This window comes from Methylocystis sp. (genome assembly GCF_051061225.1).
Taxonomy (GTDB): domain Bacteria; phylum Pseudomonadota; class Alphaproteobacteria; order Rhizobiales; family Beijerinckiaceae; genus Methylocystis.
In genome coordinates, this window is the sequence record NZ_JBPFEB010000112.1 from 57,672 (window position 1) to 99,614 (window position 41,943).

The following is a 41,943-nucleotide window of genomic DNA, read 5'->3' on the forward strand; positions in this document are numbered from 1 at the left end:
CACGCCGGAGAGCGCGCGCGAGAGTGTCGATTTCTTCGGCAACCGCGTCGTCGAGGCGGCGATCCGGACGCCGCATGCGAAGCTGCGCATCGCCGTCTCCGCGCGGGTCGAGGTCGATCGCGACGAACCGCCGGCGCCGGGCCTGACGCCGGCGTGGGAGAGCGTCTCGCGGGACGCGGGCGCGATCCGCCGACTCGATCGCGAGTCGCCCGTGCACTGGCTCTTTGCTGGCCGCCTCACCCCGCTCCATGCCCCCGTGACCGATTACGCGCGCAAGAGCTTCCCGCCCGGACGCCCGGTTCTGGAGGGCGCGGCGGAGCTGATGCGCCGCATCAGGGACGACTTCGCCTATGATCCCGACGCCACCCATGTGGCGACGCCGCTCGCGGAGGCCTTCGAGGCCCGTGGCGGAGTTTGTCAGGATTTCGCGCATATCATGATCGCCGGGCTGCGCGGCCTCGCATTGCCGGCCGCCTATGTCAGCGGTTACATTCGCACGCTGCCCGCGCCGGGCCAGCCGAAGCTGGAGGGCGTGGACGCCTCGCACGCCTGGATCGCCGTCTGGTGCGGCGAGCCTTTCGGCTGGATACATCTGGACCCGACCAACGCCATGTTCGTCGACGACAATCACATCGTGGTCGCCATGGGGCGCGACTATGCCGACGTGTCGCCCATCGACGGGGTCGTCGTGGGGGCGGGGCGGCAGGCGCTCGGCGTCAGCGTCGACATCAAGGCCGTGGGCGGCGTCCCATGAACTACGCCGGCAAAGGCGCCAGCGCCGCTGAGACCGAGCTCGACCGGGCGGGCCTCCTCGCGCTGTCCGCGCTCGCGCTGCTCATCGGCGGCCTCGCGGGGATCGTCGGCGCCGCTTACCGCGCCGCGCTGGCCTCCGCCGACCGCTTTCGCGGCGTCGTCATTGGCTGGGCGCAGGGGGAGGGGCTTCTCGGATTTGTCGCCGTCGTGGCGATCTGCGCGGCGGCGGCGTTCATCGCCGCGTGGATGGTGCGGCGGCTGTCGCCACATGCCTCGGGCAGCGGCATCCCGCATGTCGAGGCGGTCCTCCACGGCCTCGTCCCGCCAGCGAGCTTCATCTTGCTGCCGGTGAAGTTCATCGGCGGCGTCCTCGCCATCGGCTCGGGCCTGGCGCTGGGGCGCGAGGGGCCGAGCGTCCAGATCGGCGCCGTCATCGGCCATCTCGTGGGCGTCGGCTCGGGTCGCAACTGGTCGGACTGCCGCGCGCTGCTCGCGGCGGGCGCGGGGGCCGGGCTGGCGACAGCCTTCAACGCGCCAATGGCCGGGGCGGTCTTCGTGCTCGAAGAGCTGGTGCAGAAGTTCGAGCATCGCACCGCGCTCGCCGCGCTCGCGGCGTCCTCGACAGCCATGGCCACCGTCCATTTCATTCTGGGCGACTCGCCGGAACTCAAGGTTCCGCCGATCGATTACCCCGAGCCCGCCATCGGCCCCCTGTTCTTCATTCTCGGTGCGGCCCTGGGATTTCTTGGGATTTTCTACAACTGGCTGCTGTTCCGCACGCTCGCCCTCTACGACAGCTTTGCGCGCACGCCGGTGGAGCTGCGCGCGGCGGCGACCGGCGCGCTGGTGGGCGTGCTGGCGTGGTTCGCGCCCGCGCTCGTCGGCGGGGGCGAGAACATCACGCAGGCGGCGCTCATGGGCTCGCAGGATATTTTCATTCTCCCCTTCGTGCTGATGCTGCGATTCGGGCTGGGCTCGGCCTCCTATGCGGCGGGAACGCCCGGCGGTCTTTTCGCGCCCATGCTGACGCTGGGGGCGCTTGCGGGGCTGTTCTTCGGCGTCGTCTGTGGCCTGCTGCTGCCGGGACTGGAAATCCAGCCGCAAGCCTTCGCCGTCGTCGGCATGACGGCGCTGTTCACCTCGGCCGTGCGGGCGCCGCTGACGGGCATGGTGCTGGTGACGGAGATGACCGGCAGCGCGGTGCTGCTGCTGCCCATGCTGGCCGCCTGCTTCACGGCGATGCTGGCGCCGACCGTGCTGCGATGCGCCCCGATCTATGAATCGCTGCGGGAGCGTCTGCTGCGGCGCTGAACAGCCGTCAGCCTTGCCGCAACTATATGAACTTGCGATGAATATATGCTTCAGGGCTGGTTAAGCCGGAGTGGCTGATTCTGCGTGTGTTGCGGGGGCAGCCAAGGAGCATCCAAAATGAAGAAATCAGTTCTTTTCGCTTTCGCCCTTCTGCTGGCCGGCTCCGCGTCGGCTCTGCCGAGCTACGCCGCCGAAGGTAATGAGTCCGGCGCGGCTGCGACCGAGCCGATGAAGTCCAAGCCCGCGAAGCGTCACACCCACAAGCACGAGCGCCATTCCTTCAACGCCAAGGCGCATCGTCACCACCGCACGGCCTGAGCCGCATGGAACGGCGCCGGGCAGGGTCCGCCCGGCGCCGCCTCGTTCACCTCGGCTCCTCGATCATGTCGACGACGATCCGCGTATCAGGGTCGACCAGCACCACCTGATCATTGAGCACGAAATAATCGAAGCGCTCGACGTCCGGGGCCTCGGCGGAGATGGAGCGCGGAACGGGCTCGATGTCCACCGATTCGGGAACGCGATCGCCCACCCGCACGCAGACTTGCCGCAGATTCGACCGGGCTTCGTTGATCACGCCACGATAGAGCGCGCGCTCCTGCCGATGATCGAGATGCACGCGCGGGGCGTAGCCATAGGCTTCGCCGCGCCGCTCGCGGCCGCCACGGAAGCGTTCCTCCCGCTGCGCCGAGCGGCCTTCATAACGGCCCTCGCGCCCTTCGTAGCGGCCTTCGCGCCCCTCATAGCCGCCGCGGAAGCCCTCACGCTCCTCCGACCCGTAGCCATAGCCGTAGCGGGCGCCCGGTCCGCCCTCTCCGAGCACGGCCACAACCTCGCGATCGCCGGGATCAATGATGGCGATATCGTCGCCCACCATCACGTAATTGTAGCCCTGGAACTGCGGGACCAGCGCAACAACGTCCGGGGGCAGGGGGGAGAACTGCACGGACGGAGGCACGACCGCGCCAATCGTCGGGGTGAAGACATTCGGCCCGATCCTCTGAACGTCCGTTCTCTGGGAAAGAATCGAGCGCACACGGGTCTCGTCGCGCTGGCTGAGCTGCACGCGCCCGCCCTGCGCCTCGCGTCCGCCACGCCCGAAAGCGTTGCGGTCGGCTTCGCCGCGCGGCGTCGCCTCCGCCCCCCGGGTCGAGCGATCGAAGGCGCCCCTGTTCTGCTGCTGCGCGCCGGGCTCCATTTCGCCGCGCTGTTCGCGCTGGCCGGGCCTTGCGTTCCGTTCGCGTTCGGCCTGAGCCGCGCCGCGCTCATTGTCCCTGGCCCCGAAGCGCTCCGTCTGGCCCGCGCGGCCCTGATCGGGCTGGTTCGCCTCTCCGCCGCGTTGCGCCGTGGGGGCGCGCTCCTTCTCCTCGTCCAGTGCGCCGCGTCTTTCGTCGCGCCGATCTTCTTTCCTCCCGGCCGCTCTGTCTTTTTCCTCGCCTTTCATCGCCCCTTGCTTGTCTTCATGCTTGCCGGAAGCGCCATGTTTTTCTTCATTCTTTGCCGCGCCGTGCTTTTCATCATTCCTGGTCGCGGCGCCGTGTTTCTCTCCTTCCATCGCGGCCTCGCCGCGTTTCTCCTCGTTCTTGGTCGCGGCGCCGTGCTTTTCTCCTTCCCGCGCGGCCTCGCCACGTTTCTCTTCGCCCTTGTCCATGGCTCCAGTCCGGCCGCCCTTGTCGGCGTCGCGCGCGCCGGGCTCCCGATTCTGCTCCTGCGCCCGCTCGTCGCGCCGCTCATGGCGCTGCGCGGCCGCCCCCTGCTCGCCGGGCTTCTGCGGGCGCGCCGATTCGCCTTGCTTCGCAGCCTCGCCGCCGGTCGGAGTGTGGCGGACGTCCTGCGCATAGGCCTGGGAAAGGCAGAGCGACAGCGTCGCTGCGGCCGCCGAAAGAAAAAGCCTGGTTCGCATCGCGGTCTCCATCTGACGAAAGCGGCGGCGCGCCCGGCGCTGGGGCGGTCCGTCGCGCTGGCTCGGGTCCGTAATGCCGTGCAACGCGCATAGGCGTGGAATGTTCGTGCGGAGCGGCAAACGAACACCCCGTCCGCGGAGGCCGCTCAGACGAATGAAGGCGTTTTTATTTCAGTGGCTTGCAGAGTGGCTGGCGGGGCTGTGTCCGGCTGGCCGCCGCCAGGCCTCTCCGTCTGGATCACGTGGACGGAGGCTCGATAGGGCTTGACAAAAACCGCCCCCTCCGTTGTGATGTGCCTCGCGTAAAGCTGCAAATAACGACGCCATTCAATGGCGTTCCCCAGAGGGAGGTTCAAATGGGTTGGCTTGTTCCCGCTTGCATGTTGGCGATGGTCATCATCTCCGCTGTTACCCTGACGCGTCTCTGATCGCTCAGGTGAGAGAATGACCGGCCCCAAGCGGTCCGGTTTCAAGGCCGTCAGCGCAAAAGCGCTGGCGGCCTTTTGCTTTTCGGGCGTATCGCCACCGCGCTGCGGCCGCGGGTTTTTCCGGCGCTCCGGAGCAGGGGACGGCCTTCGGCTGTGTATCAGATACATTATGTTACATATATGTATTGAAACGAGGCCCATTCTGTGATTTCAATCAAGGGTATATGCGGCTGATTTGCTTCTGGGGTATGGCGAAATGGTTTTTCGGTCATGGATCTCGGTCGCATTGTGGAGCTTCTTTCTGCTCCTGTCCTTTGCCCTCGTTTTGGGAGCCGGCTGGCCCGCGCCGCTGCTCATCTGTCTCCTGCTGTCGCTTTATGCGCTGCAAGGGCTCGTCAGCGACTGGTTGGGCGTCTCCGCGGATCGCAGGGGCGTTTCGGCTCCGAACCGCCTGATCGGCAGGCTGCCCCTGCTGACCCTCTGGCGCATCGATCTGCGCAGGGGATCCTTCAATCGCATCGACCGCCATGGACCGACGTCGGTCGCGATTTTCCGGGGGGGCTCGCCTGTGATCGTCGATCTCCCGAGCGCCGAGGCGCGCAAGAAATTCCTCTCTCACTGCAAGAAGGTGTTCCCGGAGGTCCACGTCACGGCTTGAGGCGGCTTTGTCAGGCGGTCGGGCTGACGCGCAGGCTCACCTGTCCGAGCGCACCGAAATCCGCGACCACAGCGTCGCCGGCTTCGATTTCCAGCGGCGGCATGCAGGTTCCCGTCGTCACCGCCTGACCGGCCGCCAGCGTGACGCCGAGAGACGACAGGCGGTTGACCAGCCAGGTCAGCGCGAAGCGGGGATCGCCCAGCACCGCGTCGCCGCGTCCATCGCGGCTCCAGCGCCGTCCCGCGGCCGTCCGCACATGGCCCTGGACGGCGTGGCCGCGCAGATCGAGATCGCGCCAGAGATCCGGCGCGGCGGGGCCGAAGATGAAATGTCGCGTGCAGGCGTTGTCCGCGATGAGCTGCGCCTCTCCGGCGCCGGCGAAATGCTCGAATCGCGAATCAGGCATTTCCAGAGACGGATGCAGGCTGGCCACTGCCGCCAGCACCTCTTCCTGCGTATAGGCCGTGTCTCGGGGCGGCAGGTCCCGCGCCATGCGAAACGCAAATTCGGGTTCGGCGACGCGCATGCGATTCCCGGCGAAGGGCGCCTCCGCCCCGTTTTCCAGAACCTGGCCGGACAGAAGCCTGCCGGCGAGCGGCCCCGACACCTGGATATGCGCCTGTCCGACCGCGCTGGTCGCGGCGATCTTCCAGCCCCAGACGCGACGGCCCGCGACCTTGGGCAGTTGCGCCTGAGCCGCATATCCCTCGGCGGCGGTCGTCGGGCGACAGGCCACCGGCAGAGCGTCCAGCGTCGTGCGGGCCTGCCAATGGCTCCAGATCAGCCGGGCGGCTTCTTCGGCTTTGGCGGTGTCGTCGGGGGTCATCGAATCAGTCTTTCGGACGCAGGGGCCGGCCAGCCGGCATGGAGGGCGCAACCTAATCCGGCGGTGTCGCGGCGTGCAATGAGCGCGAGCCTGTCCCGGTGATTGACAGGCCCCTCTAATCGGCGGGCCGACCGGGGGGTTGCGGCGCGGCCTCGAAGTCGGGCGGCAACAGCGGCGGCAGGGCGCCGGCCGGCGTCGGCAGCGGCAGATCGGCCGCCGGGGGCGGCGTCGGCGCGGGCAGCAGATTGCCCCAGTCCGTGCGGCGCATCATCTGCGCCTGCATGGCTTCCGGCACGATGGGCTTGCCGGCGCGGATCTCCCAGCCGCCCCCCAGCGCCTTGTAGAGCGCGACGAGATTGGTTGCGATCGACGCGCGGGTGTCCGCCAGCTTGTTGCGCTCATCGAGCAGCCGCGCCTGCGCGTCCAGCACGCGCTGGAAATTCTCGGCGCCCTCGCGATACTGGATGAAGGCCAGCTCGACGGCCCGCTCGGCCGCCGCGACGGAGCGTTGCAGATTGCCCGCCCGCTGCTGCGCCTTGAGGAAGCCGATCAGCGCGTCCTCGACCTCGCGCGCCGCCCTGAGCACCGTGTCGTCGTAAGAGACGAGCGTCTCCTGAAAACGGGCGTCCTGCGCGCGGATGGCGTCGGCGATTCGCCCATAGTTCAGAATCGACCAGCGGAAACTCGGCCCCGCCGAGAGAAACAGGCTCCCCGGCGCGAAGAGCTTGGCCACGTCCGACGCCTGCACGCCAATGTCGCCGAACAGGAAGAAGCGCGGATAGAGATCCGATTCGGCGATGCCGATGCGCGCGCTTTCAGCGGCCGCGTTCATCTCGGCGGCGCGAATGTCCGGGCGCCGGCGCAGCAGCTCCGCCGGCATGCCGACGGCGACGCGCGGCGAGGCGGACGGAATGCGCTGCGGCCCGCGCAGCAGGCTGTCGACGCCGCCGGGCGGCTGGCCGAGCAGAACGCTCAAGGCGTTCTTCGCGCGCTGGAGGCCTGTCTCCTGCTCGGGGATCGACGCGAGCGTGTTTTCCAGCAGCGCGCGCTGCTGCACGACATCCAGCTCCGAGGTCGCGCCGGCGCGGAACCGCGCTTCCGCGATCTGAAGCCCCTCCCGCTGCAACGTCACGTTTTGATGTGCGATCTGGAGGAGAGTTTCATAGGTGCGCAGGGTGATGTAGCTGCGCGCCACTTCCGCCGTCAGCGAGACGAGGGCGCTGTCGTAATCAGCGATGGTCGCCATCATCCGCGCCTCCGCCGCCTCCACGTTGCGGCGATAGCGGCCCCAGAAATCAATCTCCCATGTGGCGTCGAAGCCGATGGAGTAATCAGCGAAGGCGTGTTTCGGGAGATTGGCCTTGTTGGCCGCCCGCTCGCTGATCTTGTCCCAGACGCCGGCGCCGGAGCCTTCCTGCTGCTGCGGGAACATCTGCCCGACCGCGACGCCGAATTGCGCGCGCGCCTCCAGAATGCGCAGACCGGCGATCTGCACCGGCAGGTTCTGCTCGGCGGCGGTCTGAACCAGCCGGTCCAGCGTCGGATCACGGAAGGTCCGCCACCAGCCGATCTTCACCTCCCCGTTGGAAACGCGGCGGTCGCCTTTTTCGATCCAGTTGTCCTGCACTGGCGCCGGGGGCTCCCGGAAATCCGGCCCCAGGGCGCAGCCGCCGAGCGCCAGCGCAAGGCCCAGAGCGGGGAGCGCGCCCGTGCGGTCGGAGGGGTGTGAAGTCCTGTGGAGAAACGCGCGCATTATTTCGTCACCGCGATGGATTTCCGGAACAGCGAGAGGCTGTAGCTGAAAAAGGCGAGCCCCACGGCCGCGACCATGAGGAACTGCGGCCAGACGGCGCCAAGGCCGCCGCCGCGATAGATGATCTTCTGCGAGAAGGCGACGAAGTGCCGCGACGGCAGGAAGAAGGTCAGATATTGCAGCCAGACCGGCTGGCTCTCCACGGGCGTCGAACCGCCAGACAGCAGTTGCAACACCACCACGACGAGGATGATGAGCAGAGCGAACTGCGCCATCGAGCGGCAGATCGTGCCCAGAAAAATGCCGAGCGCGGTCGCGAAGAAAAGATAAAGCAGCACGCCCGAAAACCACAGGCTCACTGAGCCCGCGAACGGCACTTTCAACGCGCTCATCACCACCAGATAGAGCGAGGCGGCGGTGGCGAGCAGGATCACGAGGCTGTTGGCCCAGACTTTCGCCATGGCGATCTCGAAGGCCGTCAGCGGCATGACGAGGAGATGCTCCAGCGTGCCATGCTCCCTTTCGCGGATCACGGCGGCGCCCGTCAGAATCACCGTAAGCATCGTCACCTGATTGATGATGCCGACGACGCTCGTGAACCAGGAGGTGTCGCCGTTGGGATTGAACAGACGTCGCACCACGAGGTTGATCGGCTGCTGGCGCGCGTCGTCCGAGCGGGTGAAGAAGGTCGCGATGCGCTTGTTGATGATGTTCTTGATATAGCCCGCGCCGATCGCCGCCTGCTGCATGGCGGTGGCGTCGATGCTCAACTGAATGTCTGGATGGCGGCCCGCGCGCAGGTCGGACTCGAAACGCGGCGGGAGGGTCACGACGAACATATAGCGCCCCTCGTCCATCGCGGTCTCGACCTCCTGGGCGGAGATGACCTGCGGCTCCTGGAAGCGGGGCGGATAAAAGGCGTTCATCAGCTCCTTCGAGAGCGCTGAATTGTCCTCGTCGACAAAGGCGATGGAGGCGTTGTTGACCTCGCTCGACGTGCCCGTCGCCTGCACATAGATCGCGCCCGTGAAGGCGTAGACGACAAAGACCATCATCACCATGTCGCTGCCGAGGCTGCGCAGCTCCTTGATCCCGAGCCAGAGGATGTTGAGAAGCGAGATCACGGCCTACTTCTCCTGCTTGCGCAGCGCCATCGCGCTGACCGCCCACAGCACGGGAATGCAGCAGGCGAGGAAGATCACGTCCTGCATCAGGAGATCGGCGCCGAGGCCCTTGGTGAAGGCGCCCTTGCTCGCATGCATGTAATAGCTCGTCGGCCAGATCGTGCCGACGAGCTTGGCGCGGCCGGCGAGGGTCGAGACGGGCTGCAACAGTCCCGAAAACTGGATCGTCGGCACCAGTGTGAGGATGGCGGTGATGAAGACCGCCGCCACCTGGCTGCTGACGAAGGTGGAAATGACGAGGCCCATGCCCGTGGTCACGGTGACATAGAGCAGGGTGCTCAGGGTGAGCATGAGGAAGCTCCCCTTGATCGGAATGCCGAAGACCAATATCGCCATCAAAACGAGGATGGCGTAGTTCACCATGCCGATCACGATATAGGGAAGCTGCTTGCCGAGCAGATATTCGAAGCGCCCGGTCGGCGTGACGTAGAAATTGATAATCGACCCCAGCTCCTTCTCGCGCACCACGCTGATCGCCATCAGGATGGCCGGGATCAGGATGAGAAGGATCGGCGGAACGCTCGGGACCATCGCATAGACGCTCTCGAACGTGGGGTTGTACATGTAGCGGTCCTGGAATTTCGCCGTGTATTTCGGCACCTTGCCGCTCAGCTCATTGGCAGGGTCCTTCAGCGCGGTGTCCTGCACGCTCTGAACATATTGCGAGACGGTCTCGCCCCGGAACGTATTGGCGCCGTCGACTTCCGCCAGCGCCTCCGGCCGGGCGCCCCGTCTCAGGTCGCGCCCGAAATTCGGAGGAATTTCCACCACCAGCGAAATGTCGTCCGAGCGCAGCCGCGCCAGCGCGTCCTCGGCGGATGTCACGGGCCGCGTCTCGACGAAATAGCGCGGCGTGCCGGCGAACTGCTCCAGATAGGCGCGGCTTTCGGGCGAGCGGTCCTGATCGAAGGCCGCGTAGCGGATGTTCTCGACATCCGTCGTGATGCCGAAGCCGAAGACGAGCATCAGCACGGCGGAGCCCACAAAGGCGAAGGCCAGACGCACCGGATCACGCAATATCTGCATCGCCTCATTGGCGGTGTAGGCCAGCATGCGGCCGAGCCGCAGGGCCATGCCGGTCAGATGGTGATCTTCGGCCCGAGCCGCGGCGGGCGCGGCCGTCTCTTCCAGTTTGACGGCCGGGGCGCCGATGGCGTCCTCCATATAGCCGATGAAGGCTTCCTCCAGCGACGGCGCGCCGCGCGCCTCGATCAATCTTTGCGGCGCGTCGCAGGCGAGCACCTTGCCCGCGTGCATGAGCGAGATGCGGTCGCAGCGCATCGCCTCGTTCATGAAATGCGTGGTGACGAAGATCGTCACGCCCTGATTGCGCGACAGATCAATCAGCAGCTCCCAGAAACTGTCGCGCGCCACCGGATCGACGCCCGAGGTGGGCTCATCGAGAATGAGCAGCGGCGGATCATGCAGAACGGCGACCGCGAGCGACAGGCGCTGCCGCAGGCCCATGGGCAGATCGCCGGCGAGCGCGTCGAGATAGGGGCCGAGCCCGAATTTCTCGACAAGCTGCGCGATGCGCGCCTGCGCGACATCGTCGGGAATGTGGTAGAGCTTCGCGTCGAGAACGAGGTTCTGACGCACGGTCAATTCGCCGTAGAGCGAAAAGGCCTGCGTCATATAGCCGATCTTGCGGCGCACCTCGATGCTGCCGGCGTCGACCGACTGGCCGAACAGCGTCGCCGAACCTTCGGTCGGCGGCAGCAGGCCGGTCAGCATCTTCATCGTCGTGGATTTGCCGCAGCCGTTCGAGCCGAGGAAGCCGAAGATTTCCCCGCGCTCGATGGTGAGCGTCACGTGGTCCACGGCGACGAAATCACCGAAGCGGCGCGTCAGCCCCTTTGCGTCGATGGCGATGTCTTTCTCGCCCGCCGGGCGGGGCGGGATCGTCAGTTCGACATGGCCGCTGCGCGTCTCCTCCGGCAAAAGCTGGATGAAGCATTTTTCGAGGTCATGGGTTCCCGTGCGCGCCATCAGCTCCGAAGGCGCGCCCGTCGCCAGCACCTTGCCCGCGTCCATGGCAACGATCCAGTCCCACCGCTGGGCCTCGTCCATATAGGCCGTGGAGATCATCACGCTCATGCCGGGCCGGCTGGCGCGAATGTCGTCGATCAACGCCCAGAACTGGCGGCGGGAGAGCGGATCGACGCCTGTCGTCGGCTCATCGAGGATGAGAAGGTCCGGCTCATGCACGAGCGCGCCGCAGAGCCCGACTTTCTGCTTCATGCCGCCGGAGAGCTTGCCGGCCGGGCGGCCGGGAAAGGGACCGAGGCCCGTCGCGTCGAGAAGCTCCTTCACCTTGGCGGCGCGCGCGGAGGCCGAGAGGCCGAACAGACGCGCCATGAAGTCGACGTTCTCCTGAACGCTGAGTTCGAGATAGAGATTTTTTCCAAGGCCCTGCGGCATGTAGGCGATGCGCGGACAGGCGTCGCGCCGGTGGCGCGCGTCGGCCATGTCGCCGCCGAGCGCAAGAACCGTCCCCTGCTGGATGATCTTCGAGCCGGCGATCAGCGCCATCAGCGTCGATTTGCCGACGCCGTCCGGACCGATGACGCCCACCATGCGGCCGGCCGGAATGTCGAGCGAAAGGTTGTCGAGCGCGAGGGTCGCGCCATAGCGATGCGTGACGCCTGTGATCGAAACGACCGGGGCCGCGCTGAGGGTTGGCGTGTCGGCGACTGGCGACTCGATGCTCATGGGCTCCCCGGCTGGTTGCGCCGCTGCGTCAGGCCGCTGGCGTCAGCGCTTTTCGTCCGGGGCGGCGGATTTGCCGTTCGTGTCCGGCGGCGTCACCGTGTTCTGGAGCCAGGCCGGCCACTGCGCGCTCTCGTCGAGCCGCACATAACCGACGCCGCGAACGCCGGTCTTGATGTCGTCGATGAAGCCCGACACGATCTTCTCGGGGACCTTGATCTTCACCCGAAACATCAGCTTCTCGCGCTCGCTGCGCGTTTCGACCTGCTTCGGCGTGAATTGCGCCTCGGGCGACACGAAGCTGACGAAACCCGCGATGGAGCGGCCGGAGGTATGGTCGAAGACGATCCGCGCTTGCGCCCCGAGTTTCACCTGCGCGGCTTCTCGCGCTGGCAGAAAGATCTCCATATAGACGTCTTCGAGATTGACGAGCGTCATCGCCTTGCCGCCCGCCGCCAGCACTTCGCCGACTTCCGTCAGGCGATAGAGCACGCGGCCGAGAATCGGCGAGCGCAGCGTCGCATCGTCGATGCGTGTCTGAATCGTGGCGACCTTGGCCTGCGAGACCGCGACTTCCTGCTGGATCGTGCGCAGCTTCGCCTCTTCTTCCAGAAGAGTCGCGGAGGTGGTCTTCAGCGTCGTCTGACGCACGTCGAGTTCGCGCTGGGACCCCGCGCGCTGCGCGACGAGACTCTTGCTGCGCGCGACTTCCACCTTGGCAAGATCGATCTGCGCCTTGCTGCGGACGATGGTCGCCCTGGCGACCGCCTCTTTTTCCTGCGTGGCGACGACATTGAGCTTGGCTTCCTCGAGCTGCGCCTCCAGCGTGTTGGTGTCCATCTGCACCACCACGTCGCCGGGCTTCACGAGGTCGCCTTCCTGAAAGAAGATCTGTTTGACGCGCAGCGATTCCTTCGGCGAGATATCGACGAGCTTGGCCTCCAGGCGGCCGTTGCCGGACGCAAAGCCCTCGGGCAGGGCGGTCTGCTGCTCGCGCCAATATTTGTAGCCGAAGAAGGCGCCCACGCCGATGACGGCGGCGGCGATCAGCAGCATCCTGTTCGTGAACATGGTCTGGTCGCCTCGCGCGCGATTCTGTGTCTCTTGCGGAAGCCTAGCCGCGCTTGGCTCGCGAGGAAACACCAAGTTGACGGTCGCCCGGCGCGTCACGCGGGCGGCGCGTCACCGATCGCTCATGAGGCGCATCACGCTTCTTGCGATTTCCAGCTCTTCATTCGTCGGGATGACGAAAACGGCGATTCGCGAATCGGGGGCGGATATCGTGAGGTCGCCACGAAGATTGGCTGGCTCATCCAGTTCGAGCCCCAGCCAGGCGCAGCCGGCCGCGACCTCCGCGCGCGTCTTCGCGTCGTTCTCGCCGATGCCGGCCGTGAAGACGAGGGCGTCGAGACCGCCAAGCGCCGCCGCGAGCGAACCGATTTCGCGCAGGATGCGATAGACGAACAGCGCAATCGCCTCCTTCGCCGCCGGATCGTCGGCGGCGCGCAGCGTGCGCATGTCGGAGGAGAGGCCAGAGACGCCGAGCAGGCCGGACTGACGATAGATCAGATCCTCCAGCTCGCGGGCGCCCATGCCATATTGGTCGATCATATGCACGAGCACGCCGGGATCGATGGCGCCGCAGCGCGTGCCCATCATCAGCCCATCGGCGGCCGTGAACCCCATGGTCGTGGCGACGCTGCGCCCGTCCATGACGGCGCAGAGGCTCGCGCCGTTCCCGAGATGGGCGACGACGACGCGCCCGCTGGCGATCTCCGGCGCCAGCGCCTTCAGCCGGCCCGTGACATATTCGTAGGAAATGCCATGGAAGCCGTAGCGCCTGATTCCATCGGCGGCGTATTTGCGGGGCAGGGCGAAGGCCTGCGCGAGCGGCGGCTGGGTCTGATGGAAGGCGGTGTCGAAACAGGCCACCTGCGGCAAATCCGGATGCGCCGCCAGCATGGCGCGAATGACGGCGAGATTGTGCGGCTGATGCAGGGGCGCGAGCGGGATGAAGGCCGCGAGCCTCTCCGCCGATTCGGGCGTCAGCACCACGGGCGCGGCGAACTCCCCGCCGCCATGCACCACCCGATGGCCGACGGCGGAGATGTCGTGTCCGTCGAGCCAGGGCGCGACGAGGCGCATCATGGTCTGCGTCGCGGCGGCGTGGTCGAACCCCTGCGGCGGCAAATCCTCCTTCAGCAGAACCCCGCCGCCGGCGTCGGAGAGCCGCGCCCGCGGGGTTGCGCCAATCCCCTCGATCAGCCCCTTGAGCCGGAGAGTGGGGGCGTCGGCGACGCCGTAGATGGCGAATTTGATGCTGGAGGAGCCGGCGTTGACGACGGCGATGCTCGACATGCTCTCACACCCCTCGGGCTGACGGCGCGGACAGACGCCGCATCGGGCGAAAGCCGACGCCGATGGCAATGAGCAAAAGGGCGCGGGATGTCAAAATTCGGGGATGTCGATCCTGAGCACGGCGACGCCCGTTCTCTGGGCTTCCGCGAGCAAGGCCTCCGTGCTCTCGCCGCCGCCGAACGCGACAACCAGTTCGGGCGCGTGCTCCTTGAGCATTCTCATATTTCGCTGGATGGTGGTTTCCCGGCTGTTCCTGCGTTCGACGGAAGACATCGGGACGCCGTTGATCGTGGCCCAATGGGTGGCGAGCCGTTCCGCGCCGCCCTCATTGCCGCCGACGATGCGCGTGAACGGCTGCGCAGCGTGCAGCTCGCTCATCTTGTCGGCGACGAACTTCCTCTCCGCCGACGCGCGCCGGATTTCTCCGCCTGCGTCGACGCCCGTTGTGGTCTGACGCGCCCGTCCGACGTTCCGCCCGCCGCAGACGATCGCCTTCATGACGCTCCTTTTCCTATCCTTGCCCCGTCTCGGGGCGCATGCGCCTGGCCTCGCGTCCGCCTTGGGCGGCCAGGCCGCCCTTCTTGCCGGCGTTCGCGGCGAGCGCGGGATCCTTCGCGAAAGAGCGGCTTTCCGCCGGGACGGATTTGCCGCCCTTGCGGCCCGCCTCCGCCGCCAGAGACCGATTCTTCGCAAAGCTCCTGTTTTCGGCCGAGACGCTCTTGCCTCCCTTGGCCGCAATGGCCCGACGCTTCTCGGGGTCCATCGAAGCGAAACCGCGTGTGCTTTTCTTTGGCGTGTCCATGGAAAATCGCATCCAATAGCGCAAACTGGACACAACCTAGCAGGGCGCAACGCTCCAGTCTCGGGTTGCGCCCCAGTTTGGGCTGCAATCTTTATATCTTATTCGTGCTCAACGAATTTTTTGCGACAGCGCAAGCATTGGACCCGTCAGTCCTCGCTGTGATGCAAAAGGGTCCAGACGAGGCCGACGGAGGCCGGAATGGCGCCGATGTACAGCAACATGAGGTCGTTCGGCTTGTAAGCATAGGCCGCCGCCATGGCGGCCGCGCCAAGACCCAGCAGGACATAGGGCGCGAATGCGCGTCCGCGCGTCACGAGCAGAATGATCGCTGTCAGGGTGACCGGGACGAAGGCGAGGAGAATCAGAATTTTCATGGGCGCGCCGACTGTTGGCCTCTTGTGGGGGGGCGGATTGGACCCTGGCTTCTTCGCCGGCCTGATCGGCCGTCGTCAATAGGCGACGGCGGCGCGCGGTTCCTCTTAAAGTCCCGCGGCCTTGGTGAGATTGACCCGAAACCGGTCGCGTTTCCTCTGGTAGCGGCGCGTCATGTCGGGAGAGGCGTGGCCGAGATGCCTTTGCACATGCGCCTCCTCGATCTGCGCCGAGGACGCCAGACCGGCGCGCAGGGAGTGACCGCCGAAGGCGCGCTTGCGTTCGCCCTCCGTCAGATCGCCGCGGATGCCGGCGGCCAGCGCCGTCTTCTGGACAAGGCGGGCGACATGCTTGTCGGAGAGTCGTTCGGCCGCGACGCCGCCATTCTTGCGCGCGATCGAGCGAAACAGAGGACCATGGGCGATGCGCCCGAGCCGCATCCAGGTCTCGAGCAGGGCGACGGGGCAGGTTTCCGGGCGCGAGCCCCGGCCGATTTCGACCTCGCGCCAGCCGGTCTTGCCACAGAGTTGCAGCACGACGCCGCCGTCGTTGCCGGGCGTCGCGCCGGCCGGAACGATCTCGATCCAGCCGGTTCCGTCCTCGCTCTGGTCGGGACCACAGTCGAGGCCCACGATTTCGGAGCGACGCAGGCCGCCGGCGAAGCCGATGGCGAGAATGGCGCGGTCACGCAGTCCACGCAGGTCCATCTCCAGCGTGGCGAGCATGGCCAGCAGCTCATCCGCGAAAATCGCCTCCTTCTGGACCGGAGGGCGGGCATGTTTGCGGCGAATGCCGGCAAGCACCGTTGCAACATGCGGGTCGGCGGCGTCCAGCGGCAGACCGAGCTGGCGGTAGCGCCAGCAAACGCCGGACAGGCGACGCTCGAGCGTGGACACGGTGACGCCGGCCTCGGCCTGCGCCGCGAGATAGATGCCGACGGTCTGCGGGTCTGGCGGGGTTTCGGGAAAGCCGTTGCGGCGCAGCCAGGACGCGAAGCGCCGCCAGTCCGACTCATAGGCGCGCACCGTGTTTTCAGAGCGAGCGGCGCGGGCGTATGTTCTGGCTGTCTCGGCGAGTCGGGTGAGGCGGGGGTCGGACAGGGCAGGGGTGTTGGCCTCGGCGCCTGTCGCCGGGGCGTCGCTGGCGTCGAGGTCGGGGTCTTGCGCCATATGATCCTCTGGGGCGGACGGACAGGCGGCTGTGCTCCTGCACGGCTGTCCGATAAGCGCACATTATCGGACACACGCGCCGACGGACAAGCCCGGCGGATCGGGCATGAAAACAGTCGACAAAGCGCCGCCTCGGCGCGGAGCCGCCTCGGCGCTCGCTTAACTCCGATCGTGGCTCTGGGGGCGCTGAAGCTTCCACGCGCCGTCCCGTCTCGTCCAGCGCCAAGTGCAGCCATGGTGAAGAGCGCAAGACAATCTGGACGGCGCGCCCATTCCGCGTGGCGGTCGCTTACCCCGAGCGTCTCATGCCCTAGATCATGTGCGAGCGGCCGCCCGCGCGTCGCCTCCTCAGGTTCGACTTGCTTTTCCGGGGCACAAGAATGAACACCGCCAATCTTCAGCTCGAGGGTTTATACGTCGTCCTCTCCGCCCTGCTCGCCGCGCTGCGCGAAAAGGGCGTTTTCGAACAGCGCGAGCTTGAGACGCTCCTCCTGGAGACGGAACAGAAGCTCGCCGCGGACACCGAGCGCGCCGCGCAATTGCGTGACGCCAATATGGAGGCGATCAGCTTTCCCGCCAGATATCTGAGGCAGGCGCTTCAGTCGTCGGCAGGAAGCGCCGACCAGTCCTTCACCCAATTGGCCAACCGTGTCGGACGGCTGAAGCGCGAACGCTGAGGAGCGCCGCGCGAGAAGGATGGTTATGGTTGCGCCCGGGAGGGAAGCGTGCTCCAAGAGGGTCCGCCTCTCGCGCCGGCGGGTTCAGCGCCATCGAAACGCGACGATCCGTGGAGGGCGCGCCCATCCGCCGAAGGCACACCCTGCCGGCGTCTCTCCTACCTTTCCAGGCTACTGACCGCGTGACTTTCTTTCAAACGGACGCCTCGCTCGCCCGCGCGCTCGCGGAGCGGAACTACATCTCCCCCACGCCCGTGCAGGCGGCGGTTCTGGCGAGCGAGACCGAGGGCGGCGACATCCTCGTTTCGGCGCAGACAGGCTCCGGCAAGACTGTCGCCTATGGGCTGGCCATCGCGTCGGCCATTCTTGGCGACGCCGGGACCATCGCGCCGCCGCGAGAGCCGGTCGCGCTCATCGTCGCGCCGACGCGCGAACTTGCCTTGCAGGTCGAGCGGGAGCTCGGCTGGCTTTACAAATATGCGCAGGCGCGGATCGTGGCCTGCGTGGGCGGCATGGACGCGCGTCTCGAACGCCGCAAGCTTTCTGAAGGCGCGCAGATCGTTGTCGGCACGCCCGGCCGGCTCCGCGATCACATCGAGCGTGGCGGCCTGGTCACGACAGGGCTCGGGGCCATCGTCCTCGACGAAGCGGACGAAATGCTGGACCTCGGCTTCCGCGAGGATCTGGAATTCATTCTGGAAGCCGCGCCGCCCGAGCGGCGAACGCTGATGTTCTCGGCGACCATGCCGAAAGGCATCGCGGCGCTCGCCAAGCGCTATCAGCGCAACGCGCGGCGCATCGACGTCGCTGGCGGGGAGCGGGGACACGCGGACATCGAATACCGAGCTGTCCGCGTGGCGCCGAACGAGACGGAGCACGTCACCGTCAATCTGCTGCGTTATTTCGAGTCGGCGACCGCGATCGTCTTCTGCAACACGCGCGAGGCGGTCAGACATTTGCACGCGACTTTGCTCGAACGGGGCTTTGCGGCCGTCATTCTATCGGGTGAACTTAGCCAGCACGAGCGCAATCACACCATGCAGGCGCTCCGCGACGGACGTGCGCGCGTCTGCGTCGCGACCGACGTCGCCGCGCGCGGCATCGACCTGCCCAATCTCGGGCTCGTGATCCACGCCGATCTTCCGCACGACACGGAAGCCTTGCAGCACCGCAGCGGCCGCACGGGACGCGCCGGCCGCAAGGGCGTCAGCGTTCTGCTGGCGCCGGCGTCGCGCCGCCGCCGCGCCGAACGCCTGCTCGCCGAAGCGGGCGTTCACGCCCAATGGAGCGGCCCGCCGACCGCTGAGGAGATCCACGAACTCGACCAGAAGCGGATGCTTCAGGACCCCCTGATGACGGAGGCCCCGAGCGAGGAGGATATCCGCATGGCGAGTCTGCTTCTCGCCGAGCGCACGCCCGAGCAGCTCGGCGCGGCGCTGGTCCGTCTATACCGATCGCGCCTTCCGGCGATCGAGCAGGTGGAGGACCCCGGAGAGGCGCCCCAGCGACGCGAGATGCGGCATCCGGGAAGGGACGCGCCCACCCGCGAGGCGCCGGGCAAGCGTTCGCATGCGGCCGGTCCGCCGGGCGAGACGGCGTGGTTTCGCCTCAACATCGGCCGCAAGAAGAACGCCGATCCGAAATGGCTGCTGCCCATGCTGTGCCGGCGCGGAAACGTCACCAGGCAGGACATCGGGGCGATCCGCATTTTCGACTTCGAGACGAAGGTGGAAATCGCGGAGGCGGTCGCGGCGGATTTCGCCGCCAATATGGCGCGCCCGAGCGGCGACAATATTCGCGCCGAACGATCGAGCGCCCCGTCGCCAGGACGCGCGCGGCCGCCGGAAGGCGCAAAGCCGAACGCGAAAAAGCCAAATCAGAAAAAGGCGCCAAGGGAGAGGTGAGCGCGGTCCGGAGTCAGCCCGGCGGGCGCTTTCCGCGATCGCGCGTCGCGATCCAGACGATGTGCCGGGCGCCTTTCTTGCCATTGGCGCGCACCTTGACCTCATCGACGCCGAAGCCGGCCCTGTGCAGCCGCTGCGTGAAAGTGCGATCCGGCGCGCAGGACCAGACGGCGAGGACTCCTCCGGGAAGGAGAGCGTCGCGCGCGGCCGTTAGTCCCGCCATGGTGTAAAGGCCGTCGTTCTCCTCGCGCGTGAGACCGTCGGGACCATTGTCGACGTCGAGCAGGATGGCGTCATAGCCGGCGCGCGTCCTGCGGATGAGCTGGCCCACATCGGCTTCCTGAATCGACACGCGCGGATCGGTCAGGCTCGCCCCATGCAGCTCAGCCATTGGACCGCGCGCCCAGGCGACGACCGCCGGAACGAGTTCCGCGACGTCGACCCGCGCGCTCGCGCCGAGCGTCGCGAGCATCGCGCGCAAGGTGAACCCCATGCCCAGCCCGCCGATGAGGATGCGCGGCGCCGCGCAGTCATGCAGTCTCTCGCAGGAAAGCGTGGCGAGCGCCTGTTCGGACCCGCTGAGGCGACTGTTCATCAGCTCGTTGTCGCCCAGCATGATCGAGAATTCGGCGCCCCGGCGCATGAGCCGCAGCGCGCCGCCGCCCGGTATTTGCGCCGTGTCGATCAGGGACCAGGGGATCACGCTCGCGTCTCCTCTTGTTCGCTTCGCGTTACGACAACGTCAGCGTCGCAGCAAGTGACTGCAACGATTGGCGAGCGAGCAAAAATCAGGATTGGCGCAATGGCGCAACTGCGAAATTCAAGATAGCGTAACCCGATTTCAACCAGAGGAGAACTTATGACGTATTCTCGCATTTTGGTGGCGGCGGCTGTCATTGGCCTTGGTTTCGCCTGCGCGCCCACAGCGTCGAACGCCATGCCGGCGGGCTCGATGTCCGACGCCGTTCAGGCTCCCATCGAGAAAGTGTACGGCGGTTGCGGCGTTTACGGGCACCGTGGCCCCTATGGCGGTTGCAGGGCCGGCGGACAGGCCGGTGGATGGCGTTACCGCTATCGCCGCTGGTGATGTGATCGGTCTCCTTGTTTGGGAACGTCCCGAGGACAAGCCTCCTCGGGGTCGTTCTGGCTGAGGCCGCGTTAGCCTCACCTCTACCGAGAAATGGCGGCCCGCCAATACGGGCCGCGTCATGGCCTGTCCGCGCTGCGAAGAGCGCGTTTTCAGTTTCGGAAAATCAAGATCATGGCTTCAATCGCTCTCTCTGCGGGGGCGACATATATGCGTTGCGACATTGGAGGGCAGCATCATGTCCAATCATTTCACCGGGCTCAGCCTTGGCCCGCCGCTCGACGACCAGCGGCTCGATCTCTGCGACCTTTATGTGTTTCAGTCTCCCGCGGACAGCACGCGGACGGTCATCATCCTCAATGCGAACCCGTCGGCGGACGGATTTCACCCCGACGCCATTTACCGGCTGAATATCGACACTGACGGCGACTGCCTGACCGATGTGGCGATCAGCTATGTGTTCTCGCCGGTGACGGATGGACGGCAGACAGCAAGCGTCTTCATCGCGAAGGGGGCCGAAGCGCGCTCCGCCGAGGCGGTCGGCCAGAAGATCATCTCCGATGCGGAGGTCTCGTTCGCGGGCGCGCCGCAGATCGTTGCGGCCGGACCGTATCGCTTTTTCGCGGGAAGCAGAGGCGACGCCTTCTTCTTCGACCTCGACGGCATTCTCAAGCTTTACGACACCAAGGGCGGACGCAATTTCACGTCTCCGCAAATGGGCGGCAAGGCCCCGTGGACGGGGATCGATTCAAATCTCGAAGCCAATGTCGGCTCGATGGTCATCGAACTGCCGACGGCGGAGCTTGAGCCGAGGCCGCTCATTCGCGTCTGGGGCAGATGCAGCCTGCGCCGCGACGGAAAGCTTCTGCATGTGGACAGGGCAGGGCATCCCTCCGTCAGCAGTTTCTTCAACACCGACGACACGAAGGAAGAGTACAACGCCAGCGAGCCGGTCAATGATCGCAATCGCTGGCTTGCCCAGTTCGTTCATCTGATGGGCCATACGGGCGATTATTCGGACGACGAAGCGGTTCGCGCGATCGACGCCGAAGGCATTCTGCCCGATATGCTGAGCTTCGATCCCTCGAAGCCCGCGGGCTATCCCAACGGCAGGCTTCTCACCGACGATGTGTTGAACAACAGACTGGCCTTCCTGTCGAAGGGCGAAATCCCTCATGATGGGTTGAAGCCTCATACCGACCTTCTCAGCGTGTTTCCCTATATCGGCGCGCCTCACCCGAAGACGGCCTGAGCGGAAGACAGCACGCGATCTCCGACCTTTGGGAGCGGAGATCGCGGCGCTTGCCTTGACCATCCAGTGATTTCATCGCAGCCTGTCCGCCTTCACACATGGCGTCCGACGCGAGGCCACACGCGCGGCGCCGAAAGGATGCGGCATGCTCGAAGCGCGCAAGCTGACCAAGCGCTATGAGGGAGCGTTCGCCCCGGCGCTTGATCGCCTCAATCTGACCGTCGCCCCTGGCGAAGTGTTCTGCATGCTTGGCCCCAACGGCGCGGGCAAGACGACCACCGTCAATCTGTTCCTCGGCTTTCTGCAACCTTCGGAGGGACAGGCGCTCGTCGGCGGACTCGACAGCGCGAGCGACCCGCTCGGGGCGCGGGCGAAGCTCGCCTATATTCCCGAGACGGTGATGCTCTACGGCGCGCTGACGGGGCTGGAAAATCTTGGTTACTTCACCGAAATCGCCGGAGCGCCCACGCCGGCGGGCGAGCTCCTGCCGCTTCTCCTCGCCGCGGGCCTGACGGAGGAAGCGGCGCGCCGCCCGGTGAAATCCTATTCCAAGGGCATGCGCCAGAAAGTCGGCGTCGCAATCGCTTTGGCGCGACGCGCGCGGGCGCTGCGGCTCGATGAGCCGACCTCCGGCCTCGATCCGCTCGCGGCAAGCGAATTCGCCGCGCTGATCAGCCGGCTGCGTCAGGACGGCTTCGCCATTCTGATGGTCACCCACGACGTCTTCCTCGCCAGGCAATGCGGCACGCGCGTCGGCATCATGTCGGGCGGGAAGCTCGCGCGCGTCTTCGGCGCCGACGACCTTGGTCATCTGGGACTCGACCAGGCGGACCTCGCCCTCTTCGCGCAAGGAGGCGCGGCGTGAGCGAACTCGCTCTTTCCAGCGCCGCCGCGAGCCCGCCCGCGACGAGCCGCTGGCGAGTCATCCGGGCCATTGCGGCGAAGGAACTTCTCGAGATGCGGCGCGACCGCCGGCTGATCGCGCTTTTCGTCCTCACCCTGTTGCTGATCGCCGCCGCGCTCGCTTTCGGCGCCATGGAGAACGCCCGCGTCACGCGCGAACGCGCCGTCGCGGCGGCGGCCGATCGGGCGCTGTGGACGAGCCAGAGCGCCAAGAATCCGCACGCCGCCGCCCATTTCGGTCAATACGCCTTCAAGCCGTCGAGCCCGCTCGCCCTCGCCGATCCGGGGGTCGACCCTTATGTCGGCGCGGCCGTCTGGCTCGAGGCGCACAAGCAGAACGAGGCGCAGTTCCGTTCCGCGCGCGACGCGGGCGTCGCGGCGCGGCTCGGCGGCCTGTCGCTCGCCTTCATCCTGCAAACCATCGCGCCGCTGATCGTCGTGCTCGCGGGCTTTGCGAGTTTTTCCGGCGAGCGCGAGAGCGGCACGCTGAAACAGCTCCTCAGTCTTGGCGCAAGGCCGGGCGATCTCCTCGCCGGCAAGGCGCTGGCGCTGGTCTTTGCGACTTTCGTGCTGCTGGCGCCGGCGGCGGCCGGCGCGGCGCTCGCCCTCGCGCTCCTGACCGACACGACGAAACTTTCTCTTGCCGATCAGTTTCTGCGCCTCGGCGCGCTGGCGCTCGGCTATGGCGTCTATCTTGCGGGCTTCGCCTTTCTCACGCTCGGCATCTCCGCCGTTTCGAAAACCGGCCGCAGCGCGCTGGTGACGCTGCTCGCCTTCTGGTTCGTGAACTCCCTCGCGGCGCCGCGCCTGGCCGCTGACGCCGCCCGCGCGCTTGCGCCGACTCCGACCGCGCAGGAATTTCGCGCCGCGATCGCCCGCGACAAGGCGAGAAGCTTTGGCCATGACGAGACGCATCCGGCCTTCAGGGCGTTTCGCGATGAGACGCTAAAGCACTACGGCGTCGAGCGCGTCGAGGATCTGCCGGTGAGCTTTCGCGGCCTCGCGCTGCGCAAGGACGATGAAAACGGCTACGCCATTTACGATAAGCATTTTGGGACGCTGCAAGCCGCCTTCGAGCGGCAGGACGCCTTGACCGAGGCGGCAGGCGTTCTGTTTCCGCTTCTCGCCATGCGGCCCTTGTCCATGGCCTTCGCGGGCTCGGACAGCCGGGCGCAATTCCACTTCGCCTCCGCGGCGGAAGCTCACCGCCGCGTGATCCAGAACGAGGTGAGCGACAACATCATCCACTTCCAGCGCGACGCGTCCTATGTCGCGGGGCCGGAGTTGTGGGCGCGCATCGCGTCTTTCTCCTATGCGGCGCCCAACGCCGGAGTCGCGCTCGCGGGCGGTCACGAGGCCGTCGCCGGGCTTGCCGGCTGGCTTTTCCTCACCTTCCTTTTTGCGCGCCAGGCCGCGCGCCGTCTGAGGCCGCTATGATCGCCTTCCTCGTCGGCCTTCGCGCCGAAGCGCTGATCCTCGCGCGCGAGCGCGCCGTGTGGCTGGCGCTGATCGCCCTTGCGGCGGTGACGGTGCTGTCGCTTCACGCGGGCGCGGCGCGGGTTTCGGCGCAGACGGAGATCGCCGCCGCCGCCCGCGCCGACGAGACGCAGCGCATCGAGGGCCTGAAGAAGGACCTCGCCAGACTCGAAGCGGGCGAGACGCAGGAGGAGCCTCCAGCCTATCGCGATCCGCGCAACGCCGCCTTCATGGGCGCCGGTCCCGCCGCGCGCGTCGCGGCGCCGGTCGCGTGGCCGCTGGCGCTCGTCGCGACCGGCCAGAGCGATCTTTTTCCGCCGGCCGTGAAAGTGACGACCGGCTCCAAGGACAGTTTCCTGTTCGCCGAGGAGATCGAGAATCCCGCGCATCTGTCGATAGGAGCGACCGACCTCGCCTTCGTCGTCGCCTATGTCTATCCGCTCGTCATCCTCGCGCTGGCGTTCAATCTGCTGGCGGGGGAGCGCGAACAGGGCACGCTCGCCATGACGCTCGCGGCGGCGCGACGACCGGGCGCGACGCTGGGGGGCAAGTTCTGCGCGCGCATCGCAGGGCCGATCGGCGTCATCCTGGTGACGACCGCCGTGGGCGTCGCCGTTTTCGCTGGCGCTGGCGCGCTGCTCGATGGCGGTTTCCTGCGCCTCGAGTCGGTCATTCTCGTCTACGGCCTGTTCTGGGCCGCGCTCGCCGCCGTCGTCGACGGCTATGGCGAAAGCTCGGCCTTCAATGCGCTGACGCTCATTGGCGCCTGGGTGGGCATCGCGCTGATTGCGCCCGCCGCGATCAACAGCCTTGCGGCCTTCACGCATCCCGCGCCCTCGCGCATCGACATGACGCTTGCCGCCCGCGCGGCGTCGACCGACGCCGACAAGGCCCGCGACGCCGCGCTCGCCCGCTATCTGGAGGAGCATCCCGGCGAAAAGCGCGGCGGCGCGCGGGAAGGAACACTGCGCCGCCTCGCGACGCAGGAGGCGGCTTTCCAGCGTGTCGAAGGCGTGATCGCGCAACATGACGCGCAGCTCGCCCGCCAGCGCGCGCTCGCCGACCGGCTGGGCTTTCTCTCGCCCACACTGCACGCCTATCGGGCGCTGGCGGACATCGGCGGAACAAGCGAAGCGCGCTACCGCGACTTTCTCGACCGGATCAGCGCCTTTCACGTCGAATGGCGCGCCTTCTTCCTCACCCGCGCGCAGGCCGGCGCGGCGATGACCGCAATCGATTATGATTCCCTGCCGCGTTTCGGCGTCGAGGGCGCGCCGGGGGCGGCGATCCTCACCCCGATACTGGGCGTCCTCCTCCCGACGATTGCGCTCGCTTTCGCCGCCGCGCGCCGCTGGCGGCGCATCGCTCTGTAGCCGGCGCCGTTAGCGGCAGACCCATACCCATCCCTTGCCGGGATCCCACTCCCAGCAGACGCTATGTGTGTGGCGTCCCTGCTGTTGGCTCCAATCGCGGTGCATGTGTCGATAGTGGCCGCCGACGTCCTGCGCCATTGCGGGAGGACCTGCGACTGCGAGCACAAACGCAGCGGTCCAAAGAGCGAGCTTACCCATTTGCTCTCTCCCCTCTCTTTTTGCTTTGCCCCAGCGCCATTGAGAATGGGGCTCTGCGCTGGACAAGCAAGACGCCAACAAGCTTGTCTGAAAAAAGCTCTTGAGGCCAAGGGCATGTTCCGGGGCTTTGTTTCCCCGGTCTTCGAAGGAACGACGACACGGCGAACCTGCCGCTAGCAGACGACGCCGAGAGCGCCGCTCACGTCGCGCTCAATCGTGGAGATATTTTCGATTGAAGTGGCTCCCCGAGTAGGACTCGAACCTACGACCTAGCGATTAACAGTCGCGTGCTCTACCAGCTGAGCTATCGGGGAACGTCGTTGGTGAAGGGGCGTATACAAGGCGCGTTTCGATTTGCCAAGCCCCTTTCAGCGCTTTTCGAAAACGTCCTGGCCAAGCCCGGCGGGCGCCGGGGGGAACGTGGCCTTCGCGCGCGCCACGTCCTCGCGGCTGGGCAGGCCCGCCTCATTGCCCAAGTGCTGGATTTTATGGGCGGAAGCCGCTCTTGCGAATTCGAAGTGGTCTTGCCAGGACGCCCCGGACCGCTCCAGATAGGAGGCGCAATAGGCCCCATGGAACACATCGCCGGCGCCCGAAGTATCCACAACCTTTTCGGCCGGGACGTTCAGGGACGGCAGGTGCTGCGGAGCGGCGGCGCCCTCGTACCAGTAGGTGCCCTCTTCGCCGACCGTCACCGCGCCCACGCGGCAGCCCTTCGATTTCAGCCAGGCAAGCATCTCGCCCTCGGTGAAGGACATCTGCTCGCACAGTTTCCTGGACACCACGGCGACGTCCACGAAGTCGATCAGCTCCTCGATTCGCGGGCGCAGCGCACCCCCGTCGAGCGAGACCAGCACGCCCCTTTCGCGGGCGGCGCGGGCGTAATGAATCGCGGCGTCGGCCATATGGCCGTCGAGATGGAGGAGGCGGGCGTCGGAAATATCCAGACGGATGAAGGGCTGGAGATAATGATCGTCGCGGGCGCGCAGGATGGCGCGCTTCCCGTCGTTGGGCAGCACGAAGGAGAGCGAGGAGCGCGCCACTTTCCGCGGATGCAGCCGGACGCCATAGGCGTCGGCCATTTCCGCGAACATGTGGCCGAGCCAGTCGCGGGCCTGAGTCGTCAGGATATGAACGTCATGGCCAAGCTTGGCGCAGGCGAATCCGGCGGTCACGGCGTTGCCGCCGAAACTCACCGCATAGTCGCGCGCCACCGCCTTCTCGTCGCCGGCCGGCATGGCGTCGGCGAGCATGGTGACGTCGATATAGGCGTGCCCGACGAAAAGAGCGTCCAATGTTTCCTCCCGCGCTGCGATCCGATTCGCCCGTCGCGCCGGAGTCTACGCCGGCCGGCGCGTCAGAGCGAAAAGCTCGTGCCACAGCCGCATGACGAAACGGCGTTGGGATTGTCGACGCGGAAGGACTGGCCCATCAGATCGTCGACAAAGTCGATTCGGGCGCCGGCGAGAAAGCCGAGCGACGCCGGGTCGATCGCGACCCGGGCGCCGGCGCGCTCGACGAGCGCGTCGTCGCCGGCGGGGGCGTGGTCAATGGCGAATTTATACTGAAAGCCGGAGCAGCCGCCGCCCTCGACGGAGACGCGAAACACCGCGCCTGGCGTCTCGTTGGAGAGAAGCGCGACAATTCTCTTCGCGGCCTGGTCGGTGAGGGCGATGTCCTCGGCCGGGCTATTTGTCATGCGATCGTCCTCGTGTCTTCTTGCGTCCGCCCGAAGTCGCGGGCTATGCGCTGCAAAATAGGTCCGAACGTCCGGCCTTTCAACGACTGGAGCCCGACCGTGGCGCTTCGCCAGCCCCTCGCGCCATACGCCTGCGACGCCACGGCCTCGCGCGGGCGGCTGTTCGCCGTGTCGCCGTCGCCGACGCGCAGCGCCTTCCAGCGCGACCGTGACCGGATCATTCATTCCACGGCCTTCCGGCGCCTCGCGCACAAGACCCAGGTCTTCGTGCCGCTCGACGGCGATCATTTCCGCACCCGGCTCACCCATACGATCGAGGTGGGGCAGATCGCCCGCGCGCTGGCCCGCGCGCTTCGCCTCGACGAAGACCTCGCCGAGGCGGTGGCGCTCGCCCACGATCTGGGCCACACGCCTTTCGGCCACGCGGGCGAGGAGGCGCTCGAAAGCTGCATGAAGGCCTATGGCGGCTTCGATCACAACGCCCAGGCGCTGCGCGTCGTCACGCTGCTGGAGCGCCGATACGCGGATTACGACGGGCTCGACCTCACCTGGGAGACGCTCGAGGGCATCGTGAAACACAATGGGCCGCTGACCGACGATAATGGCGCGCCCCGGCTGCGGCCCGTCGCCCGTTACATTCTCGACTTCGACGCGGCCTATCCGCTCGGCCTCTCCACCTTCGCCAGCGTGGAGGCGCAGGCGGCCGCGCTGGCCGACGACATCGCCTATATCGGCCACGACATCGACGACGGCCTGCGCGCCGGTCTGTTCACCCTGGAGGCCATCGCGGCCGGCGCGCCTTTCATCGCGAGCCTGCTGGCAGAAGTGGCGGCGAAACATCCCCGCCTCGAACGCGGCAGGGTGATTCACGAACTGGTGCGCCGCGTGATCACCCGCTTCGTCGAGGATGCGATCGCGACCTCGGCCGAGCGGCTGGCGCGGCTGGCGCCCAAAAGCGCCGACGACGCGCGCGGGGCAGGGGAGACGATGGTCGCCCTGTCGGGCGAAATGACCGCCGCCGAGCGCGATCTCAAGCGCTTCCTCTTCGCCAACATGTATCGCCACGAGCGGGTCATGGGCGTCTGGGCGCGCGCCCGCGACGCCATCTCGCGGCTCTTCCCGGCCTTTCTGGAGACGCCCGAACTCATGCCGCCCGAGTGGGCGACGCTCGCCGCCGCCCGGGACGGGACCGCGCGGGCGGTCGTCGTCGCGGATTACATCGCCGGCATGACCGATCGCTACGCGCTCAACGAGGCGAAGCGGCTGTTTGGCGCATAAGCGCCACATTGCGGGCGAATCATGCTCACGTTTAAGATTCGTTCCCTTGTCGCCGTTTCAAATACAGTCGTCATTCTCGCGGCGGCCGGGTCTTCACGGAGGAATTGACGTGATTCTGGCGTTCGAAAACCATTTGCCTCTCGCCGCCCTCGACATCGTCACAACCGGACAGACGGCCGCATGGGGCGTGCTCGCCTTCACGGCGGAAGCGCGCAGCGTCAAACTTACCGACGCCGTCCCGGCGCCGCGCGACGCCAATGCATGGTGCTATATCCGCAGCGGCTCGCCACAGGAGCGGGCCGACACGCTCGAAAACTATCTGGGTCCGGTGATCAACGTCGAACGCGGGCGCCCGCTCAGGACGGTGTGGATCAACAAGCTTCCCTCGATGCCGCCCGCGAGGGCCGGAGACGCCCGCGCGCTCGCCATGCCGCCAATCCATCCCTTCCCGATGGAGTTCGGCGAAAAGTTCGCGCAGTTCAAGTCGATGAATTACCCGCTCGGGGTCGTCACCCATCTCCATGGCGGCAGGGTGCAGCCGGGGGCGGATGGCTGGCCGTTGCAGCCGGCGAGCTATGAGGGCAATCCGTTCCGCATGCCGTCGCATCGCGAATATGTCTATCCCAACGACCAGCGCGCCGCGATGCTGTGGTTTCACGACCACGCGATGGACAACACCGCGCAGCAGGTTCACGCCGGTCTGGCCGGCCTCTACTTCCTGCGCGACGAGTCGGACGCCGAGATTTTCCACCTGATCGGCGGCGCGGGTCAGGAGCTTCCGCTCGTCATTCAGGACCGCTGCTTCGCCGAACCGAGCGAGACGCGGCCGGCCGAGACGGCTTTCGATTATGTGAAAGGCGTTCCGCTTTCGAGGAGCCAGCCGGACGGCCGACCGGAGTTTCTCGGCGATACGATTTTCGTCAATGGCCGCCCGTGGCCCCATGCGCATCTGGCGCCGGGGGTCTACAGGCTGCGGCTGCTCAACGGCTCCAACGCCCGCACCTATGCGCTCACCCTTGCGGACCCGTCCGGAAAGCTCGGCTCCGCCGTGTGGCATGGCGACCTTCTGACCGCGATCGGCAATGACGGGGGCCTCATCAGCGAAGCGGCGCCGCTCAAGGCGACGGACTATCTGCTGCTCGCGCCGGGCGAGCGGCTCGACGTCTTGCTGGATCTCTCGCAGGTTCCGGCCGGAACGGCGCTCCATCTCGTCAATCTCGCGCTCGCCGGCTTTACGCCCGGCAGTCCCGATGACGCGCCGATCTTCCAGACGGACGAAGACTCCGTCTTCGCGCCCGAGACCAAGGAGGCGCTCGCCGCCATCGCTTATTCGAGCAGCGAGGCCGCGCTTCCGCTCGCCCATGTGATGCAGTTCAGGGTGGTCGAGCCGGGAAGCCATCACGGGGCCGTCGCGCCGGCTCCCCAGGCGCCGGAGCTGAAGACGGTCAACCGCGTTCTTCGCCGCCACGCGGACGACGACAGTTTTCATTTCCACGCGCTGCCCGGCGAAACCCCGACGCTGGCCGCCAACCCCGCCAGCGCGCCCATTGCGCACAATCGTTTCATCGTTTTGATGAACGACTCGATCAAGCGCGGAAAGACCGAAAAGCCGTCGCCTTTCACGGGCGGGCCGTGGCGCGATACGCAGATTTGGGAGCTGCGGCCGGCGACCAGCGCCGCGAGCGACCCTTCCGTGTTCCGGCTCCCCTTCGACGCCCGGCTCGCGGACCCCGCCCAGCCGGGCGACGGCGCGCCCGCCGGGGTTCCGTATCAGGTGGCGCGCGCCTTCTTTTTCGAGCCGGAGGACCCGCAGCCGCCTCATGCGGCGAGACATGACGATCCGCTGTGGGGTCTCGCGACGGAGGCCGCCAATCCGGGGGGCTTCCCGCCCGTTTTCGGCTACCCGCATCTCTACCGGCATCATCCGGCGCAGGGGCGCAAGGTGTCGCGGCCGACGGAAGGGACCTATGAGCGCTGGTATGTCGCGAATATCACCAGCAATCTGGGCAATCTTGGCGACGGACCACAGCCCGACATGCATCCGTTCCACATGCATCTCGTGAATTTCGTCGTCACGAGGCGCTGGAAGCTGAACAAGGCCACCAACCTCTTCGAGGACAGGACCGGCTGGCGCGCGCTCGATTTCGACAGGATCGCCCGGCACGACACGGTGAGGGTTCAGTCGAACGAGCTTCTTGAGCTGCTGGTGCATTTCCCGCGGGGGTATACTGGCCACTATCCCTACCACTGCCATCTCGTCGAACATGAGGACATGGGCATGATGCTGCATTTCGACGTGCAGGCGAGGGCCGGGGCCTGATGGGTCGGAGGTGATGCAATCGCGCGCGGGGTCTGCTAGACCCGCGCGCGAAGACATCTCAGCCGGACCTCCATGAACATTTTCGACCTCTTCCACGCCCGCATCGCTTCGATCCTCGACGGCATGACCGCGGCGGGCCGTCTGCCTCCGCTCGACCTCGCCCGTTTCGTCGTCGAGCCGCCGAAGGACGCCGCGCTTGGCGACCTCGCCTGCAATGCGGCGATGGTCTTCGCGAAGGAGGCCAAGGCGCATTTCGCCAATCCGCGCATGCTGGCGACCGAAATCTGCTACGCGCTGGCGCAGTCTGATGGCGTGGCGGAGGCGGAAGTCGCCGGGCCCGGCTTCATCAATATCCGGCTGAAGCCCGGCATCTACGCCGAGGTCCTGCGCGCCGTTCTGGGCGATCCGGAGAATTTCGGCCGGGTTGAAAAGGGCAGGGCGGGCGCGCTCGCCGGCAAGGTCAATGTCGAATATGTCTCGGCCAATCCGACCGGCCCCATGCATGTCGGCCATGGGCGCGGCGCGGTGTTCGGCGACGCGCTCGCCAATCTCCTCGCCTTCTCGGGCTGCGAGGTGACGCGCGAATATTACATCAACGACGCCGGGGCGCAGGTGGACGTGCTCGCCCGCTCGGCCTTCATGCGCTACCGCGAGGCGCTCGGCGAGACCATCGCCATTCCGGAAGGGCTCTATCCCGGCGATTACCTGAAGCCGGTCGGCGCGGCGCTCGCGCAAACGCACGGCCGCGCGCTTCTCGACAGGCCGGAGAGCGAGTGGCTCCCCATCGTCAAGGTCGAGGCCATCGACGCCATGATGGACATGATCCGCGACGATCTCGCCGCGCTCAACATCCGTCACGAGGTGTTCTTCTCCGAGCGCACCCTGCATGACCGCAGCCACGGCCCCTCGAAAATCGACGCCTCGATCGAGTGGCTGCGGGAGAAAGGGCTCGTCTACGAGGGCCGGCTGCCGCCGCCCAAGGGCCAGCTCCCCGACGATTGGGAGGATCGCGAGCAGACCCTGTTCCGCTCAACCGATTTCGGCGACGACGTCGACCGCGCGCTGAAGAAGTCGGATGGCTCGCCCACCTATTTCGCGGCGGACATCGCCTATCACAAGGACAAGATTGACCGCGGTTTCGACACGCTCGTCGATGTGTGGGGCGCGGACCACGGCGGGTATGTGAAGCGCATGGGCGCGGCGGTCGCGGCGCTCTCCGACCGCAGGGCGTCCCTCGACGTGAAGCTCTGCCAGCTCGTGAAGCTCATGCGCAACGGCGAGCCCGTGAAAATGTCCAAGCGCGCGGGCGATTTCGTCACGCTGCGCGAAGTGGTTGACGAAGTGGGCGTGGACGCCGTTCGTTTCATGATGCTCTACCGCAAGAACGACGCGCCGCTCGATTTCGACCTCGCCAAGGTGATCGAGCAATCGAAGGACAATGCGGTCTTTTACGTGCAATACGCCCATGCGCGGGGGAAATCCGTGCTGCGGCAGGCGCTCGCCGCCTTCCCGGACATCGATCTGGGCCGGGACGCGCTCGCCGGGGCGCGGCTCGATCTGCTGACGGACGAGGGGGAGACGCTGCTCTCGCGCATGATCGCGCAGTATCCGCGCGCGATCGAGGCTGCGGCGGCGGCCCACGAGCCGCATCGCGTCGCGTTCTATCTGCATGAATTATCTAGTGTTTTCCATGCTCACTGGAACCGCGGCAAAGATCAGCCACAATTACGTTTTGTTAATGCCGCCGAGAGAGATTTAACGAGCGCCCGGGTCGCCTTGGTTTTATCCTTGACCACAGTCCTGGCGTCGGGCCTGAAACTTCTCGGCGTGAGCGCTCCCGACGAAATGCGTTGACGCGCGACCTTCGATCTCTCGGTCGGACGCGCGGCGCATTGCTCTATGCTCCAGTCCGGGAAGAGGATCGAGGTGTGTCATGCGTGAACTGTCCGCCAGAGGCCCTGCCGTCGACCTCACCGAGTTCGAGCGGCGCATGCGAAGCGGGGAAACCAACCCGGCGCCGAAGGCGAGCCGGCTGAGCGAACTCGCCCGCCTGCGGCAAGGCGAAAGCGAGGCGGACCCCTACAGCCGGATTCTGCCCGATCCGCGCGCGGCGGCGCATCAGACGCCGCCGCCCCTCCCGCCGGCGCCGCAATGGGACGCCGGTCTGCGCGGCTCCTACGACGCCGCGCCGCCGGTCGCCTCGGAGCCTCATTACGATGGCTACCACCAGCCGCCTTACCAGCATCAACCAGAGCAGGGCTATCCCGAACAGGGCTATCCTGAAGAGGCCTACGCCGAGTCCGGCTATCCGCAGCAGCACTATGATCCGGCGCGTCACGGCGGAGCCGAAGGCGGCTGGGCGGATGATTCGCAATATCTCGATTATGGCGGCGAGCCGGAAGACGAGCGCGCCGGCGGCGTTCTGGATGGTCTCCGTCGCCGCGTGAAGCCCTGGCACGCCGCCGTCGCCATCGGCGTCGTCGCCGTCGGGAGCATCGCCTGGGGATTCCTGCATCGCAGCGGCGCCGGCGGCTCCAAGGACATCGCCGTCATCAACGCGCCGGAAGGCCCGGTGAAAGTGAAGCCCTCCGCCGCGACGGATCAGGAGGCGCCTCCGAACAATGGCGCGGCCGTGCTGGACCGCAAGGAGCCGACCCCGGTCAAGCAGGTCGTGACCCATCAGGAGCAGGCCGTCGATCCCACCGTGGCGCCCAAGGTTGTGACGCTTGGCGACGGCCCCGTGGACGCGCCGCACGAGCCCGCGCTCGGCGCCCAGCCGCGCAAGGTGAAGACCGTCACCGTCCGTCCGGACGGCAGCCGCGTCGAGGACGCAGCCATTCCCCCGGCGGCCGTCGAGAGCGTCGCGGAGGCGCCGGCGCCCGATCCCGCGGCGTCCAGAGGCGCGACGCCCAAGCCGCAGACCAAGCCGGCCACGACCGCCCAGGCGACGCCGAAGCCGAAGCCTGCGCCGAAGGTCGCGGCGGTGGAGCCGCCGGCCGAGGACGATGCGGCCGCCGCCGCTCCATCCGCCTCGTCGGGCGGGACCTATGCCGTGCAGTTCGGAGCCGCCGGGACCGAAGAGGAGGCGCGCACGCTGCTCAAGTCGGTTTCCTCGAAATATGGCGTGAGGGCTACCTTCAAGCCGGCGAAGGTCGACGGGAAGATGGTCTATCGCGTCCGCGCCGCCGGCCTGAGCAAGGACTCCGCCAACGCCGTCTGCAACAAGGTGAAAGCCACCGGCGGCACCTGCTTCGTGGCCGGGAACTGACGCGCGGCCGCGCGGTCGCCCGACGACGAGGCCCTCCGGGAGAGGGCTTCGTCCCGCCCCTCGCTGACGCCTGACCCGGACAGATCCATGCGCGCTTTCATCTGCGGCCTGAAGGGCCTCACCCTCGACGCCGACGAACGCGCCTTCCTGCGCGACGCGGCGCCGTGGAGCGTGATCCTGTTTCGCCGCAACGTGGACAGCCGCGAGCAGGTGGCCCGCCTCACCGCGGATGTTCGCGACGCGCTCGGCCGCCAGGCGCCGGTTCTGGTCGATCAGGAAGGCGGGCGCGTGCAACGGCTTACGACCCCGCACTGGCGCGCCTATCCGAGCGCCGCGCGGTTCGAGCCGGCGGCCAGGAACGCGGCGCAGGCCGAACGTCTCGCCTGGCTGGGCGCGCGGCTGATGGCGCATGACCTGCGGGAGGTCGGAATCGACATCGATTGCCTGCCGGTGCTCGACACGCCGGCGGAAGGGTCGCACGCCATCATCAGCGACCGCGCCTATAGCCGCGACCCCTCGCGCGTGGCGCGGCTGGGACGCGCGGCCGCCGAAGGGCTGATGGCGGGCGGCGTGGCGCCGGTGATGAAGCACATCCCCGGACATGGCCGGGCCCGCGCCGACAGCCACCTCGAACTCCCGGTTGTCGACGCCAGCCGCGCGGAGCTCGAAGCGGTCGATTTTCGGCCCTTCGCCGCCAACGCCGATCTGCCGATGGCGATGAGCGCGCATGTCGTCTACACGGCGATCGATTCGTCCGCCCCGGGCACCCAGTCGAGCGTCGTGGTCAATGAGATCATTCGCGGCGTCATCGGGTTCGACGGCCTCCTGATGACCGACGACCTCTCCATGAAGGCGCTGAGCGGCGGTTTTCGCCAACGCGCCGAACGCGCGATTGCGGCGGGTTGTGACATGGTGCTTCATTGTAACGGCGATCTCGCCGAAGCGCGCCCGGTCGCCGAAGGGGCGCCGGTTCTCGCCGGCAAGGCGCTGGAGCGCGCCGGCAAGGCTCTCGCCTGCATCCGCGCGGCAACGCCTTTCGACGTCGCGGCCGGGCTGGCGGAATTCGAGTCGGCAATCGCCTAACTGGCAGCGCTAGCGCATGAAATCCGTTTGCTTGCGACCCGCCCGAGCTTGGCTTGGCGCTGCGCCGGAGCGGCTTCCCCGGCGGCTTCGCCAAGACCGGGGCAGGGGGACGCAGCGCGATTTTCCTCAAGCATTTTGTAACAAACTATACGGATAAGCGCCATAAGCTTTGGCATTTGTTTTGATTTTTCGCTCGTCATGTAGTGACTTTTGCGCAACATGATCCCAGAAACCGACTTCGAATATCGCGAATGCAACGAGTTATCGTTGACTGAGCGGGTCTGCTGCTGATGGATAGGGGTATGGCCATGCGGAACGGAATCGTTTGAGCCGCACCGCTTTGGCCCCTGAGTTGGGAGTCGTGCGCCTGGCGCGGTTCCGACGCTTTTTTTAAGAGGCTGGAATGAAAAAAGTCGCTCTCACCGTCGCCGCGCTGGCGCTGACCGCCGGGTCGGCCCTCGCCGCTGACCTCCCGTCGCGCAAGGCGCCGCCGATGCTGCCCCCGCCGCCCCCGCCGCCGCCGATGTGGACCGGCTTCTACGTCGGTCTGAACGCTGGCGGCACCTGGGCCAACAGCAACCATCAGACCATTGCGGTCGCTCCGGTCGCCTTCGGCAACTCCTTCAACCCCTGGATCGGCAGCGCGCGCTTCAATGGCGAAGTCGCGGCGCTGTCCTCTGCGGCTTCTGCCGGCGGCTTCAACGGCGGCAACAACGGCGGCTTCATCGGCGGCGGCCAGATCGGCTACAACTGGCAGTTCTACAACAGCTTCGTCGCTGGCGTTGAGGCTGACATCCAGGGCCTGACCGGCAACAGCGGCAGCCGCTCCTTCATCACCGCGGCCCCGACGGGCTTCGGCGACAGCTGGATCGGCGTCCACTCGGTTCGCGGCAATCTGGACTACCTCGGCACGGTCCGCGGGCGTCTCGGCTGGCTGTTCACGCCCACCCTGCTGGTCTACGGCACGGGCGGTCTCGCCTACGGCGGCGTGACGCTGAACACGGCGAGCACCGTCTACAACGACACGTTCTCGAACTTCATCGCCCCGGCGTTCGGCGGCGTGAACTTCTCGAACACGCAGGTCGGCTGGACGGCCGGCGGCGGCCTCGAGTGGATGTTCTGGCCGAACTGGTCCGCCAAGGTCGAATACCTCTACTACGATCTCGGCACCGTCACCCAGAACTTCGCCATGCCGATCAGCGTCGCTGGCGGTTTCAACGACTCGGCCCTCTTCGCCGGTCAGGCTCGCGCCCGCGTCAACGGCAACATCGTCCGCGCCGGCGTGAACTACCACTTCAACTGGGGCGCTCCCGCTCCGGTCGTCGCCAAATACTGATCTTTCGAAAAGATCAGCCAAGAACAGGAAGCCCGGCGTTTGCCGGGCTTTTTTTGTGGCCTTTGCGCAACAGTTCTCTGAAAACCCGTCCGTTTTTATGCTTAAGTCCAAGATATGCTTTGACGGTCAAGATCAGGCTGGGCAAAAAAGGGCCAGGCGCACGGAGCGAAGATCGCGACGGAGCCGAGGCACTTTCAGCGCGACGCCGCTTGTAGGCGTCGTGAAGCCGACGAAGAGGACCACTATGAAAAAGATTGCGCTTTCTGTTGCCGCGCTGGCCATCTCGGCGGGTTCCGCCATCGCTGCCGATCTCCCCTCCCGCAAGGCGGCTCCGATTCTTCCCCCGCCGCCTCCGCCGGCGCCGCTGTGGACCGGCTTCTACGTCGGTCTGAACGCAGGCGGCACCTGGGCCAACAGCAACAGCCAGTCGATCGGCGTCGGCCCGGTCGCCGCTGATCCGTTTTGGCCGCACGGCGCCGCGATCGACGGCACGCGCTATCTCGCCGCCTTCTCCGCCGCGGCCTCGGTCGCCGGCGTCAACAGCGGCGCCAACGGCGGCTTCATCGGCGGTGGCCAGATCGGCTACAACTGGCAGTTCTACAACAGCTTTGTCGCCGGCGTTGAGGCCGACATCCAGGGTCTGACCGGCAACAGCGCCAGCCGCTCCGTCATCACCGCGGCGCCGGTCGGCGACGGCACCAACTACGTGGCCATCACGTCGGCTCGCGGCAATCTCGACTACATCGGCACGGTTCGCGGCCGTCTCGGCTGGCTGTTCACGCCCACCCTGCTGGTCTACGGCACGGGCGGTCTCGCCTACGGCGGCGTGTCGCTCAACACAGCGTCGCTCGTCTACAACGACGTGTTCGTCACCACCAACCATCTCCCGGCGTCTTTCGGCGGCGTGAACTTCTCGAACACGCAGGTTGGCTGGACCGCCGGCGGCGGCCTCGAGTGGATGTTCATGCCGAACTGGTCGGCCAAGGTCGAATATCTGTATTATGATCTCGGCACGGTCGCGCAGAACTTCGCCATGCCGGCGACCGATAACGCCAGCGGCCTGAACGCGCTGTTCGGCGGCCAGGTGCGCGCCCGCGTCAACGGCAACATCGTCCGCGCTGGTGTGAACTATCACTTCAACTGGGGCTCCCCGGCTCCGGTGGTCGCGAAGTACTGATCGCCTGGATCATGGCGCCCGGTTGACTCCGGGCGTCCCGTTCCAAAGGACCCCCGCTGTCTCAGCGGGGGTTTTCTTTGTCGGCTCGCCAAGAAAAAGCGTCGGATTTTCCTGTCCTGGGGGAGGGAGTGTTCATCGCAATCCAGATTGCGCGAGAGGCATGGTTGTCCGCGCGCGCGCAAGGCTCTACCTTCAGCGTAAGCGTGTCTGCATTCAGTGTTGGTGGTTGCCGTGCATCCAGATGACTTTTACGACCTCGTCGACCGACTGGCGTCGGCCGACCGAATCGAATCGGCCTCCGATATCATCGGCCTGTTCATGCAGTCCTGGGGGCTGCACAACGTCGCCTATGCGGCCCTCAACATGCCGGCCCCCGGCGCGCAGCGGCCGCTTCTGTCCGTCACTTATTCCCCGGAGTGGCAGAAGCATTTCGCCCAGAGCGGCTATGTCGATCTGGACCCGATCGTGCGCTCGGGGCTCGGGGGCATCCTCCCCATAGACTGGGCGGAAATCGATCGCAGCGATCCCGTGATCCGCAAGTTCTTCGGAGAAGCGCAGGAACTCGACGTGGGCGCGAACGGCATGTCCATCCCGATTCGCGGGCGGATGGGCGAGTTTGGGCTGTTTTCGGTCACGAGCGACGAGGCGGACGCTGACTGGCGCGCCATGAAGGGCGAGCTCATGCGCGATCTGATGGTCGTCGCCTTCAATTTTCACTCCGCAGCCCTGCGCGCTTGCGGCGTGACCGAGGAGCCGACGATCCATCTGCCGCTGCGCGAGGCCAGTTGTCTGAGATGGAAGGCGCTCGGCAAGACGGATGAAGAGATCGGACACATTCTGGGAATCAGTCCCCATACCGTCCGGTTTCATCTCGAATCGGCCCGCGCCCGCTTGCAAACCGCGAACACGACGCACACCGTCGCCAAGGCGCTCGCCCGCGGACTCATCAACATGTCGTACGAACCGACGCATCTCATCCCGAAAAAGCGGCGCTAACCCCCTGTTTTCGGGAGGCGGAAACGCCTCCAGACCGGCCCGACCCCCTATTTTCGGGAGGTGATAACCCACTGTCATTGCTGCAAATTCTCCAACGTAAACTTGGCGTTAAGGAGAACAGCAATGATTACAGTCATTCCTGGTCAGTGGCGCGACCAGCACCCCGACCTCATCGATCAAATGCACAGGCTGCGCCGAAACGTCTTCTACGAGCGACTGAAGTGGCAGGTGACGGTCATCAACAGATGGGAGATCGATGGGTATGACGCGCTCGACCCTCTCTATGTGCTCTCGCTCGATGACTCGGGACATGTGATTGGCGGCTTGCGGCTTTTGCCGACGACCGGCTTCAACATGCTCAATGACACCTTCCCGCAATTGCTGCCGGACGGCGTGCGGATCGAGAGTCCGCTGATCTGGGAATCGAGTCGCTTCACCGTCAGGATGACCGGCGACATGAAGGTTGACGGGCCGACGATCAGCCGGGCCACCGCCGAGCTTGGTCTCGCGCTCAATGAAATCGGCAAGGCGGTGGCGCTGACGCATATCGTGACGGTCTACGACCGGGCGATGCATCGCATGCTGACGCGCTGCGGCTGCGCGGGCGAGCCGCTCGGACCGTCGCAATGCATTGGGGGCGTCGAGACTTACGCTGTCATTTACGAAGTGGGCCCGGAATGGGACCAGCGCGTCCGCCATCTCGCCGGCGTCGCCGACGTGCCGCTCGAGCACAGCGCCATCGAAGCCATGCGCGCGCGCCTGGCCTCGTGAACCAACCATCATTCAACAAGGGAAAGGGCAGGATATGATCCGGCTCGTGACTTATCGGAACTTTCCACTTCTCGACCTTCAGATCGAAGAAGCATGCCGGCGCCGTCAAAGGCCGCGCGAAATCTTTCTTTTCGAAGAGCTCGAGGAACTCACGCTCCTGACCGCGCCCCGCCGGGAGCGACGCAGGCGGAACGGTAGCCGTGAATGGCTTCGTCGTCTGGCCCGTGCGGTGGACGCGCTCGCGAAAGTTCCCGAAACGCGCAGCGCAAGACGGAGGACGCCTCGCCTGGTGGCGGCGAACCTTCCACGGGCGCCGTCAGACGGGAAAAACCGCCGACGGGCCAATCGCTGACATCAGGAACACGACGCGCGTCTCCCTCCAGACGCGCGTCGTCGGCCTGCTGCCGTGTTCAGTTCACGTAAGCCGTGATGGCGAAGGTGACGGCGGCGGCGGTGGCGAGTATCGAGACAATTGCGGTGAACGAGCTCATGACTTTTCCCTTTGCCTCTGGCGTTGCCCGCAGTGCGCCCTGTTTCAGGAGCGTTAACCGATGGCGCGACATAGTAACGCACCTGCGCCGCTCTTGACGCAAGCCGGAAAAGTTGCTGCGTTGCGAGATCAAAGGGTCGCCGCCGACATGCGCGTCCTGGCGACTGACCTGTAAAATCGCAGGAAAAACGCGGACGCTCGCATCGCAGCGACGATCGCTCTCCGTCTGGCGCCGCTTCAGGCGATGGATTGCAGTTTCGCGCGCAGGTCGCCGATCTCCGCCTCCGCGCGCACCTGATCCGTCACGTCGTACTGCACGCCCAGGAAATAGATGAGCTTGCCATGCGCGTCGAACAGCGGCGTGATGTTGAGCTTGTTGTGAAAGAGCTGGCCGTCCCTGCGGTAGTTGCGCAGCGTGACTTCCACCGGCTGATGGTTGCGGATCGCTTCGCGCAGCCGCCGCAGCCCCTCCTGATCACGGTCGTCGCCCTGCAGAAAGCGGCAGTTTCGGCCGATGATCTCCTCCGCGTCATAGCCGGTGATTTCGTGGAAGCGCTTGTTTGCGTAGACGATCGGCGCATCCTCGAGGTCGGGGTCCGTGAGTGTCACGCCGTTGACGCAGGTGTCCAGAATGGTGGTGAGGATCTCGGGAATGAACTCCGATTCCTTTCGCACCGAGAACATCTGCGCCTTGTCCTGGCTCTTGGCGCGCGCCCAGACGCGATAGGCCGAGGGCGCCATGCCGGCATAGCGCCGGAAGGCGCGGCGGAAGCTCGCCTCGTCGATGAAACCCGCGCTCGCCGCCAGCTCCTTCACCGGCTTGGCGCTGGTTTCCAGCAGCGTGCGCGCGGTTTCGACCCTGATTCGGTCGATGAATGTCTTTGGCGATTCGCCGCAGGCCTGTTTCAGCCTGCGGTGCAGCGTGCGTTCCGAGGTCGAAAGCGATCGGGCGAGATCCTGCGCGTTGAAATTGGCGTCCGCCTGCCGCACGACGCGTTCCGCCTCCGCAAGAAACGCGTCGGCGCTGCCGCTCACCACGTTCGGCATGTAGGCGGTCGCCGCCTGTGCGCCCTTCGGCGAGGCTTCGCCGAGCGTGAAATCGGCCGCGACGCGGCCAGCCTCCGGACCGCAAAGCGTCTTGATCACATGCAGGCCGACGTCGATCCAGGAGAGGGGCCCGGCCGCCGTGATCACCCGGCGGTCGTCGATGAGCCGCGCGCCCCAGGCCGTGTCCGCGCGCGGATAGCGACGCTTGAGGTCCTCATGGTGCCACCAGCTCGTCGTGCAGCGGCGCCCTTCGAGCAGGCCCGCCTCGCCCAGCAGAAAGACGCCCGAGCCGCAGCCGCCGATCAGCGCGCCCCGCGAGTGATGGCGGCGCAACCAGGCCGCCGCCGACGCAAAGGCGGTCATGTCGGGCGCCTTGCCGTCCGGCCCCGGGGCGAAGCTCGGGACGATGATCGCGTCGCAGGCGGCAATCTCGTCGAAGGAGGTTTCGACATCGAAAGGAACGCCGGCGCCGTCCCGGACGGGCTGTCCCGTCGGGCTGGCGGCGACGACGCAAAACGCCGGCGGCGTTGCGGTCGAGCCGTCCGCCGCGCTCGTTGAGGCCGCCGCGATCGCCCGCTGGGACAGCGACAGGAGATCGGACAGGCCGAGGAAGGCGGAGCCCAGACAGCCGTCTAGGCCCGCGATGATGATCTTGAGCATGCCTCCCCACCAATTGTCGTTTTTGGCGAATTATGGACTCGATTTGGCTATTTCGCCATCCTGACCTAGGATAGGCGCAACCTCATCTTGGGTAGGGCGAGGGCATACGTCCTATGTCATGATGCCGTTATGCGGGCAGCTTTTCCCTGAGATATCAGCAGGAAGCGCCCTTGGAGGTAAAAATGAAGGCGAATTGGAAGAAATATTTGCCTTGGGTCGTCTTCGTGGCTGTCGCGGTGGTTCTGTTTGCGATGTTCCAGCATCAGCAATCCCGGACGCCGGCGCGTGAAATCACCTTCAGCGAGCTGCTCGTGCAGATCGACGAAGGCCGCGTGCACGACGTGACGATCGCAGGCAACGAAATCACCGGGCACTTCAACGACAACCGCTCCTTCACGACCTATGCGCCGAACGATCCGTCGCTGGTGCAGAAGCTCGAGTCCAAGAAGGTGCAGATCAGCGCCAAGCCGGGCGGGGACAATCCGGGCTGGCTGTCGACGCTGCTCGTCAACGGTCTGCCGCTGCTGCTGTTCATCGGCGTGTGGATCTACATGGCGCGCCAGATGCAGGGCGGCGCCGGCGGCCGCGCGATGGGCTTTGGCAAGTCGAAGGCGAAACTGCTGACCGAGATGGCCGGCAAGGTCACCTTCGAGGACGTCGCGGGCGTCGACGAGGCGAAGGAAGACCTGCAGGAAATCGTCGAATTCCTGCGCGATCCGGGC

Annotated in this window: 36 protein-coding genes and 1 tRNA gene (1 of these 37 cut by a window edge); 21 read left to right on the forward strand and 16 right to left on the reverse strand. The window is 66.4% G+C overall.

Annotation, left to right across the window (positions count from 1 at the left end):
• From ACR652_RS19695 to ACR652_RS19705, 3 genes are all read left to right on the forward strand, one after another.
• Nucleotides 1-754, forward strand: the 3' portion of a protein-coding gene (locus ACR652_RS19695) for a transglutaminase family protein (protein ID WP_434508170.1). The gene continues 134 nt to the left of window position 1, outside the view; 754 of the gene's 888 nt are visible here — the last part of the coding sequence; its start codon lies beyond the left edge, outside the window; it ends in the stop codon at nt 752-754.
• Complete coding sequence (gene clcA, locus ACR652_RS19700) at nt 751-2,064, forward strand: H(+)/Cl(-) exchange transporter ClcA (protein WP_434508171.1); 1,314 nt, start codon at nt 751-753, stop codon at nt 2,062-2,064. Before ACR652_RS19695 ends, clcA begins: the two co-directional genes overlap by 4 nt.
• Before the next feature lie 117 nt (nt 2,065-2,181).
• The gene (locus tag ACR652_RS19705) at nt 2,182-2,382 is read left to right on the forward strand and encodes a hypothetical protein (RefSeq protein ID WP_434508172.1); all 201 of its coding nucleotides are present in this window, start codon (nt 2,182-2,184) and stop codon (nt 2,380-2,382) included.
• A gap of 46 nt (nt 2,383-2,428) precedes the next feature.
• Here ACR652_RS19705 and ACR652_RS19710 read toward each other — a convergent pair whose 3' ends face one another.
• Complete coding sequence (locus ACR652_RS19710; RefSeq protein ID WP_434508173.1) at nt 2,429-3,967, reverse strand: DUF1236 domain-containing protein; 1,539 nt, start codon at nt 3,965-3,967, stop codon at nt 2,429-2,431.
• Nucleotides 3,968-4,651: 684 nt separating this feature from the next.
• Between ACR652_RS19710 and ACR652_RS19715 the strand changes: the two genes are divergently transcribed.
• The gene (locus tag ACR652_RS19715; RefSeq protein WP_434508174.1) at nt 4,652-5,053 is read left to right on the forward strand and encodes a hypothetical protein; all 402 of its coding nucleotides are present in this window, start codon (nt 4,652-4,654) and stop codon (nt 5,051-5,053) included.
• 10 nt (nt 5,054-5,063) lie between these two features.
• Here ACR652_RS19715 and ACR652_RS19720 read toward each other — a convergent pair whose 3' ends face one another.
• The 10 genes from ACR652_RS19720 to ACR652_RS19765 form a co-directional block, all read right to left on the reverse strand.
• A complete protein-coding gene (locus ACR652_RS19720) occupies nt 5,064-5,879 on the reverse strand; it encodes a 2-keto-4-pentenoate hydratase (protein ID WP_434508175.1) in 816 nt (271 codons plus the stop codon).
• A 115-nt stretch (nt 5,880-5,994) separates the two neighbouring features.
• Nucleotides 5,995-7,632, reverse strand: coding sequence for an efflux transporter outer membrane subunit (locus ACR652_RS19725; protein ID WP_434508176.1), 1,638 nt, complete (start codon nt 7,630-7,632; stop codon nt 5,995-5,997).
• Nucleotides 7,632-8,756 (reverse strand): ABC transporter permease, encoded by a 1,125-nt coding sequence (locus tag ACR652_RS19730; protein WP_434508177.1) that lies wholly within the window; start codon nt 8,754-8,756, stop codon nt 7,632-7,634. Before ACR652_RS19730 ends, ACR652_RS19725 begins: the two co-directional genes overlap by 1 nt.
• Nucleotides 8,757-8,759: 3 nt before the next feature.
• A complete protein-coding gene (gene rbbA, locus ACR652_RS19735) occupies nt 8,760-11,528 on the reverse strand; it encodes a ribosome-associated ATPase/putative transporter RbbA (RefSeq protein ID WP_434508178.1) in 2,769 nt (922 codons plus the stop codon).
• A 42-nt stretch (nt 11,529-11,570) separates the two neighbouring features.
• A complete protein-coding gene (locus ACR652_RS19740) occupies nt 11,571-12,596 on the reverse strand; it encodes an HlyD family secretion protein (protein WP_434508179.1) in 1,026 nt (341 codons plus the stop codon).
• 111 nt (nt 12,597-12,707) lie between these two features.
• Nucleotides 12,708-13,883 carry an acetate/propionate family kinase gene (locus tag ACR652_RS19745; RefSeq protein WP_434508180.1) on the reverse strand — a complete coding sequence of 392 codons (1,176 nt, stop codon included), beginning with the start codon at nt 13,881-13,883 and terminating at the stop codon, nt 12,708-12,710.
• A gap of 90 nt (nt 13,884-13,973) precedes the next feature.
• Nucleotides 13,974-14,381: a hypothetical protein gene (locus tag ACR652_RS19750; protein WP_434508181.1), complete on the reverse strand. Its 408-nt coding sequence runs from the start codon at nt 14,379-14,381 to the stop codon at nt 13,974-13,976.
• Nucleotides 14,382-14,394: 13 nt separating this feature from the next.
• A complete protein-coding gene (locus ACR652_RS19755) occupies nt 14,395-14,685 on the reverse strand; it encodes a general stress protein (protein WP_434508182.1) in 291 nt (96 codons plus the stop codon).
• 146 nt (nt 14,686-14,831) lie between these two features.
• Nucleotides 14,832-15,059 (reverse strand): hypothetical protein, encoded by a 228-nt coding sequence (locus ACR652_RS19760; protein WP_434508183.1) that lies wholly within the window; start codon nt 15,057-15,059, stop codon nt 14,832-14,834.
• A 105-nt stretch (nt 15,060-15,164) separates the two neighbouring features.
• Nucleotides 15,165-16,226 (reverse strand): tyrosine-type recombinase/integrase, encoded by a 1,062-nt coding sequence (locus ACR652_RS19765; RefSeq protein ID WP_434508184.1) that lies wholly within the window; start codon nt 16,224-16,226, stop codon nt 15,165-15,167.
• Nucleotides 16,227-16,606: 380 nt separating this feature from the next.
• Here ACR652_RS19765 and ACR652_RS19770 point away from each other — a divergent pair, with 380 nt between their 5' ends.
• A complete protein-coding gene (locus ACR652_RS19770) occupies nt 16,607-16,903 on the forward strand; it encodes a hypothetical protein (protein ID WP_434508185.1) in 297 nt (98 codons plus the stop codon).
• Between the two features lie 182 nt (nt 16,904-17,085).
• Nucleotides 17,086-18,807 (forward strand): DEAD/DEAH box helicase, encoded by a 1,722-nt coding sequence (locus ACR652_RS19775; protein WP_434508186.1) that lies wholly within the window; start codon nt 17,086-17,088, stop codon nt 18,805-18,807.
• A gap of 13 nt (nt 18,808-18,820) precedes the next feature.
• Here the strand turns inward: ACR652_RS19775 and ACR652_RS19780 are convergent, their stop codons facing one another.
• Complete coding sequence (locus ACR652_RS19780) at nt 18,821-19,510, reverse strand: spermidine synthase (RefSeq protein ID WP_434508187.1); 690 nt, start codon at nt 19,508-19,510, stop codon at nt 18,821-18,823.
• Nucleotides 19,511-19,666: 156 nt separating this feature from the next.
• Between ACR652_RS19780 and ACR652_RS19785 the strand changes: the two genes are divergently transcribed.
• The 5 genes from ACR652_RS19785 to ACR652_RS19805 all read left to right on the forward strand — a co-directional run bounded on the left by ACR652_RS19785 (nt 19,667) and on the right by ACR652_RS19805 (nt 24,898).
• Complete coding sequence (locus ACR652_RS19785; RefSeq protein WP_434508188.1) at nt 19,667-19,894, forward strand: GCG_CRPN prefix-to-repeats domain-containing protein; 228 nt, start codon at nt 19,667-19,669, stop codon at nt 19,892-19,894.
• Nucleotides 19,895-20,132: 238 nt separating this feature from the next.
• Nucleotides 20,133-21,146, forward strand: coding sequence for a DUF4331 family protein (locus ACR652_RS19790; RefSeq protein ID WP_434508189.1), 1,014 nt, complete (start codon nt 20,133-20,135; stop codon nt 21,144-21,146).
• Nucleotides 21,147-21,291: 145 nt separating this feature from the next.
• Nucleotides 21,292-22,011: an ABC transporter ATP-binding protein gene (locus tag ACR652_RS19795; RefSeq protein WP_434508190.1), complete on the forward strand. Its 720-nt coding sequence runs from the start codon at nt 21,292-21,294 to the stop codon at nt 22,009-22,011.
• Complete coding sequence (locus ACR652_RS19800) at nt 22,008-23,486, forward strand: DUF3526 domain-containing protein (protein ID WP_434508191.1); 1,479 nt, start codon at nt 22,008-22,010, stop codon at nt 23,484-23,486. The genes ACR652_RS19795 and ACR652_RS19800 overlap by 4 nt, the downstream gene beginning before the upstream one ends.
• Entirely contained in the window at nt 23,483-24,898 is a 1,416-nt protein-coding gene (locus ACR652_RS19805) for a DUF3526 domain-containing protein (protein WP_434508192.1), read from the forward strand. The genes ACR652_RS19800 and ACR652_RS19805 overlap by 4 nt, the downstream gene beginning before the upstream one ends.
• Before the next feature lie 436 nt (nt 24,899-25,334).
• Here the strand turns inward: ACR652_RS19805 and ACR652_RS19810 are convergent.
• The 3 genes from ACR652_RS19810 to ACR652_RS19820 form a co-directional block, all read right to left on the reverse strand.
• Nucleotides 25,335-25,410: transfer RNA gene (locus ACR652_RS19810), tRNA-Asn, on the reverse strand.
• A gap of 54 nt (nt 25,411-25,464) precedes the next feature.
• Nucleotides 25,465-26,391: a PfkB family carbohydrate kinase gene (locus ACR652_RS19815; protein WP_434508193.1), complete on the reverse strand. Its 927-nt coding sequence runs from the start codon at nt 26,389-26,391 to the stop codon at nt 25,465-25,467.
• 62 nt (nt 26,392-26,453) lie between these two features.
• Nucleotides 26,454-26,795 (reverse strand): HesB/IscA family protein, encoded by a 342-nt coding sequence (locus tag ACR652_RS19820; protein WP_434508194.1) that lies wholly within the window; start codon nt 26,793-26,795, stop codon nt 26,454-26,456.
• Between the two features lie 99 nt (nt 26,796-26,894).
• Between ACR652_RS19820 and ACR652_RS19825 the strand changes: the two genes are divergently transcribed.
• The 9 genes from ACR652_RS19825 (at nt 26,895) to ACR652_RS19865 (ending at nt 39,024) form a co-directional block, all read left to right on the forward strand.
• On the forward strand, nt 26,895-28,073 hold the full coding sequence (locus ACR652_RS19825) for a deoxyguanosinetriphosphate triphosphohydrolase (RefSeq protein ID WP_434508195.1): 1,179 nt from the start codon (nt 26,895-26,897) through the stop codon (nt 28,071-28,073).
• 109 nt (nt 28,074-28,182) lie between these two features.
• Nucleotides 28,183-30,393 (forward strand): multicopper oxidase family protein, encoded by a 2,211-nt coding sequence (locus ACR652_RS19830; protein ID WP_434508196.1) that lies wholly within the window; start codon nt 28,183-28,185, stop codon nt 30,391-30,393.
• A 72-nt stretch (nt 30,394-30,465) separates the two neighbouring features.
• Nucleotides 30,466-32,247, forward strand: coding sequence for an arginine--tRNA ligase (gene argS, locus ACR652_RS19835; RefSeq protein ID WP_434508197.1), 1,782 nt, complete (start codon nt 30,466-30,468; stop codon nt 32,245-32,247).
• Between the two features lie 79 nt (nt 32,248-32,326).
• Complete coding sequence (locus tag ACR652_RS19840; protein WP_434508198.1) at nt 32,327-33,661, forward strand: SPOR domain-containing protein; 1,335 nt, start codon at nt 32,327-32,329, stop codon at nt 33,659-33,661.
• A gap of 87 nt (nt 33,662-33,748) precedes the next feature.
• Complete coding sequence (gene nagZ / locus ACR652_RS19845; protein ID WP_434508199.1) at nt 33,749-34,744, forward strand: beta-N-acetylhexosaminidase; 996 nt, start codon at nt 33,749-33,751, stop codon at nt 34,742-34,744.
• Nucleotides 34,745-35,147: 403 nt separating this feature from the next.
• Entirely contained in the window at nt 35,148-36,080 is a 933-nt protein-coding gene (locus tag ACR652_RS19850; RefSeq protein ID WP_434508200.1) for an outer membrane protein, read from the forward strand.
• A gap of 244 nt (nt 36,081-36,324) precedes the next feature.
• A complete protein-coding gene (locus ACR652_RS19855; protein WP_434508201.1) occupies nt 36,325-37,257 on the forward strand; it encodes an outer membrane protein in 933 nt (310 codons plus the stop codon).
• A 231-nt stretch (nt 37,258-37,488) separates the two neighbouring features.
• On the forward strand, nt 37,489-38,253 hold the full coding sequence (locus ACR652_RS19860; protein ID WP_434508202.1) for a helix-turn-helix transcriptional regulator: 765 nt from the start codon (nt 37,489-37,491) through the stop codon (nt 38,251-38,253).
• Nucleotides 38,254-38,376: 123 nt separating this feature from the next.
• Nucleotides 38,377-39,024 (forward strand): acyl-homoserine-lactone synthase, encoded by a 648-nt coding sequence (locus ACR652_RS19865; RefSeq protein ID WP_434508203.1) that lies wholly within the window; start codon nt 38,377-38,379, stop codon nt 39,022-39,024.
• A gap of 727 nt (nt 39,025-39,751) precedes the next feature.
• Here ACR652_RS19865 and ACR652_RS19870 read toward each other — a convergent pair.
• Nucleotides 39,752-41,221 carry a helix-turn-helix domain-containing protein gene (locus tag ACR652_RS19870; RefSeq protein ID WP_434508204.1) on the reverse strand — a complete coding sequence of 490 codons (1,470 nt, stop codon included), beginning with the start codon at nt 41,219-41,221 and terminating at the stop codon, nt 39,752-39,754.
• 182 nt (nt 41,222-41,403) lie between these two features.
• Between ACR652_RS19870 and ACR652_RS19875 the strand changes: the two genes are divergently transcribed.
• A partial coding sequence (locus tag ACR652_RS19875) for an ATP-dependent metallopeptidase FtsH/Yme1/Tma family protein (RefSeq protein ID WP_434508205.1) occupies nt 41,404-41,943 on the forward strand: 540 nt, incomplete at its 3' end.

Bases quoted from the DNA above. Each gene is read 5' to 3' on its own strand.
- clcA (WP_434508171.1), top strand. From the start codon at position 751: ATGAACTACGCCGGCAAAGGCGCCAGCGCCGCTGAGACCGAGCTCGAC.
- ACR652_RS19705 (WP_434508172.1), top strand. From the start codon at position 2,182: ATGAAGAAATCAGTTCTTTTCGCTTTCGCCCTTCTGCTGGCCGGCTCC.
- ACR652_RS19710 (WP_434508173.1), bottom strand. From the start codon at position 3,967: ATGCGAACCAGGCTTTTTCTTTCGGCGGCCGCAGCGACGCTGTCGCTC.
- ACR652_RS19715 (WP_434508174.1), top strand. From the start codon at position 4,652: ATGGTTTTTCGGTCATGGATCTCGGTCGCATTGTGGAGCTTCTTTCTG.
- ACR652_RS19720 (WP_434508175.1), bottom strand. From the start codon at position 5,879: ATGACCCCCGACGACACCGCCAAAGCCGAAGAAGCCGCCCGGCTGATC.
- ACR652_RS19725 (WP_434508176.1), bottom strand. From the start codon at position 7,632: ATGCGCGCGTTTCTCCACAGGACTTCACACCCCTCCGACCGCACGGGC.
- rbbA (WP_434508178.1), bottom strand. From the start codon at position 11,528: ATGAGCATCGAGTCGCCAGTCGCCGACACGCCAACCCTCAGCGCGGCC.
- ACR652_RS19740 (WP_434508179.1), bottom strand. From the start codon at position 12,596: ATGTTCACGAACAGGATGCTGCTGATCGCCGCCGCCGTCATCGGCGTG.
- ACR652_RS19745 (WP_434508180.1), bottom strand. From the start codon at position 13,883: ATGTCGAGCATCGCCGTCGTCAACGCCGGCTCCTCCAGCATCAAATTC.
- ACR652_RS19750 (WP_434508181.1), bottom strand. From the start codon at position 14,381: ATGAAGGCGATCGTCTGCGGCGGGCGGAACGTCGGACGGGCGCGTCAG.
- ACR652_RS19755 (WP_434508182.1), bottom strand. From the start codon at position 14,685: ATGGACACGCCAAAGAAAAGCACACGCGGTTTCGCTTCGATGGACCCC.
- ACR652_RS19760 (WP_434508183.1), bottom strand. From the start codon at position 15,059: ATGAAAATTCTGATTCTCCTCGCCTTCGTCCCGGTCACCCTGACAGCG.
- ACR652_RS19765 (WP_434508184.1), bottom strand. From the start codon at position 16,226: ATGGCGCAAGACCCCGACCTCGACGCCAGCGACGCCCCGGCGACAGGC.
- ACR652_RS19770 (WP_434508185.1), top strand. From the start codon at position 16,607: ATGAACACCGCCAATCTTCAGCTCGAGGGTTTATACGTCGTCCTCTCC.
- ACR652_RS19785 (WP_434508188.1), top strand. From the start codon at position 19,667: ATGACGTATTCTCGCATTTTGGTGGCGGCGGCTGTCATTGGCCTTGGT.
- ACR652_RS19790 (WP_434508189.1), top strand. From the start codon at position 20,133: ATGTCCAATCATTTCACCGGGCTCAGCCTTGGCCCGCCGCTCGACGAC.
- ACR652_RS19795 (WP_434508190.1), top strand. From the start codon at position 21,292: ATGCTCGAAGCGCGCAAGCTGACCAAGCGCTATGAGGGAGCGTTCGCC.
- ACR652_RS19805 (WP_434508192.1), top strand. From the start codon at position 23,483: ATGATCGCCTTCCTCGTCGGCCTTCGCGCCGAAGCGCTGATCCTCGCG.
- ACR652_RS19820 (WP_434508194.1), bottom strand. From the start codon at position 26,795: ATGACAAATAGCCCGGCCGAGGACATCGCCCTCACCGACCAGGCCGCG.
- argS (WP_434508197.1), top strand. From the start codon at position 30,466: ATGAACATTTTCGACCTCTTCCACGCCCGCATCGCTTCGATCCTCGAC.
- ACR652_RS19840 (WP_434508198.1), top strand. From the start codon at position 32,327: ATGCGTGAACTGTCCGCCAGAGGCCCTGCCGTCGACCTCACCGAGTTC.
- nagZ (WP_434508199.1), top strand. From the start codon at position 33,749: ATGCGCGCTTTCATCTGCGGCCTGAAGGGCCTCACCCTCGACGCCGAC.
- ACR652_RS19850 (WP_434508200.1), top strand. From the start codon at position 35,148: ATGAAAAAAGTCGCTCTCACCGTCGCCGCGCTGGCGCTGACCGCCGGG.
- ACR652_RS19855 (WP_434508201.1), top strand. From the start codon at position 36,325: ATGAAAAAGATTGCGCTTTCTGTTGCCGCGCTGGCCATCTCGGCGGGT.
- ACR652_RS19865 (WP_434508203.1), top strand. From the start codon at position 38,377: ATGATTACAGTCATTCCTGGTCAGTGGCGCGACCAGCACCCCGACCTC.
- ACR652_RS19870 (WP_434508204.1), bottom strand. From the start codon at position 41,221: ATGCTCAAGATCATCATCGCGGGCCTAGACGGCTGTCTGGGCTCCGCC.